At 71.5% G+C, this 53,367-nt stretch carries 61 protein-coding genes (1 of these 61 only partly in view); 26 read left to right on the top strand and 35 right to left on the bottom strand.

From position 1 onward, the window contains the following. The 3 genes in view from AC3WLB_RS20720 to AC3WLB_RS20710 are tightly spaced (at most 36 nt apart) and all read right to left on the bottom strand, a layout consistent with a single transcriptional unit that may run on beyond the window. Positions 1-65, bottom strand: partial view of an acetyl-CoA C-acetyltransferase gene (locus tag AC3WLB_RS20720; RefSeq protein WP_492509269.1) — the start only. It extends 1,117 nt beyond the left edge of the window; the window shows 65 of its 1,182 coding nt (coding positions 1-65); it begins with the start codon at positions 63-65; its stop codon lies beyond the left edge, outside the window. A gap of 36 nt (positions 66-101) precedes the next feature. Beyond that, the gene (locus tag AC3WLB_RS20715; protein WP_492509267.1) at positions 102-899 is read right to left on the bottom strand and encodes an SDR family oxidoreductase; all 798 of its coding nucleotides are present in this window, start codon (positions 897-899) and stop codon (positions 102-104) included. Next, entirely contained in the window at positions 896-2,062 is a 1,167-nt protein-coding gene (locus AC3WLB_RS20710) for an acyl-CoA dehydrogenase family protein (protein ID WP_492509265.1), read from the bottom strand. Before AC3WLB_RS20710 ends, AC3WLB_RS20715 begins: the two co-directional genes overlap by 4 nt. A 104-nt stretch (positions 2,063-2,166) precedes the next feature. Here AC3WLB_RS20710 and AC3WLB_RS20705 point away from each other — a divergent pair, with 104 nt between their 5' ends. From AC3WLB_RS20705 to AC3WLB_RS20690, 4 genes are read left to right on the top strand one after another with little or no spacing between them, the layout of a single operon-like run. Next, positions 2,167-3,051: an enoyl-CoA hydratase gene (locus AC3WLB_RS20705; RefSeq protein WP_492509263.1), complete on the top strand. Its 885-nt coding sequence runs from the start codon at positions 2,167-2,169 to the stop codon at positions 3,049-3,051. Then, entirely contained in the window at positions 3,048-4,220 is a 1,173-nt protein-coding gene (locus AC3WLB_RS20700) for an acyl-CoA dehydrogenase family protein (protein WP_492509261.1), read from the top strand. Before AC3WLB_RS20705 ends, AC3WLB_RS20700 begins: the two co-directional genes overlap by 4 nt. Further along, positions 4,220-5,230: an acyl-CoA dehydrogenase family protein gene (locus AC3WLB_RS20695; protein WP_492509259.1), complete on the top strand. Its 1,011-nt coding sequence runs from the start codon at positions 4,220-4,222 to the stop codon at positions 5,228-5,230. The genes AC3WLB_RS20700 and AC3WLB_RS20695 overlap by 1 nt, the downstream gene beginning before the upstream one ends. Continuing rightward, entirely contained in the window at positions 5,230-6,342 is a 1,113-nt protein-coding gene (locus AC3WLB_RS20690; protein WP_492509257.1) for an acyl-CoA dehydrogenase family protein, read from the top strand. Before AC3WLB_RS20695 ends, AC3WLB_RS20690 begins: the two co-directional genes overlap by 1 nt. Before the next feature lie 10 nt (positions 6,343-6,352). Here the strand turns inward: AC3WLB_RS20690 and AC3WLB_RS20685 are convergent, their stop codons facing one another. Continuing rightward, entirely contained in the window at positions 6,353-6,754 is a 402-nt protein-coding gene (locus AC3WLB_RS20685) for a LacI family DNA-binding transcriptional regulator (protein WP_492509255.1), read from the bottom strand. A 9-nt stretch (positions 6,755-6,763) separates the two neighbouring features. Then, positions 6,764-7,012 carry a hypothetical protein gene (locus AC3WLB_RS20680; RefSeq protein WP_492509325.1) on the bottom strand — a complete coding sequence of 83 codons (249 nt, stop codon included), beginning with the start codon at positions 7,010-7,012 and terminating at the stop codon, positions 6,764-6,766. Positions 7,013-7,027: 15 nt separating this feature from the next. Between AC3WLB_RS20680 and AC3WLB_RS20675 the strand changes: the two genes are divergently transcribed. Beyond that, positions 7,028-7,150 (top strand): hypothetical protein, encoded by a 123-nt coding sequence (locus AC3WLB_RS20675; RefSeq protein ID WP_492509253.1) that lies wholly within the window; start codon positions 7,028-7,030, stop codon positions 7,148-7,150. Positions 7,151-7,189: 39 nt separating this feature from the next. On the opposite strand, the gene AC3WLB_RS20670 is transcribed toward AC3WLB_RS20675, so the two are convergent. Genes AC3WLB_RS20670 through AC3WLB_RS20660 form a run of 3 tightly spaced genes read right to left on the bottom strand, consistent with a single transcriptional unit; the run spans position 7,190 to position 9,435 of the window. Further along, positions 7,190-7,609, bottom strand: coding sequence for a nitroreductase/quinone reductase family protein (locus AC3WLB_RS20670; RefSeq protein WP_492509251.1), 420 nt, complete (start codon positions 7,607-7,609; stop codon positions 7,190-7,192). Positions 7,610-7,635: 26 nt separating this feature from the next. Then, complete coding sequence (locus AC3WLB_RS20665; protein WP_492509249.1) at positions 7,636-8,607, bottom strand: alpha/beta hydrolase; 972 nt, start codon at positions 8,605-8,607, stop codon at positions 7,636-7,638. Between the two features lie 45 nt (positions 8,608-8,652). Beyond that, positions 8,653-9,435: a glucose 1-dehydrogenase gene (locus AC3WLB_RS20660; protein WP_492509247.1), complete on the bottom strand. Its 783-nt coding sequence runs from the start codon at positions 9,433-9,435 to the stop codon at positions 8,653-8,655. Between the two features lie 116 nt (positions 9,436-9,551). On the opposite strand from AC3WLB_RS20660, the gene AC3WLB_RS20655 reads away from it, so the two are divergent. Beyond that, the gene (locus AC3WLB_RS20655) at positions 9,552-10,181 is read left to right on the top strand and encodes a TetR/AcrR family transcriptional regulator (RefSeq protein ID WP_492509245.1); all 630 of its coding nucleotides are present in this window, start codon (positions 9,552-9,554) and stop codon (positions 10,179-10,181) included. Between the two features lie 36 nt (positions 10,182-10,217). Here the strand turns inward: AC3WLB_RS20655 and AC3WLB_RS20650 are convergent, their stop codons facing one another. Together AC3WLB_RS20650 and AC3WLB_RS20645 are read right to left on the bottom strand one after the other, a co-directional pair. Then, positions 10,218-10,832 (bottom strand): gamma carbonic anhydrase family protein, encoded by a 615-nt coding sequence (locus AC3WLB_RS20650; RefSeq protein WP_492509243.1) that lies wholly within the window; start codon positions 10,830-10,832, stop codon positions 10,218-10,220. Then, positions 10,832-11,608, bottom strand: coding sequence for an SDR family NAD(P)-dependent oxidoreductase (locus AC3WLB_RS20645; RefSeq protein ID WP_492509241.1), 777 nt, complete (start codon positions 11,606-11,608; stop codon positions 10,832-10,834). The genes AC3WLB_RS20650 and AC3WLB_RS20645 overlap by 1 nt, the downstream gene beginning before the upstream one ends. 56 nt (positions 11,609-11,664) lie before the next feature. On the opposite strand from AC3WLB_RS20645, the gene AC3WLB_RS20640 reads away from it, so the two are divergent. Further along, a complete protein-coding gene (locus AC3WLB_RS20640) occupies positions 11,665-12,102 on the top strand; it encodes a VOC family protein (RefSeq protein ID WP_492509239.1) in 438 nt (145 codons plus the stop codon). Positions 12,103-12,116: 14 nt separating this feature from the next. On the opposite strand, the gene AC3WLB_RS20635 is transcribed toward AC3WLB_RS20640, so the two are convergent. Together AC3WLB_RS20635 and AC3WLB_RS20630 are read right to left on the bottom strand one after the other, a co-directional pair. Beyond that, the gene (locus AC3WLB_RS20635; RefSeq protein ID WP_492509237.1) at positions 12,117-12,995 is read right to left on the bottom strand and encodes an aldo/keto reductase; all 879 of its coding nucleotides are present in this window, start codon (positions 12,993-12,995) and stop codon (positions 12,117-12,119) included. Further along, positions 12,992-13,717 carry an SDR family NAD(P)-dependent oxidoreductase gene (locus AC3WLB_RS20630; RefSeq protein WP_492509235.1) on the bottom strand — a complete coding sequence of 242 codons (726 nt, stop codon included), beginning with the start codon at positions 13,715-13,717 and terminating at the stop codon, positions 12,992-12,994. The genes AC3WLB_RS20635 and AC3WLB_RS20630 overlap by 4 nt, the downstream gene beginning before the upstream one ends. A gap of 180 nt (positions 13,718-13,897) precedes the next feature. On the opposite strand from AC3WLB_RS20630, the gene AC3WLB_RS20625 reads away from it, so the two are divergent. Next, positions 13,898-14,773: a CoA transferase subunit A gene (locus AC3WLB_RS20625; protein ID WP_492509233.1), complete on the top strand. Its 876-nt coding sequence runs from the start codon at positions 13,898-13,900 to the stop codon at positions 14,771-14,773. Next, positions 14,770-15,573, top strand: coding sequence for a CoA-transferase subunit beta (locus AC3WLB_RS20620; RefSeq protein WP_492509231.1), 804 nt, complete (start codon positions 14,770-14,772; stop codon positions 15,571-15,573). The genes AC3WLB_RS20625 and AC3WLB_RS20620 overlap by 4 nt, the downstream gene beginning before the upstream one ends. Positions 15,574-15,634: 61 nt before the next feature. Here AC3WLB_RS20620 and AC3WLB_RS20615 read toward each other — a convergent pair whose 3' ends face one another. Next, positions 15,635-16,255 (bottom strand): TetR/AcrR family transcriptional regulator, encoded by a 621-nt coding sequence (locus AC3WLB_RS20615; protein ID WP_492509229.1) that lies wholly within the window; start codon positions 16,253-16,255, stop codon positions 15,635-15,637. A gap of 95 nt (positions 16,256-16,350) precedes the next feature. Here AC3WLB_RS20615 and AC3WLB_RS20610 point away from each other — a divergent pair, with 95 nt between their 5' ends. Then, entirely contained in the window at positions 16,351-18,102 is a 1,752-nt protein-coding gene (locus tag AC3WLB_RS20610; protein ID WP_492509227.1) for an AMP-binding protein, read from the top strand. Between the two features lie 201 nt (positions 18,103-18,303). Here AC3WLB_RS20610 and AC3WLB_RS20605 read toward each other — a convergent pair whose 3' ends face one another. From AC3WLB_RS20605 to AC3WLB_RS20595, 3 genes are read right to left on the bottom strand one after another with little or no spacing between them, the layout of a single operon-like run. Further along, positions 18,304-19,173 (bottom strand): SDR family NAD(P)-dependent oxidoreductase, encoded by an 870-nt coding sequence (locus tag AC3WLB_RS20605; RefSeq protein ID WP_492509225.1) that lies wholly within the window; start codon positions 19,171-19,173, stop codon positions 18,304-18,306. A gap of 2 nt (positions 19,174-19,175) precedes the next feature. Beyond that, complete coding sequence (locus AC3WLB_RS20600; protein ID WP_492509223.1) at positions 19,176-20,396, bottom strand: acetyl-CoA C-acetyltransferase; 1,221 nt, start codon at positions 20,394-20,396, stop codon at positions 19,176-19,178. Continuing rightward, entirely contained in the window at positions 20,393-21,391 is a 999-nt protein-coding gene (locus AC3WLB_RS20595; RefSeq protein ID WP_492509221.1) for an SDR family oxidoreductase, read from the bottom strand. Before AC3WLB_RS20595 ends, AC3WLB_RS20600 begins: the two co-directional genes overlap by 4 nt. A 65-nt stretch (positions 21,392-21,456) precedes the next feature. Here AC3WLB_RS20595 and AC3WLB_RS20590 point away from each other — a divergent pair, with 65 nt between their 5' ends. The 3 genes from AC3WLB_RS20590 (at position 21,457) to AC3WLB_RS20580 (ending at position 23,523) form a co-directional block, all read left to right on the top strand. Further along, positions 21,457-22,272 (top strand): SDR family NAD(P)-dependent oxidoreductase, encoded by an 816-nt coding sequence (locus AC3WLB_RS20590; protein WP_492509219.1) that lies wholly within the window; start codon positions 21,457-21,459, stop codon positions 22,270-22,272. Next, complete coding sequence (locus AC3WLB_RS20585; protein ID WP_492509217.1) at positions 22,269-22,802, top strand: nuclear transport factor 2 family protein; 534 nt, start codon at positions 22,269-22,271, stop codon at positions 22,800-22,802. Before AC3WLB_RS20590 ends, AC3WLB_RS20585 begins: the two co-directional genes overlap by 4 nt. 148 nt (positions 22,803-22,950) lie before the next feature. Next, positions 22,951-23,523, top strand: a complete 573-nt coding sequence (locus tag AC3WLB_RS20580) for an NUDIX hydrolase (protein WP_492509215.1) — start codon at positions 22,951-22,953, stop codon at positions 23,521-23,523. A gap of 12 nt (positions 23,524-23,535) precedes the next feature. Here AC3WLB_RS20580 and AC3WLB_RS20575 read toward each other — a convergent pair whose 3' ends face one another. Then, a complete protein-coding gene (locus tag AC3WLB_RS20575; protein WP_492509213.1) occupies positions 23,536-24,174 on the bottom strand; it encodes a TetR/AcrR family transcriptional regulator in 639 nt (212 codons plus the stop codon). Positions 24,175-24,249: 75 nt separating this feature from the next. Here AC3WLB_RS20575 and AC3WLB_RS20570 point away from each other — a divergent pair, with 75 nt between their 5' ends. Next, entirely contained in the window at positions 24,250-25,095 is an 846-nt protein-coding gene (locus AC3WLB_RS20570) for an oxidoreductase (RefSeq protein WP_492509211.1), read from the top strand. Here AC3WLB_RS20570 and AC3WLB_RS20565 read toward each other — a convergent pair whose 3' ends face one another. From AC3WLB_RS20565 to AC3WLB_RS20555, 3 genes are all read right to left on the bottom strand, one after another. Further along, positions 25,096-26,349, bottom strand: coding sequence for an MFS transporter (locus AC3WLB_RS20565; protein WP_492509209.1), 1,254 nt, complete (start codon positions 26,347-26,349; stop codon positions 25,096-25,098). It abuts the gene before it with no gap. Between the two features lie 111 nt (positions 26,350-26,460). After that, a complete protein-coding gene (locus AC3WLB_RS20560) occupies positions 26,461-27,051 on the bottom strand; it encodes a TetR family transcriptional regulator (protein ID WP_022896945.1) in 591 nt (196 codons plus the stop codon). Positions 27,052-27,134: 83 nt separating this feature from the next. Beyond that, positions 27,135-28,364 (bottom strand): MFS transporter, encoded by a 1,230-nt coding sequence (locus tag AC3WLB_RS20555; RefSeq protein WP_051047878.1) that lies wholly within the window; start codon positions 28,362-28,364, stop codon positions 27,135-27,137. Positions 28,365-28,421: 57 nt separating this feature from the next. Here AC3WLB_RS20555 and AC3WLB_RS20550 point away from each other — a divergent pair, with 57 nt between their 5' ends. Beyond that, positions 28,422-28,769: an ArsR/SmtB family transcription factor gene (locus tag AC3WLB_RS20550; protein WP_492509206.1), complete on the top strand. Its 348-nt coding sequence runs from the start codon at positions 28,422-28,424 to the stop codon at positions 28,767-28,769. A 31-nt stretch (positions 28,770-28,800) separates the two neighbouring features. Here the strand turns inward: AC3WLB_RS20550 and AC3WLB_RS20545 are convergent, their stop codons facing one another. After that, complete coding sequence (locus AC3WLB_RS20545) at positions 28,801-29,799, bottom strand: NADP-dependent oxidoreductase (protein WP_492509323.1); 999 nt, start codon at positions 29,797-29,799, stop codon at positions 28,801-28,803. A gap of 103 nt (positions 29,800-29,902) precedes the next feature. On the opposite strand from AC3WLB_RS20545, the gene AC3WLB_RS20540 reads away from it, so the two are divergent. Next, positions 29,903-30,514 carry a TetR/AcrR family transcriptional regulator gene (locus tag AC3WLB_RS20540; RefSeq protein WP_492509204.1) on the top strand — a complete coding sequence of 204 codons (612 nt, stop codon included), beginning with the start codon at positions 29,903-29,905 and terminating at the stop codon, positions 30,512-30,514. 47 nt (positions 30,515-30,561) lie between these two features. Here the strand turns inward: AC3WLB_RS20540 and AC3WLB_RS20535 are convergent, their stop codons facing one another. The 4 genes from AC3WLB_RS20535 to AC3WLB_RS20520 all read right to left on the bottom strand — a co-directional run bounded on the left by AC3WLB_RS20535 (position 30,562) and on the right by AC3WLB_RS20520 (position 35,345). Further along, entirely contained in the window at positions 30,562-31,341 is a 780-nt protein-coding gene (locus tag AC3WLB_RS20535; protein ID WP_492509202.1) for an ABC transporter ATP-binding protein, read from the bottom strand. Further along, positions 31,338-33,155: a branched-chain amino acid ABC transporter ATP-binding protein/permease gene (locus AC3WLB_RS20530; protein ID WP_492509200.1), complete on the bottom strand. Its 1,818-nt coding sequence runs from the start codon at positions 33,153-33,155 to the stop codon at positions 31,338-31,340. The genes AC3WLB_RS20535 and AC3WLB_RS20530 overlap by 4 nt, the downstream gene beginning before the upstream one ends. A 2-nt stretch (positions 33,156-33,157) precedes the next feature. After that, complete coding sequence (locus AC3WLB_RS20525) at positions 33,158-34,018, bottom strand: ABC transporter permease subunit (protein WP_022896953.1); 861 nt, start codon at positions 34,016-34,018, stop codon at positions 33,158-33,160. Between the two features lie 100 nt (positions 34,019-34,118). Further along, positions 34,119-35,345 carry an ABC transporter substrate-binding protein gene (locus AC3WLB_RS20520; RefSeq protein WP_492509197.1) on the bottom strand — a complete coding sequence of 409 codons (1,227 nt, stop codon included), beginning with the start codon at positions 35,343-35,345 and terminating at the stop codon, positions 34,119-34,121. A gap of 197 nt (positions 35,346-35,542) precedes the next feature. Between AC3WLB_RS20520 and AC3WLB_RS20515 the strand changes: the two genes are divergently transcribed. Together AC3WLB_RS20515 and AC3WLB_RS20510 are read left to right on the top strand one after the other, a co-directional pair. Next, positions 35,543-36,313, top strand: a complete 771-nt coding sequence (locus AC3WLB_RS20515; RefSeq protein ID WP_492509195.1) for an SDR family NAD(P)-dependent oxidoreductase — start codon at positions 35,543-35,545, stop codon at positions 36,311-36,313. Positions 36,314-36,317: 4 nt separating this feature from the next. Further along, positions 36,318-37,079, top strand: a complete 762-nt coding sequence (locus AC3WLB_RS20510) for a hypothetical protein (protein ID WP_492509193.1) — start codon at positions 36,318-36,320, stop codon at positions 37,077-37,079. On the opposite strand, the gene AC3WLB_RS20505 is transcribed toward AC3WLB_RS20510, so the two are convergent. Then, on the bottom strand, positions 37,057-38,322 hold the full coding sequence (locus AC3WLB_RS20505) for an NADH:flavin oxidoreductase/NADH oxidase (RefSeq protein WP_492509191.1): 1,266 nt from the start codon (positions 38,320-38,322) through the stop codon (positions 37,057-37,059). The genes AC3WLB_RS20510 and AC3WLB_RS20505 overlap by 23 nt on opposite strands. 11 nt (positions 38,323-38,333) lie before the next feature. Beyond that, entirely contained in the window at positions 38,334-39,197 is an 864-nt protein-coding gene (locus tag AC3WLB_RS20500) for an SDR family NAD(P)-dependent oxidoreductase (protein WP_492509189.1), read from the bottom strand. 88 nt (positions 39,198-39,285) lie between these two features. Here AC3WLB_RS20500 and AC3WLB_RS20495 point away from each other — a divergent pair, with 88 nt between their 5' ends. Continuing rightward, the gene (locus AC3WLB_RS20495; RefSeq protein ID WP_492509187.1) at positions 39,286-40,089 is read left to right on the top strand and encodes an enoyl-CoA hydratase/isomerase family protein; all 804 of its coding nucleotides are present in this window, start codon (positions 39,286-39,288) and stop codon (positions 40,087-40,089) included. After that, positions 40,086-41,138, top strand: a complete 1,053-nt coding sequence (locus tag AC3WLB_RS20490) for an MBL fold metallo-hydrolase (RefSeq protein WP_492509185.1) — start codon at positions 40,086-40,088, stop codon at positions 41,136-41,138. Before AC3WLB_RS20495 ends, AC3WLB_RS20490 begins: the two co-directional genes overlap by 4 nt. On the opposite strand, the gene AC3WLB_RS20485 is transcribed toward AC3WLB_RS20490, so the two are convergent. Beyond that, positions 41,111-41,584 (bottom strand): acyl-CoA thioesterase, encoded by a 474-nt coding sequence (locus tag AC3WLB_RS20485; protein ID WP_492509183.1) that lies wholly within the window; start codon positions 41,582-41,584, stop codon positions 41,111-41,113. The two genes, AC3WLB_RS20490 and AC3WLB_RS20485, sit on opposite strands and share 28 nt — an antisense overlap. After that, complete coding sequence (locus AC3WLB_RS20480; protein WP_492509181.1) at positions 41,581-42,324, bottom strand: SDR family NAD(P)-dependent oxidoreductase; 744 nt, start codon at positions 42,322-42,324, stop codon at positions 41,581-41,583. Before AC3WLB_RS20480 ends, AC3WLB_RS20485 begins: the two co-directional genes overlap by 4 nt. Positions 42,325-42,409: 85 nt before the next feature. On the opposite strand from AC3WLB_RS20480, the gene AC3WLB_RS20475 reads away from it, so the two are divergent. After that, on the top strand, positions 42,410-43,072 hold the full coding sequence (locus AC3WLB_RS20475) for a TrmH family RNA methyltransferase (protein WP_492509179.1): 663 nt from the start codon (positions 42,410-42,412) through the stop codon (positions 43,070-43,072). Between the two features lie 28 nt (positions 43,073-43,100). Beyond that, positions 43,101-43,271, top strand: a complete 171-nt coding sequence (locus AC3WLB_RS20470) for a hypothetical protein (protein ID WP_492509177.1) — start codon at positions 43,101-43,103, stop codon at positions 43,269-43,271. 56 nt (positions 43,272-43,327) lie between these two features. On the opposite strand, the gene AC3WLB_RS20465 is transcribed toward AC3WLB_RS20470, so the two are convergent. Continuing rightward, positions 43,328-44,830 (bottom strand): MDR family MFS transporter, encoded by a 1,503-nt coding sequence (locus AC3WLB_RS20465; RefSeq protein ID WP_492509175.1) that lies wholly within the window; start codon positions 44,828-44,830, stop codon positions 43,328-43,330. A 66-nt stretch (positions 44,831-44,896) separates the two neighbouring features. On the opposite strand from AC3WLB_RS20465, the gene AC3WLB_RS20460 reads away from it, so the two are divergent. Continuing rightward, a complete protein-coding gene (locus AC3WLB_RS20460) occupies positions 44,897-45,475 on the top strand; it encodes a TetR/AcrR family transcriptional regulator (protein ID WP_031284124.1) in 579 nt (192 codons plus the stop codon). Positions 45,476-45,563: 88 nt separating this feature from the next. Here the strand turns inward: AC3WLB_RS20460 and AC3WLB_RS20455 are convergent, their stop codons facing one another. Continuing rightward, positions 45,564-46,460: an EamA family transporter gene (locus AC3WLB_RS20455; RefSeq protein WP_492509173.1), complete on the bottom strand. Its 897-nt coding sequence runs from the start codon at positions 46,458-46,460 to the stop codon at positions 45,564-45,566. 128 nt (positions 46,461-46,588) lie between these two features. Here AC3WLB_RS20455 and AC3WLB_RS20450 point away from each other — a divergent pair, with 128 nt between their 5' ends. Continuing rightward, entirely contained in the window at positions 46,589-46,831 is a 243-nt protein-coding gene (locus tag AC3WLB_RS20450; RefSeq protein ID WP_492509171.1) for a hypothetical protein, read from the top strand. A 21-nt stretch (positions 46,832-46,852) separates the two neighbouring features. Here AC3WLB_RS20450 and AC3WLB_RS20445 read toward each other — a convergent pair whose 3' ends face one another. Next, positions 46,853-47,116 (bottom strand): hypothetical protein, encoded by a 264-nt coding sequence (locus AC3WLB_RS20445; protein WP_492509169.1) that lies wholly within the window; start codon positions 47,114-47,116, stop codon positions 46,853-46,855. A gap of 27 nt (positions 47,117-47,143) precedes the next feature. On the opposite strand from AC3WLB_RS20445, the gene AC3WLB_RS20440 reads away from it, so the two are divergent. Together AC3WLB_RS20440 and AC3WLB_RS20435 are read left to right on the top strand one after the other, a co-directional pair. Further along, positions 47,144-48,175: an alcohol dehydrogenase catalytic domain-containing protein gene (locus tag AC3WLB_RS20440; RefSeq protein WP_492509167.1), complete on the top strand. Its 1,032-nt coding sequence runs from the start codon at positions 47,144-47,146 to the stop codon at positions 48,173-48,175. A 51-nt stretch (positions 48,176-48,226) separates the two neighbouring features. Continuing rightward, positions 48,227-48,643 carry a DUF3054 domain-containing protein gene (locus AC3WLB_RS20435; protein ID WP_492509165.1) on the top strand — a complete coding sequence of 139 codons (417 nt, stop codon included), beginning with the start codon at positions 48,227-48,229 and terminating at the stop codon, positions 48,641-48,643. 9 nt (positions 48,644-48,652) lie between these two features. Here the strand turns inward: AC3WLB_RS20435 and AC3WLB_RS20430 are convergent, their stop codons facing one another. The 3 genes from AC3WLB_RS20430 to AC3WLB_RS20420 all read right to left on the bottom strand — a co-directional run. Next, positions 48,653-51,004 (bottom strand): penicillin acylase family protein, encoded by a 2,352-nt coding sequence (locus AC3WLB_RS20430; protein ID WP_492509163.1) that lies wholly within the window; start codon positions 51,002-51,004, stop codon positions 48,653-48,655. Beyond that, positions 51,001-51,993 carry an ABC transporter permease gene (locus AC3WLB_RS20425; protein WP_492509161.1) on the bottom strand — a complete coding sequence of 331 codons (993 nt, stop codon included), beginning with the start codon at positions 51,991-51,993 and terminating at the stop codon, positions 51,001-51,003. Before AC3WLB_RS20425 ends, AC3WLB_RS20430 begins: the two co-directional genes overlap by 4 nt. Further along, positions 51,990-53,367: sugar ABC transporter ATP-binding protein (locus AC3WLB_RS20420; protein WP_492509158.1), on the bottom strand; the 1,378-nt coding region annotated here is incomplete at its 5' end. The genes AC3WLB_RS20420 and AC3WLB_RS20425, both read right to left, overlap by 4 nt.

Raw genomic sequence — 53,367 nt, 5'->3', positions numbered from 1 at the left:
GCGAGCGATCCGCCGCGCCGCCCCACGGGGGTGCGCACGGCGTCGACGAGGTAGGCGGTGGTCATCGGATGCTCCAAACGGCGATCGGGGGAGAAACGGGCTCAGGCATGTTGGCTGCTGACCGACACGACCTCGCCGGTCATGTACGAGGAGTAGCCGCTGGCGAGGAAGACCATCACGTTCGCGATCTCCCAGGGCTCGGCCGCGCGCCCGAAGGCCTCGCGGGCGGTCAGTTCGTCGAGCAGTTCGGGCGAGGTCACCTTCTCGAGGAAGGGGTGCATCGCGAGCGAGGGCGACACGGCATTCACCCGGATGCCGTGCGGCGCCAGGTCGATCGCCGCCGAGCGGGTCAGCGCCATCACACCGGCCTTCGCCGCCGCGTAGTGCGCCTGTCCCTCCTGCGCCCGCCAACCGATCACCGAGGCGTTGTTCACGATCACGCCCGCGGTGCCGGCCGCGACCATCCGCCGGCCCGCCGCCCGCACGCAGCGGAACGTGCCGCCGAGCGTCACGTCGAGCACCTTCGACCACTGCTCGTCGGTCATCTCGAGAATGGAGACCGTGCCGCCGAGCCCGGCGTTGTTGATCATCACGTCGAGGCCACCGGATGCTTCGGCGAGGTCGAGCAGGGCCTCCACCTGCGCCTCGTCGGTAACGTCGCACACCTGCGACCGCACCCGGTCGGCCCCGAAGCGTTCGGCGAGCTCCTCCTCGGCCGCGGCCAGTCGCCCGGCGTGGGTGTCGCCGATCACCACCGTCGCGGCACCCTCCTCGAGGCACCGGACGGCGGTCGCCGAGCCGATGCCCGCACCGGCGGCCGCGGTCACCACCACATGCCGGCCGCCCAACAGGTCGTGCGGGGGAAGGTACTCCGGCGGGGCGAGTCGGATTCGGGTCACGGGCGGGCCTCTCTCGGCAGGCCGAGCAGCCGCTCGGCGATCACGTTGCGCTGGATCTCGTCCGAACCGCCGTAGATGGTGTCGGCCCGGCTGAACAGGAACAGGGTCTGCAGCTCATCGAGCTCGTAGGGCGCTTCGCTCACGGTGAGCGCGAGCGGGCCGGCCGCCGCCATGGCGAGCTCACCGAGCGATCGGCGCCACTGCGCCCAGAGCAGTTTGGTGACGGAGGCGTTGTAGCCCTGCTCCCCGCCGAGCGTGCGCAGGGCGTGCAGACGGATCACCTCGAGACCGACCTGCGCCTCGGCGATGCCGTCGCGCACCACCGGGTCGTCGATCGTTCCGGATGCCCGTGCCGCCTCGATCACCGCGTCGAGCTCCCGCCGGAAGGCGATCTGCTGCGCCAGTGTCGACACCCCGCGCTCGTAGCCGAGGGTGGCCATGGCCACCGCCCAGCCGCCGCCGACCTCGCCCACGACGAGGTCGGCGGCCGTCTCGGCGTCGTCGAAGAACACCTCGTTGAACTCCGAGGTGCCGGTGAGCTGGATGATCGGCCGCACCTCCACGCCCGGCTGGTCCATCGGCACGAGCAGGTAGGAGAGGCCGTGGTGCCGAGCGCTGCCTTCTTCGGTGCGCGCCACCACGAAGCACCAGTCGGCCTGCTGGGCGAGCGAGGTCCAGATCTTCTGGCCGTTGATCACCCAGCGCCCGTCGACGAGCCGGGCGCGGGTCGAGACGGCGGCGAGGTCGGAGCCGGCGCCGGGCTCGGAGTAGCCCTGGCACCACAGCTCCTCCACGGCCACGATCTTCGGCAGGAACCGGGCGCGCTGCTCGTCGGTGCCGAGCTCGATCAGCGTGGGCCCGAGCAGCTCCTCGCCCAGATGGTTCACCCGGCCGGGGGCGTTCGCCTTCGCGTACTCCTCGTGGAAGATCACCTGCTGGGCGAGCGACAGCCCGCGCCCGCCGAACTCCACCGGCCAGCCCACGCAGGTCCAGCCGCCGGCGGCGAGGTGCCGGTTCCACTCGAGACGCTCCTCGAAGGCCTCGTGCTCGCGGCCGGGGCCGCCGAGGCCACGCAGAGCGGCGAACCGGCCGGTGAGATTGCTCTCCAGCCAGTCGCGGATCTCCTGCCGCAGCTTGTCGTCGGCCGCTTGTTCCGTCGTCACGTCGTCATTCTCCGGTCCGGCCGTCATTGGCCTTCGGCATCCGTCTCCCGTATGCTAACAGAAACCAAGCAAATGTTTGGTCTGGAGTTCAGAGAGGAGCTCGCATGGCCCCCGACGCCCCTGAATCGACGGATGCGGCGGTCACCGATGAAGAGGTCGTCACCTACGAGGTGCGCGGCCCGGTCGCGTTCGTGCGGCTCAACCGGCCGCAGTACCGCAACGCCCAGAACTCCCGGGTCACCTACGCGCTCGACGCCGCCTTCGTGCGCGCCGTCGACGACGACGCGGTGAAGGTGATCGTGCTCGGTGGCAACGGCGACCATTTCTGCGCGGGCCACGACATCGGCACCCCCGGCCGCGACATCGACCAGAGCTTCGAGCGCAAGGCGGTCATCTGGTGGGACCACGTTCCGGCCGCCGGGGTCGACTCCCGCTTCGCCCGCGAGTCCGAGGTCTATCTCGGCATGTGCCGGCGCTGGCGCGAGATCCCGAAGCCCGTCATCGCGATGGTGCAGGGCGCCTGCATCGCGGGCGGCCTGATGCTGGCGTGGTCGTGCGACTTCATCGTGGCCGCCGACGACGCCTTCTTCAGCGACCCTGTGGTGAGGATGGGCATCCCGGGGGTGGAGTACTTCGCGCATCCGTGGGTCACCAACCCGCGCGCGGCGAAGGAGATGCTGTTCACGGGCGAGCGGATGCCCGCGGCCCGCGCCTACGAACTCGGCATGGTGAACCACGTCGTGCCGCGCGCCGAGCTCGAGGAGCGCACCCTGCAGCTGGCGGAGCGGATCGCCGAGATGCCGCGACTCGGCCTCGCCCTGGCGAAGAAGGCGGTGAATCAGGCCGAAGACCTGCAGGGGCTCCGCGCCGGCATGGACTCGGTGTTCGGCCTGCACCACGCGGCGCACGCGCACAACGCGGAGGTGGGCGGCGACTCGCTCGGTGGCGTGGACGTGCGCCGCATCAAGGACGCGGAGGGCGGCCGATGAACCTCGACCTGACCGAGGCCGAGCAGGCCTTCGCCGCCGAGGCGCGCGCCTGGCTGGCCGAACATGTGCCGGCGGGCCTGCCGTCGATGGACACCGAGGAGGGCTTCCGCGCTCACCGCGAGTGGGAGGCCGAGCTGGCTGCGGGCGGCTGGTCGGTCGTGGCCTGGCCGCAGGAGTTCGGCGGCCGCGACGCGAGCCTGGTGGAGTGGGTGCTGTTCGAGGAGGAGTACTACCGCTCGGGCGCTCCGACCCGGGTGGCGCAGAACGGCATCTCGCTGCTCGCCCCGATCCTGTTCGAGCACGGCACCCCCGAGCAGCAGCGACGCTACCTGCCCGCCATGACCGACGGCTCGCTGATCTGGGCGCAGGCCTGGTCGGAGCCCGGGGCCGGCAGCGATCTGGCGGCCATCCGCTCCACCGCCACCCGCGATGACGCTCGCGGTGGCTGGGTGCTCAACGGGCAGAAGATCTGGAGCTCGCGAGCCGTCTGGGCCGACCGGGGTTTCGGGCTGTTCCGCTCCGACCCCGAGGCGTCGCGGCACCGCGGGCTCACCTACTTCTTGTTCCCGCTGGACGCGCCCGGGCTCACCGTGCGCCCGATCGCCCAGCTCGACGGCGACAGCGGCTTCGCCGAGATCTTCTTCGACGACGTGTTCGTGCCCGACGAGGACGTGCTCGGTGAGCCGGGCGCGGGCTGGCAGGTGGCGATGAGCACGGCCGGCAACGAGCGCGGATTGTCGCTGCGCTCGCCCGGCCGCTTCCTGGCGGCGGCCGACCGGCTCGTGGGGCTGTGGCGGTCGCATCCGGATGCCGAGCCCGCGGCAACCGATGACGTGGTCGACGCCTGGATCGGCGCGGAGGCCTACCGCCTGTTCACCTGGAACACGGTGACCCGGGTTCAGGCGGGTGGCACCGTCGGCGCGGAGGGCAGCGTGAACAAGGTGTTCTGGTCGGAGCTCGACGTGCGCATCCAGCAGGCCGGCCTGCGACTGCTCGGCCCGGCGGCCGAACTGCGCGGACCCGGGGCGACTGACGATGGGCGCTGGGTCGACGACTACCTCTTCGCCCTGGCCGGCCCCATCTACGCGGGCACCAACGAGGTGCAGCGCAACATCATCGCGGAGCGGTTGCTCGGGCTTCCGCGCGGCGCCGACGGACGGAGGTCGTGATGCGGTTCGCACCCACGGAGGAGCAGGAGTCGTTCGCCGAGGCGATCGACGACGTCGCCGGCACGCTCGGCGGCGTGGAGATCGTGCAGGCCGCCGCGCGCGGCGACCGCGGCCCGGCGCGGGAGGTGTGGCGGCAGCTCGGCGAGATGGGCGTGATCGGGCTGCGCGTGCCCGAGGCCGACGGGGGGATCGGCGGGAGCGCCGGCGACCTCGTCGCCGTGCTCGAACGCGTCGGATACCACGGGCTGCCCGGGCCCTGGGCGGAATCGGTGGCGGTGCTGCCGCGCCTCGTCGACGCCGAGGGGCGGTCGGCGCTCGCCGGAGGTGCGGTTGCGACTGTCGCCGTGCCACCGGTCGTTCCGTTCGCGCTGGGCGCGGCGGATGCGCGGCTGCGGTATCTCGTGCGCGACGGCCGGCTGCACGCGGCACAGCCGGTGGCGGAGTCCGACGAACGGGCATCCGTCTCGCCGACGCGCCGGCTGTCATCGCTCGAACCGGCCGACGCGGGGGTCGAGGTCGACCCGGAGGCGGTCGCGGCCGCCTTCGACGAGGGAGCACTCGCGACCGCTGCCCTGCTGGTGGGGGCGGCGGAGCGGATGCTCGAGGACGCCGTCTCGTACGCGCTCGTGCGGGAGCAGTTCGGCCGACCGATCGGGGAGTTCCAGGCGATCAAGCACGCGCTGGCCGACGTGCGGGTGGCGGTGAGCTTCGCCCGCCCCTTGGTGTGGGGCGCCGCCGTGCGCATCGACGGGTCGCCGGCCGAGGGCGAGCGGGACGGGCGGGCCCGCGCGGTCTCGGCCGCGAAGGTCGCTGCGGGCGAGGCGGCGCGCCGGGCCGGGCGCACCGCGCTGCAGGTGCACGGGGCGATCGGTTACACCCAGGAGCACCACCTCGGGCTGTGGCTCACCGAGGCCGAGGCGCTGCGTTCGGCCTGGGGCACCGCCGATCATCACCGCGCCCGGATCGCCGAGGTACTGCGTCGTGAAAGTCGTGAGGGGAGCATCCGCTGATGCGATTCGAGTTGAGCGAGGAGCAGGGCGAGCTGGTCGACATCCTCACCGATCTGCTGCAGGAGCGTTCCGGCAGCCCGGCGGTGCGCCAGGCGATGGAGTCGCCGGCGGGTTACGACGAGGAGCTCTGGCGCACCCTCGCCGAGGAGATCGGGGCGGCGTCGCTGGCGATCCCCGAGGAGTTCGGCGGCGCCGGGTTCACCCGGCTCGAGCAGTCGCTGGTGCTCGAGCGGCTGGGCGCGGCGCTCGCCCCGTCGCCCTACCTCGGGTCGGTGGCGATCGCCGCGGCTGCGGTGCTCGAGACCGGCGACGCGGCCGCCGCGGCGCGGCTGCTGCCCGCCGTCGCGTCGGGCGAGGCGATCGCCGCGCTGGCGTGGGCCGACCCGCACGGGCGGTGGGCGCCGGCGGCGGTCGACGTGCGATACGACGCCGCCGCCGGAACGCTGACGGGCACGGTTCCGCTCGTGCTCGACGGTGCCGCGGCGTCACTGGTGCTCGCGATCGCGCAGACGCCCGACGGGCCGGCACTCTTCGAGGTGACCGACCCGGGCGCGCTCACGCGCATCCGCACCCCCGCGCTCGACCCGACGCTGCGGTTCGCGACGTACCGGTTCGACGCGGTGCCCGCCGCTCCGCTCGGTCTCGGCGCCGACGAGTCGTGGAGCGCGGTGTTCGACCGCGTGCGCGATCGCGCTCTCGTGGCCGTGTGCGCCGAGCAGATCGGGGTGGCCGAGCGCGGCCTCACGATGACGGTCGAGTACGCGAAGCAGCGGGTGCAGTTCGGCCGGCCGATCGGGTCGTTCCAGGCGCTCAAGCACCGCATGGCCGACATGCACGTGCGGCTCGAGACGGCGCGGAGTGCATCGCGCGCCGCCTCCTGGGCGAACGCCGTCGACGACCCGGCGCTGCCCGAGCTCGCGGCGGTCGCGAAGGCGTGGTGCGGCGACGCGCTCGACCTCATCGCCGCCGAGACCGTGCAGCTGCACGGCGGCATCGCCATCACCTGGGAGCACGACGCGCAGCTCGTGTTCAAGCGCGCCCACGCCCTCGGCCAGCTCTTCGGCACCCCCGCCACGCACCGCGCCCGCCTCGCGAGCACCCTCGGGGTCTAGCGACGGCGCGCTACGGGCGCACGGCCGCGTGCTCGCGGTGGGACTCGATCGCCGCCCGGTAGATGGCGTGGGTGAACGCTGCCTCCTCGGGGCGGGCCGCGCCGAAGCGGTCGCCCAGCGCATCCGCCCGCTCGGCCAGGAACACGGCCCACATCTGCAGGATCGAGTCCGAGAACCCCGACTCGAAGTTGGGGCCGGTGACCGTCGGCCACACCGACTGGCTGCCCGCGTCGAGCTCGAACCACCCCTGTTCTTTGCCGACACCGGGCACCTGCTGCACCGAGAACACCTCCACCCGCTCGACGGTGGGCACGTTGTTGACCACGCGGGACACCGTCTTGAGGCTGACCCCGGCTCGCTTGGCGACATCGATCATCGTGGGGCGCTTGGGTGGCTCCGATGACGCGGCCATGTATGGATCTTAGGCGTCGGGTCTGACCACGCGAGCCACCGCGTCGCGCAAGAGGGCACGTCGGGCGTCGTGGTCGCGCTCGGGTTCGTCCGGCGTTGCCGTGTAGACGTTGCTGGCCGGTGACCAGGCCGACCCCATCCCGATCAGCAGGATCATGAGCTCGGCGGGGTCGCCCGCCCGAACATCGAGTTCGGCGAGATCATCGACGTCTTCGGCGGCGGCGAGCGCGTCACCCTCGTCATCGAGGAGACGCTGCAGCGCAAGAGCGACGGAGTGCGCTTCCCGTATGTGCGCACCGCCACGTATCGCATCGAGGGTGGTGTGATCAAGGAGTGCTGGATCATCGACGCCCCACCGCAGGAACTCGCCGCCTACCTGGCAGAGTCTGCCCTCTGACGGCGGGCGCGAGCGCGGGCGCTGCGCAGCGGATGCCCGTCAGCGCTCGTCGGTGAAGGTGACGCGCATCAGCGGTGAGCCGCGCATCCACCGGTCGAGCGGCTCGACCGGCTGGGCGATGTAGGCGCGGTGCCGAGGCTGGTTCAGATCGTCGATGATCGACGTGAAGATGCGGCGTCGGTCGTTGGGATCGAGGACGGGTTCGGCGCGAGCGGCGATGTCGGCTCGCACGTCGTGCTTGAGGTGGAAGGTGAACTCCGGATTGGCGAGCAGGTTGGCGTACCAGTCGCGCGAGGCGGGCTGGGTGGTGAGGTAGATCTCGCCGTCGACCCGGTAGAACCAGATCTCGATCCGGCGACGCCGACCGGTCTTCGCACCCGTCGTCGTGATGTCGATGGTGCGGTCGGCGGCGGGCGACGCCGGCGTGATGGCCAGAGCGTGCTCGATGCGGGCATCCATGGTGGCTCCTTCGGTTGTGGTTCGCGTCAGATCGCGCGGAGGACGCGGATCTTCTCGTCTCGGTGCCGGTTCCCCGCTGGATCGGCCATGAGCAGGATGTCGAAGGCGTGCGGGTAGCCGGGGTGCACGTGCAACTCGGTCGACACCCCGGCGTGCCACAGCCGGCTCGCATAGGCGACGTCGGCATCGCGGAAGATGTCGAGCTCGCCGACCTCGATGTAAGCCGGGGCGACGCCCTCGAGATTCTGCGCCCTCGCGGGCACCGCGGTCGGGGGTACGGAATCACGTGCGGGTGTGTCGCCCAGCACGGCCGCCCAGGCGGTGCGTTCGAACTCGTAGGAGAACATGGCGGCCGCCGCCTCGAGCTGTGGGTCGGGCACGACGCGGTTCTCGAGCATGGGGTAGATCAAGATCTGCCGGGCGAGACGGATGCCCTCGTCGCGGGCCAGCACGGCGAGGGCTGCGGCGATGCCGCCGCCGGCGCTGTCGCCCATCACGGCGATCCGGTTCGGGTCGACGCCGAGGGCGGGGGCGTGGGCGACGAGCCAGCGCAGCGCGGCCAGCGCGTCGGTCGCAGCCGTGCCGGCGGGCGCTTCGGGGGAAAGGCGGTAGTCGACCGAGAGGAACGGCACTCCCGTCCAGCCCACGTAGGTGCGCACGAGCGGGTCGTAGAGGTCGACGCTGCCCGCGATCATGGCGCCGCCGTGCAGGTAGAGCACGGCGGCGCCTGGTGTGCCGACGGGCGGGGTGGGCCGGGTCGGGGCCTCCGCGGTCCACCGCACCCGGATGCGCGCGTGATCGGGCGTCTCGACGATGTCGTCGGTCGCGACGAGACCCGGCACGTCGGGCAGTCCCCTCATCTGGGCCAGGCCGTCATTCAGGATCCGGCGCAGCAGGGCCACGTCGCCGGGCGTGAACGACGCGAACACTGGCGACCCGGTCGGGCCGGCACCCGCGTCGAGAAGGGCGCGGATGCGGTCATCGAGCGGGAGCGGCATGGGCATCCTTTTCGCTCGAAGGGTTCAGTCGGATGGAGTGCGCGCTCATGCGTTCTGCTCCGCCGGCACGACCGGGCCGAGCAGCAGGCCGCCGTCGATCACGAAGTCGGCGCCGGTTACGAACGCGGCCTCGTCGGAGCTCAGGTAGAGCACGATGCGCGAGATCTCCTCCGGCTCGGCGAGGCGCTTCACCGCAAGGGCGTCGGGCGAGAAGGTCTCGCCCACGGGCGGCTCGTTCGGGCCGGCCGGCTCCGTGATGAACGGCGTGCGCACGACTCCCGGATGCACCGCGTTGACGCGGATGCCGTACCGCGCCAACTCGATCGCCGCCGTCCGGCTGAGGCCCCGGACCCCCCACTTGCTGGCGACGTACGGCGCGAGATACGCGATTCCGACATCCGCCGCCATCGACGCGATGTTCACGATCGCGCCGCCGCCGCCCCGCCGCAGTGACGGCACCGCCGCCCGGATGCCGAGGTACTGGCCGGTGAGATTGACGTCGAGGATGCGCTGCCAGGTCGCCAGGTCGCCGTCCTCGATGAGCACGGCCGGGCTGGGGATGCCGGCGTTGTTCACCAGGACGGAGAGGGGCCCGAACCACTCCTCGCCCGCGGCGACGGCCGCCGCCCAGTCGGCTTCGTCGGTGACATCGAGATGCGCGAAGATCGCGCGGTCGCCGAGCTCTGCCGCCAACGCCTCCCCCGCATCGTCGTGGATGTCGCCGACGATGACGTTCGCGCCCTCCGCGATGTAGGCATGTGCGTGCGCCGTGCCCTGGCCGCCCGCGCCCCCGCTGATGAGCACCGTCTTTCCGTCGAATCGTGTCATGGCAGATCCCTTCTCGAATCCGATGAGCCGCTCAAGGTGAGTGACTCGACTCACCACCGTGCCACACGCTGGAAGGTGAGTCAAGTGACTCACCTTTTGTCTCGTAGACTGTGGTCATGGCAGAAACGGGGCTGACCTACCACCAGCGGGTCGCGGGTGAGAAACGGTCGGCGATCATCGCGGCCGCGACCGAGCTCTTCGCGGCGAACGGTTATGACAGCACCTCATTGGCGCGCATCGCTGCGGCGGCCGACGTGTCGACTGCCACGCTGTTCAAGCAGTTCCCCACCAAGGCCGATCTCTTCGAGGCGATCGTCGTCGACTTCTGGGGCGGGAACGCGCTGGCGGGCGATTCGCTCGACCCGACGCATCCGGAGTCCGCGCTCTTGGTCCTCGGGCGACAGTACGCCGACCTGCTGCTGCGACCCGGAATGGCAGGACTGCATCGCATGGTCATCGCCGAGGCGCCGCGCTTTCCGGAGCTCGCCCGCATCCAGTTCGACCTCGGCAAGGAGCCGTTCTTCGAACGCGTGCACGCGTACCTGACGGCTGCCGACGAGCGCGGAGCGCTCCGGGTGCCGAACCCCACGATCGCCGCCACGCAGTTCCTCGGCATGATCTCGAACGTCGTCTTCTGGCCGAAGCTCCTGCTGGTCGAGTGGACCCCGACGCGGCAGCAGATCGACGAGACCATCGAGGGCGCCACGGCCGTGCTGCTCGCGGCCTACCCCGCGCAGGCGGCGTAGCCACTCCCACGGCGCAGACCGATCGCGGGGCGCGGCCTACCTGGGGCCGCCGCGGGTCTCGTGGAGGGGGCGGGAGACGTCGGCGCCCGTGCTCACGCGGGGGCGCCCGGGCTCGGGCGCGGGCAGCGGGGTGGCGGGGCGCAGCGTCGCGATGCTGCGGCGAGCGAGGTCTTGGTAGATGCGGACGCCGTTGCGCTTCCACTCGAGCGTCGTCTCGTCGAGCTCACGCACGACGCGGGCGGGGCTCCCGAGCGCGAGCGTGCGCGGCGGCACCACCGTGCCCGCCGTCACCACCGCACCGGCGCCGACCAGCGCATCCGCCCCGATCTCGGCGCCGTCGAGCACCACCGCCCCGATGCCGATCAGCGCGAACGAGCGCACCACGCAGCCGTGCAGCACGGCCTGGTGCCCCACGTGACTCGACGGCTCGAGTACCGCGTCGGCACCGGGGAAGGCGTGCAGCACGCATCCGTCTTGGATGTTCGAGCCCTCACCCACCAGGATGCGCCCGAAGTCGCCGCGCAGGCTCGCGAACGGCCCCACGTAACAACCCGGCCCCACGATCACGTCGCCGATGAGGCTCGCGCTCTCGTGCACGAACGCGGTCGGGTCGACCACCGGCACCACGCCGTCGATCTCGTACACGCCCATCACGCCACCTGCCCGCCGTCGATCACGAACTCGTGGCCCGTGCAGTAGCTCGACGCGTCGCTCGCCAAGAAGGCCACGAGCCGCGAGACCTCCTCGGGCTGCCCGACCCGCGGGATCGGCACCGTCGTGATGAACCCCACCCCCGCCCGCGTGTCGTCGCTGGCCATGTCGGTGTCGACCGCGCCCGGGCAGATCGTGTTCACCCGCACCCCGAACGGTCCCGCCTCGCGCGCGAACGAGCGCGTCGCCCCGCGCAGGCCCCACTTCGACGCCGAGTACGGCACCCGCTCGGCGTACCCGACTAGCCCGGCCGCCGACGAGATGTTCACGATCGACCCGCCGCCGTGCTCGCGCAGGAGCGGCAGGGCGGCGCGCATCCCGAGGATCGGCCCGAGCAGGTTCACGTCGAGGGTCAGACGGATGCTCGTCACGCTCGCCTCGGCCAGCGCACCGACCGGGCTCACGCCGGCGTTGTTGACCAGCACGTCGAGGCGGCCGAAGCGCTGCCGGGTCGTTGCGATCACCTCGTCCCACGCCTCGGGCGAGCCGACGTCGTGTCCCAGACCGATCGCGTCGTCGCCGAACTCGGCGGCGAGCGCCTCCGCACCCGCGACATCGACGTCGGTCAGCACCAGGCGGGCGCCCAGGTCGTGCAGCAGCCGCGCGTGCGAGCGGCCCTGGCCGCCCCCGGCGCCCGTGATGAGGGCGACGCGGCCGTCGAGACGGAGTGCTTCGACGAAGGCCTCGCCGGGGTGGGTGGTGCCGGATGCGGTCATGACGGTCCTCCGCGGTAAGGTCGGTTGGCGAACAAGCGCTTAGTTGGGAGAGTGACGTGGCTCTGCATCACATCGGCATCACCGTGTCGGACCTCGAACGGGCTGCGGCGTTCTACTCGGCGGTGACGGCGGGGGAGGTGCTCGGCCCGTTCGAGAAGAGCGGGCCCGCCGTCGAGCAGGCCACGGGATACCCCGGCGTGGTCGTGAGGCAGGCGTTCCTGCGCTTCGCGGATGGCGAGACCCTGCTCGAACTGCTGGAGTACCGGGGTGGATCGGGGGTGTCGATCGACCCCGACAACGGGAGCGTGGGCGCGGCGCACGCGGCACTCGTGGTCGACGATGTGGAGCGCGCGCTGGCGCGGGCGGTCGCGGCGGGCGGCACCGCGATCTCGACGCCGCAGACGGCGACCGCGGGCCCGATGGAGGGTAGCCGCTACGTCTACGTCATCGGCCCCGATCGCGTGCGGGTGGAGCTGGTCGAGCCGCCGCGCTGAGGCGGCGCCACTGCTCACGCGGCACGCCCGTCGAGGAGCGCCAGCTCGTCAGGGGAGAGGCCGAGCGACGCGGCGGCCACCGAATCGTGGATGCTCTCCGCCCGACTCGCCCCCGGTATCGGGATGAGGCACGGCGACGTCGCCAGCAGCCACGCGATCGCCACCCGCTGCGGCGACACGCCCCGCGCCCGCGCCACGGCGGCGAAGGCGCCGCCGGCGCCGGCGGGTGCGCCGAACGACTTCGCCGCGCGCATGCCGCCGAGCGGGCCCCAGGCGAGGAACGCCAGCCCGAGGCGCTCGCACTCGCGCAGCACCGGCTCGCTGCCACGGGCCGCGGGGGAGTACTCGTTCTGCACGCTCACCAGGTGCGGGCCGAGCATCCGCACCGCCTGATCGAGCTGGGCGAGGTCGACGTTCGACACCCCGAGTCGCAGCACGACGCCATCCGTCACCAATTGCCGCAGCGCGCCGAGCGACTCGGCGAACGGCACCCGCGGGTCGGGGCGATGCAGGTGGTAGAGCGGCAGCGCGTCGAGCCCCAGACGGCGAGCGGATGCCCGGGCCGCCGCCGCGAGGTGCTCCGGCGACCCGTCGATCCACCAGCTCGCGTTCTCGTGGCGGGTGTGCCCGCCCTTCGTCGAGACGACGACCGTTCCGGCGTCGCGTCCGGCGGCGCGGACGGCGGCGACGAGTGCCCGCTCGTTCACGCCCAACTCGCTCGACGGGCCGTAGCTGTCGGCGGTGTCGAACAGGGTGACCCCCGCAGCCACCGCGGCCCGCACCGCCGCGAAACCCGACGCGAGATCGGTCGTGGGTGTCTGCGTGAGCGTCATCGCGCCCATGCCGATGCACGACACCTCGAGGTCGCCGATGCGGCGCGTGGGCAGGCTCACTTGCCGACCGTCGTCCAGCCGCCGTCGACCGCGAGGCACTGGCCGGTGACGAAGGTGGCGTCGCAGAGCAGGTAGCAGATCGCAGCCGCCATCTCGGCGGGCTCGGCGAGCCGGCCGAGCGGGGTGCGTGCCTCGACGGGTGCCAGATCGTAGCCGGTGGCCACGAGATCCTGCACCATCGGGGTGCGGGTGTGGCCGGGCGCGACCGAGTTCACGCGCACGCCGAGCGGTGCCCACTCGATGGCGAGGTTCTCGGTGAGCTGCCGCACCGCGGCCTTCGCCGGGCCGTAGTCGGACTGCTTCGCCCAGCCGCGGTAGGCGGTGGTCGACGAGATGGTGACGATCGACGCGGGCCGACCATCCAGCCGGGCCACCACCGCGCGCGCGACCGAGAGGGTCGCCACGACGTGCACGTCGTACACCCGCCGCACCTGATCGAGATCGAGCTCGGCGGCCGGCACGAACGCTCCGCGGATGCCGTGGCAGGTCACGAGCCCGGTCGCCGTGCCCGCCCGCACTTCGGCCGCCGCCACCGCCGCGTGCACGGCGGCTTCGTCGGTGAGGTCGAGACTCTCGGAGTGCACCCCCTCGGCGTCGGCCGGTGCGAGGTCGAACACCGTCACCGCGTGGCCGCGCCCCCGCAGCTCCGCGACCACGGCGGCGCCGATGCCGCTTGCGCCGCCGGTGACGATCGTGTGGGGGCCGATCGTGCTCGAATCCATTCGTCCTCCTCGACGTGGAGCGATGCGTGCGTGGTGCCGCCTCGGGGCGCTGGGGGCGAAGAGCGCCGGCGGCGTCGAGAGAGCCGATGCCGGGGGTGCCGCATCGCCTGCGGGCCATGTTAGTGTAGCCACCAAGCAAACGCTAGGTCAGCGGTCGCAACGACGCGAAGAAGGAGCAGGATGACCGGCAAGGTGATGAGCATCGACGAGGCGGTGTCGGGCGTGCGAAGCGGCATGACCGTCGGCATCGGCGGCTGGGGGTCGCGTCGCAAGCCGATGGCGCTGGTGCGCGCTCTGCTGCGCACCGACGTGACCGACCTCACGGTGGTGGCGTTCGGTGGCCCCGACGTGGGGTTGCTCGCGCGGGCCGGCCGCATCCGCAAGCTCGTCTACGGCTTCGTCTCGCTCGACAGCATCCCACTCGATCCGCTCTTCACCGCGGCGCGCGAGGCAGGCGCCCTCGAGGTCGAGGAGTACGACGAGGGGATGTTCGTGGCCGGCCTCCGTGCCGCCGCCCAGCGCCTCGACTTCCTGCCGATCCGCGCCGGCCTCGGCTCCGACGTGATGGCAGCGAACCCGAACCTCGCCACCGTGGCGTCGCCCTACTCCGACGAGGTGTACGCCGCGATGCCGGCCCTGCCGCTCGATGTCGCGCTGGTGCACGTGAACCGGGCCGACGCATCCGGAAACGCGCAGTTCCTCGGGCCCGACCCCTACTTCGACGACCTCTTCGCCATGGCCTCCGACCGCACCATCGTGTCGGCCGAGCGCGTCGTGCCCACCGAGCGACTGCTCGACGAGGCGTCCTTCCACACCCTGCTGTTCAGTCGGATGTTCGTCGACGGCGTCGTCGAGGCCCCGCGCGGAGCGCACTTCACCTCGTGCGAGCCGGATTACGCCCGCGACGAGGCGTTCCAGAAGCACTACGTGGCCAGCGCGAAGGAGCCCGCGCTCTGGGACGCCTTCGCCGCCGACTACCTCGCCGGTGACGAGGCCGCCTATCTCGCGGCCGTCGACCGGTTGCATGCGGATGCCCGGGCGGAGGTGCGCGCATGAGCGACGCCAGCGCGGCGAGCGCCCCCGACGCCACCACCACCGCACTCGCCCCCGTGACCATCGCCGAGATCTGCGTCGCCGCCTGCGCCGACACCTACCGCGACTCGGGCGAGGTGCTCGCCCACGCGGTGGGCACCATCCCCACCATCGGCGCCCGGCTGGCCAAGCTCACCAGTGCGCCCGACATCGTGCTCACCGACGGCGAGGCCTTCCTCATGGCCGAGCCGCCGCCCCTCGGCAGGTCGGCGGCTGCCGGCGGGGTGATCGAGAGCTGGGCGCCGTTCCGCCGCATCTTCGACATCCTCGCCACCGGCCGGCGCCAGAGCATGATGGGTGCCAGCCAGATCGACCGCTTCGGCAACCAGAACATCTCCCTGATCGGCGACTGGGCGAAGCCGAGCCGTCAGCTCATCGGCGTGCGCGGCGCCCCCGGCAACACCGTCAACCACCGCGTCGACTACTGGGTGCCGCGGCACAGCACCCGCACCTTCGTGGAGCGCGTCGACATGGTGTCGGGCGTCGGCAACGACCGCGCCGCCGCCGGCGGCCGGGCCCTGCGCTTCCACCGTCTCGGCGTGGTGGTCACCGATCTCGCGGTGCTCGGTTACGACGCCGACGGCGCGCTCACCGTGCTGTCGATCCACCCCGGCGTCGAACCCGCAGCCGTGGCCGAGGCGACGGGGTTCCCCATCGAGGTCGAGGGCAAGCCCGCCACGCGGCTGCCCGACGACGAGGAGCTGCGGCTCATCCGCGAGGTCATCGACCCGCGCGGCGCACGGTCGCGCGAAGTGCCGAAATGAGCGCCGGATGCGCGCGGCAGGCCGACGGGCATCCGCCGGTCGACCGCTGCGCGCGCCCGCGTCAGGCCGTGGCGTCGCGGCTGCTGAGGAGGCCGTTGTGCAGCAGGTCGAGGTAGTTCTCGGCCAGGCTCTCCGCCGTGTGCCGGCCACCCGGCCGGAACCAGCGGATGGTCGACCACACCGAGTCGCGGATGAAGCGGTACGCCACCGGGGCATCGATCGCCTGCCGGAACACCCCCAGCCGCTGGCCCTCGCGGATCTGCTCGAGCCAGATCGTCTCGATGCGCGCACTCGCCTCGCCCACGAACTCGAAGCCCGGCTGGGTGGAGAGGAACGAGGACTCGTTCTGGTAGAGGCCCACCGCATCCGGTTCGCTGACGATGGTGGTGAAAGCGTGCTCGATCAGCCGGTCGAGGGTGTCGCGGGGGTTGCCGGCCTCGGCCTGGATGGCTTCGAAGCTCTCGAGCAGGCGGCCCATGAAGCCGCGCAGGATCTCCTGGAGCATCGCCTCCTTGGAGGAGAAGTGGTGGTAGAGGCTGCCCGAGAGGATGCCGGACTCGTCGGCGATGTCGCGAACGGTCGTGGCCGAGTAGCCTCGAGAGGCGATCAGCCGGGTGGCGATGGCGAGAATCTGCTCCCGTCGGTCGGAAGCCGGTTCCGAGCGAGTCGTCCGCGTGACCATCGGAACTCCTTTTCGATCAGGCTGTTGCCAAGCGTTTGTTCAAGTGTGCCGCACAATCATCGTCGATTCGTGCACGTCAGGGAAGGGCGACCATCATGTCCCTCGATCACTCCGCCGTTCGAGTCGCGGTCCCCGCGGCGTCCGGGCCTGCGAACGGCGGCGCCGTGACGCTCTCCGCCGCGCAGACCATCCCCGCGCTTCTGGCCGACGTGGCTCTGCGGGGCGAGCATCCGGCGGTCGTCGACCGCGGGGTGGTGATCGGCTCGCGCGAGCTCGATGAGCGGGTGCGCGCGGTCGCCCGCGCCTACCTGGCGCAGGGCGTCGCGGCGGGCGACCGGGTGGCGGTGTGGGCGCCGAACCGGGTCGAGTTCATCGAGGCGATGCTCGGGGCGCAGTCGATCGGCGCCTCGGTGGTGCCGCTCAACACGCGGTACACGGGGCACGAGGCGGTGACGATTCTGGCGCGGTCGCGGGCATCCGTGCTGGTGCTCGCGGACGGGTTCCTCGGGCGGTCGTTCTCGGGGATGCTGCGGGAGGCGGCCGCGGCGGCGGCCTCGGCGTCGGGTGTGGACGCCGCCGGTGCCCGGGCCGATGCCGGCGCTCGGCCGGGTGCTGGGTCAGGGCCTGTGCCGGGCCTGCCGCACCTGCGGGTGGTGGTGTGCATGGACGACGCGCGGGCCGATTCCGGGCTGCTCGCCTGGCAGGACTTCCTCGCCTCGGGGTCGGCGGTGCCCGAGGAGGCCGTGCGGCGAGCCGCAGCGGCGGTCGGGCCCGACGACGTGGACGACATCCTCTTCACCTCCGGCACGACGGGCCTGCCGAAGGGCGTGATGAGCGCGCACCGGCAGACCATCGGCGTGGCGCGGGCCTGGGCGGCCGGCGCGCGGCTGACGCCGGCCGACCGCTACGCGATCGTGGGGCCGTTCTTCCACGGCTTCGGCTACAAGGCGGGCATGATCTCCGCGCTGCTGGCGGGGGCCGCCATCTATCCGGTCGAGACCTTCGATGCCACGAGCATCCTCGAGCTGGTGCAGCGCGAGCGCATCACGGTGCTGCCGGGGGTGCCGACGATCTTCACGTCGATGCTCGATCATCCGCACCTCGCCGACTACGACCTCTCGTCGCTGCGCTTCTCGATCGCGGGGGCGACGGCGGCGCCGGCGACGCTGTTCCGCGACATGGTGCAGGTGCTCGGCTTCGAGACGGTGGCGCAGGCCTACGGCCTGACCGAGTGCGTCGTCGCCACGATGTCGCGGCCGGACGAGTCGCTCGAGCACGCGTCGCAGACCACGGGGCCCGCGGTGCCGGGCATCGAGATCCGGGTGGTCGACGAGGCCGGGCGGGACCGGGCGGTCGACGAAGACGGCGAGATCCTGCTGCGCGGCGACGACGTCATGCTCGGGTACTTCGAAGACGAGGAGGCGACCCGGGCCGTGGTCGACGACGACGGCTGGTTCCACACCGGAGACATCGGGCGGCTCGACGAGCACGGGTGCCTGAAGATCACCGACCGGTTGAAGGACATGTTCATCGTCGGCGGGTTCAACGTGTACCCGGCGGAGGTCGAGAACGTGCTGCGTCAGCATCCGGCCGTCAACGAGTCGGCGGTGATCGGCATCGACGACCGGCGGATGGGGTCGGTGGGCCGCGCCTACGTGGCACTCCTGCACGACGTGCCGAGCCCCGACGCGGCCGAGCTCGACGCCTTCTGCCGGCAGCGCCTGGCGAACTTCAAGGTGCCGCGCGAGTTCGTATTCGTGGAGGACTTCCCGCGCAATGGCACGGGCAAGATCATGAAGTCCGAGCTGCGTGACGCGGCGGCCGCCGAGGGGGCGTCGCCGGCCTGATGAGTTACTACCGGAATGAGGTGGACCGACCCCATATACGGCGTCGGTGGCACGCATTTCGGTAGTAACTCGTCGCACCCTGCGCGGCGGTGGCGTGTAACTCTGCACATGTGAGGGAGTGACGCCGTATATCGCACCGGTTGCGCGCATCTGCAGAGTTACACGCCATACTGCCCGCGGGAGGACGGCCGCCAGGCGGGGTCAGGCGCGGCGCTCGGGCTCGGGGGCTGCGGCGAGGCCGACCGGGGCGAGCTGGTCGGCGAGGGGGCCGTCGATCGCGGCCGCGATGGCGGCAGCATCCCAGTCGGGGCGCTCGACCACCGCGCGCACCTGCGGCGGGGTGAGGAGGCCGAGGCGGTCGCCGTCGAAGCGCACGACCTGGCCGGTGACGGCGGCCGAACGCGGACCGAGCAGGTAGACGACGATCGGCGCGATGCGGTCGGGGGTGGTGCCCTTGTACTCGTCCGGGATGTCCATGCGGTCGGACATCGCCGTGTGCGCCAGCGGTGACACCGCGTTCACTCGCACACCCGTGCCCGCGAGCTCGAGCGCCCAGCCGTAGGTGAGGCTCATCACGGCACCCTTGCTGCCGCCGTAGAGTGCGGTGTCGTCGAGCCCCTGCAGCGATCCGGAGGCGACGTTCACGATCGAGCCCGATCCGGCCGCGCGCATGGCCCGCATCGCGGCGATGCCGCAGTGCACCACGCCGGCGACGTTCACCTCGAGGGTCTCGCGCACCACGTCGGCGGACTGGTCGGCCGGGTGACCCGGATGCAGCACGCCCGCGTTGTTGACGAGTCCGTCGATGCGGCCGAACGCGGCGACGCATCCGTCGACCAGTGCCTGGGCGAATGCCGGATCGGTGACCGAGCCCGCGAGGGCGAGCGCCTCGCCGCCGCCGGCACGGATCGACGCCGCGACCTCCTCGGCGCGCTCCCCCTGCAGGTCGCCGATGACGACCCGTGCGCCGGCCTCGGCGGCCGCCAGCGCGTAGGCGCGCCCGAGCCCCTGCGCCCCGCCCGTGACCACCACGGCCAGCCCGTCGAGGGGCCGCGCATCCGTGCCGGGCATCGTCAGCTCAGCCGCTCGAGCACCATGGCCATGCCCTGGCCGCCCGCCACGCACATGGTCTCGACCGCGAACTGCTCGTCGCGCTCCTGCAGGGCGTGGATGGCGGTGGTGGCGATGCGTGCGCCGGTCATGCCGAAGGGGTGGCCGAGCGCGATGGCGCCGCCGTTCACGTTCACGCGGTCGGGGTCGATGCCGATGTCGTCGATCGAGGGCAGCACCTGAGCGGCGAACGCCTCGTTGATCTCGAGGATGTCGATGTCGCCGATCGACATCCGCGCGTTCTGCAGGGCGCGGGCGACGGCGGGCACCGGGCCGAGCCCCATGATCTCGGGGCTCACCGCCGAGACCGCGGTCGAGACGATGCGGGCGAGCGGCGTGAGCCCGAGCTCGGCGGCGCGGGTGTCGCTCATGATGACGAGCGCGGCGGCGCCGTCGTTGAGCGGGCAGCAGTTGGCTGCGGTCACCGTGCCGTGCGGGCGGAAGACGGGCTGCAACCCCGACACGCCCTCGAGCGTGACGCCCGCGCGCGGACCGTCGTCGCGCGAGACCACCGTGCCGTCGGGCAGCGTGACCGGCGTGATGTCGCGCTCCCAGAAGCCGCGGGCGGCAGCCGCTTCGGCGCGGTTCTGGCTGCGCACCGCCCACTCGTCCTGGGCGACGCGCGAGACGCCGCGCAACTGGGCGACGTTCTCGGCGGTGTCGCCCATCGCGATGTAGATGTCGGGCACCAGGCCCTCGTCGCGCGGGTCGCTCCAGGTGAGCGAGGGGTCGTCGGCGAGCATCCGGGTGCGTTCGGCCGCGGCGGCGTAGTCCGGGTGCTTCGTGTCGGGCAGACCGTCGGACTTGCCGCTGCCGAACTGCGACACCGTCTCCACCCCGGCCGAGATGAACACGTCGCCCTCGCCCGCCTTGATCGCGTGCAGTGCCATGCGCGTGGTCTGCACCGACGAGGAGCAGTAGCGGTGCACCGTGGTTCCGGGCAGGGTGTCGTAGCCGAGCTGCATCGCCACGATGCGGGCCAGGTTGTAGCCCTGCATGCCGGCCGGCTGGGCGCAGCCGAGCATGAGGTCGTCGATGGTGGCGGGGTCGAGCTCGGGCACCGCGTCGAGGGCGGCGCGCACGATCTGCACCGCCAGGTCGTCGGGGCGGATCTCGCGCAACGATCCCTTGTAGGCGCGCCCGATGGGCGAGCGGACGGCCGAGACGATCACGGCTTCGGTCATGGTGTGACTCCTTCGGGTGCGTCCGGCGACGCGGGCGCGACGGTGGGGGCGGATGCGGGGGCCGCGGCGGTGGACGCAGGGACCGCCCCGGCGGCTGGGGTCGCGGCAGGAGCGGTCGCGGCGGATGCGGCGGCTGCGGCACCGGGTGCAGACGCGGCGGCCGGGCGCGAGGGCGCCGCTGCGAACACGTCCGCGTTCGGCGTGTGCTGGAGGAAGGCGGGCCACTCGCCGCCGCCGTCGACGGCGAGCACCGCTCCGGTGACGTGCGCCGCGAGCGGGGAGGAGAGGAGCACGCAGGCGTCGCCGATCTCCTGCGGTGTCGCCATGCGCCCCCGCGGGATGGTGGCGGCCACCGCGGCGTACTGCTCGGCCGAGCCGTAGTGGTCGGCGGCACCCTCCGTGGCCACGAGCCCGCAGCGCACGGCATTGACGCGGATGCGCGGCGCCCACTCCGCCGCGAGCGTCGCCGTGAGGTTCTCGAGCGCGGCCTTCGCGGCGCCGTACACCGCGGTGCCCGGGCTCGGCCGCTGAGCGCTCACCGAGCTGATGTTGATGATCGACCCGTTCGCGTCGCCCGCGTCTGCCGTGTCGCCTGCTCCGCGAGGCCCCTGCCCCGCCATCACCGGATGCACCGCGCGGCTGAGAAAGGCGGCCGAGAGGAAGTTGAGCTCGACGAGCGCCCGCAGGTACCGGGGCGACCCCGCCTCGAAGCGGCCGAACGGTGAGCCGCCCACGTTGTTCACGGCCACGTCGATGCGACCGTGCCGGGTGGCGACGTCGTCGACCCACGCCTGCAGTGCATCCGGGTCGCGCACGTCGACGGCCGTGAACCGCGCAGCACCGACGCCGCCGGGTGACAGGTCGGGCTCATGTCGCGCGCAGTACTCCACCGTCGCGCCCGCCGCGAGGAAGCGTTCGACGATGCCGCGCCCGACGCCACGCGCGCCGCCGGTGACGAGCACGGTCTGGCCGGACAGGTCGAGCATCACGGACATCCGGCCTCCCTCGTCGCGTCGTCGCTGTTCTCGAAACTGTACCAAACAAATGCTAGGTTTGTTGCATGACGGATCAACGCAGACCGGTCACGGTGGTCACGGGTGGCGCCGGCGGCATCGGCGGCGGCATCGTGCGGCGCCTGGCCCGGCGAGGCGACCTCGTCGTCGCGAACGACATCGATGCGGATGCGCTCGCCGCGACCATCGCCGAGGTCGAGCAGGCGGGTGGTCGCGCGGTCGCCGTTCCGGGCGACATCACCGACGACGCGGTGGTGGAGCGGCTGGCCGCGGTCGTCGACGAGCACGGCGGCGCCGACCACCTCGTGAACAACGTGGGCGACTTCCGCCCCGCCAGCCGCACCTTCCTGCACAGCACGCCCGATCACTGGCAGCGGCTCTACGAGCTCAACCTGCGGCACATGTTCACGGTCACGCATGCGCTCCTGCCCGCCATGGTGGAGCGGGGCAGCGGCGCGATCGTGAACGTGTCGACGGTGGAGGCGTACCGGGGCATCCCGGCCAACGCCGTGTACGCCGCTTTCAAGGCCGGAGTGAGCGCCTTCACGCAGAGCCTCGCGGTGGAGCTGGGCGGATCGGGCATCCGCGTGAACGGGGTGGCTCCCGACCTCGCCGACACGGCGCAGACGCCGGCCGCGGCGATGCTGCGGGGGCGCGACCCAGACCTCATCCGCACCTGGTTGCCGCTCGGGCGCTTCGGCGTGCCCGACGACTACGCGCGGGTGGTGGAGTTCCTGCTCTCCGACGCCGCGGGTTTCGTGACCGGCCACGTCATCCCGGTCGACGGCGGCACCCTCGCGGCGAGCGGCTGGTACGCCCGGGCCGACCGCAAGGGCTGGACCAACCTCCCCGACCGCGCATGACTCCTGAAGGGTGGCTGGCGGCACGAGCCGAGATCCACGACACCGTGCTGCGCTACTGTCGGGCCGTCGACCGCGGCGACCTGGCCGGGGTGCGGGCGGTGTACACGGCCGACGGCATCGATCACCACACCGGATTCGACGGCCCAGCGGATGCGTTCGTCGCCTGGCTCGAGGGCAAGCTCGCCCAGTTCGACGGCACGATGCACCTGGTGGGCAACCACCTCGTCGAGTTCGTGGGCGCGAGCGCTTCGGGCGACGTGAGCGAGGCGGTCGCCGAGACGTACGGCACGGCCGTGCACTGGGGCACTCCGCGCGACGACCCCGACCGCAACTTCACGAGCGGCTTCCGTTACGTCGACCACGTCCGCCTCGACGGCGGCCGCTGGCTCATCGCCGAGCGCACCGCCGTGCGCGAGTGGACCCGCACCGACGCCGGCCGCCTCCGCGACCCCGAGGGCCCCGGCCCCCGCGGCACCCGAACGGCGGCCGATCCCCTCGCCGCCCTCCGGGCCCGCGTCGGCCTCGCCTGAGCCCGGGCGTCGCGGCGCACGGATCGCGATCGATGCCGAGCCGCGGCGACGTGGCTTCGAAACAGCACACACTTCCTAGACTCGACGTCATGAACCTCCGCTTCCTCCTCGGCGGGCCGAGAGCTGAGGCATCCGAGCGGGTGGCGCCGTGACGGGGCAACGGGATTCGGCGCATCGGCTCATCCGGGAGTGGCTGCCGGGCGACGCGGCGGAGGAGCGCACGCACGCCGACTTCGTGGCGGCATTCAGTGGGGCGGAGACCCCGCTCGGCCGCGGGCAGGGCGCGACTCACGCCACCGCCTCGTGCGTCGTCTTCGACCCGACCCTGACCGCCACGCTGCTCGTCTTCCATCGCAAGGGCTGCTTCTGGGTGCAACCCGGCGGACATCTCGAACCGGACGACTCCTCGATCCCCCAGGCTGCACTCCGCGAGCTCGAGGAGGAGACGGGCATTCGCGGCCTGCCGGAGCGGTCGATCGTCGCGTACGACCTCGATCACCATCAGCTGCCCGAGGGCTTCGGAGCCTGCCGGTCGCACCTGGACTTCGGGATCGCGGTCATCGTCGACCCCGAGGCGTCGCTCGCTGTCAGCGCCGAGTCGGACGACGTGAGGTGGTGGCCGGTGTCGGCGCTCCCGGGCGACGCCGCGCCAGCACTCGACACGCGCATCCGATCGATCCGGCGACGGGCACGGCGGTCGGCGTCAGGATCGCGGGCCTGACCGTCGGTAGCCTCACACAGCGGTCAGGGATCGTGCCCAGACGAGGGCGACCGCAGCCTCGGCCTCGTCGAGTGACGTCCCTCGGCGTGTGGCGTCGTAGAAGGCGCGTTCGGTCATGCCGACCAGCACCCGCACGAGATCCTTGACGTCGACGTCGACGTCGACATCGATGTCGTCTCCGCCGCGTCGCACGGTGGCGTCGCCGGCGAGGTCTCCGACGCTGTCGACGATGGCCTCGCGCGCGTCTTCCCACAGGGCTGCGATGGCCGGGACGGAGCCCGAGAGGTCGATGGCGGCCTTCATGACGGCACCGTGCCGCTCCCAGAGATCGCGGGTGAGGGCGATCGCGCTGCGGATCGCCCCGCCGGGGGAGTCGGGCACTGCGATGCCCCTCGTGGCGACGGCGCCCGTGAGCTCGACGGTGACGCGCCGCACCAATGCCGCCAGGACGTCGTTCTTCGAGCGGAAGTAGAAGTAGAGCGATGCCCGGGTGAGGCCGGCGGCGCCGGCGATCGTCTCCACGGTCATCGCCTCCGGGCCATGGGCGACGAGCTGCTTCTCGGCCTCGTCGAGGATGGCCATCTCGCGCAACTGCCCCTTCGACGGGCTCCGCACGCGGCGGCCGCTCTCGTCGTAGGTGTAGGGGGGCACGACTCGAGAATACGGGACGACTCAGCGAATCGTCGATGAGTTGACGAAAATCGACGTGGCGTTGATTATTGAGAGATGGAAAAGATCTTCTTCATCACCGGAGCGAGCTCCGGATTCGGGCGAGCATTCGCCGAGGCCGCTCTCGCGGCAGGTCACACCGTCGTCGGCACGGTTCGTCGCCCGGCTGACGCCGCGGAGTTCGCCCTACTCGGTGACCACGGGCGTGCAGTCCCGCTGCTGCTCGATGTCACCGACGACGAGGCCGTGTTCGCCGCGGTGGCCGAGGCCGAACGCGAGGTGGGGCCGATCGACGTGCTGATCGCGAACGCGGGATACGGGCACGAAGGTGTCTTCGAGGAGTCGTCGATGGCCGATCTGCGTCGGCAGTTCGACGTGAACGTCTTCGGAGCCGTCGCGGTGATCCAGGCGGTGCTGCCCGGAATGCGGAGACGGCGCGCCGGTCACATCCTGGGTTTGACGTCCATGGGCGGGCTGATGACGGTGCCGGGGCTGTCGTATTACTGCGGCAGCAAGTACGCCCTCGAAGCCATCCTCGAGACACTCGGCAAGGAGGTGGCCGCGCTGGGCATCCACGTCACCGCCATCGCTCCCGGGTCGTTCCGCACCGATTGGGCGGGCCGATCAATGGTTCGCGCCGATCGGTCCATCGCCGATTACGACGAACTGATGGACCCCATCCGCGCGGCCCGCCAGGAGGCCAGTGGAAACCAGCTGGGCGATCCGGCGAAGGCCGCTCGAGTCGTGTTGTCGATTCTCGACGAGGACGAGCCCCCTGCTCATCTTCTGCTGGGCTCGGACGCCCTTCGCCTGGTCGGCGCTGGTCGCGCCGCCGTCGACGTCGAGATCGCGACCTGGGCCGAGCTGTCGCGGTCGACCGATCGCACTGACGGCGACGGATGATCACCGACCACCCGTCCTGGCGAAGATGGCGAGCGCAGCCGTCGCGCCGATCAACACGGCACCGCCCCAGGCGACGGTCGCGGGGATGCCGATCGCCGCTCCCAGCACGGCCAGGGTGACACCGTTGAAGGTGCTGAGGCCGCTCGAGGCCATACTGAACGCGCCGAGCACCGGGCCACGTTCGGCCGCCGGCGCCGCCAACTGCACGACGCTCTGCGCGATCGAGGTCGAGGCCATGTCTGCGGCGCCGCCCAGGGCCAGGGTCACCAGGGCGACGAGGTAGTCCTGCGTGAGCGCGAAGGCCACGATGGTGGCCCCGAACACCGCGGTGCTGATGAAGGCGGAGCGCGCGTCGGGCCGGACGGCGCCGGTGGCTTCCATGAGGAATCCGCCCAGCACCCCGCCTGCCCCGGTTGCGAACAGCAGCATTCCGTAGGAGAGGCCGCTGTCTCCCGTGCCCAGAGCCATCGCGAAGTGGGGCATGGATGCTTGGAGCGAGCCTCCGACGCAGACGGCGCTCGCCCCGGCGAGCAGGATCATGCTGACGAGGAGCCTCTGCGACCGGAGTTGCGCGACGATCCGCAGAGTGGCAGGAAAGGACATCCTCCCGCGCGTGACGACGCCATCCCGGATGTGCCCGGTGAGGCGGGTGCGCAGCAGCACGATGCTGAGCGGCAGGTAGAAGAGCGCGTTGATGAAGATGCCGGCCACCGGGCCCACGCCCAGCAGCAGAACCGAGCCGACGACCGGCCCGAACAGCACGCCCAGGCTGCGAAAGGTCGCATTCATGCGAACGGTGCCCGGGAGGTCGTCGCGATCGGCGAAGTCGTGCAGCATCATCTGCTCGGCCGGGCGCCACAGGGCGCCCGCCATTCCGTGTGCGAGCAGCAGTAGGCAGGCGGCCCAGACGTTCAGGGTGCCTGACCAGATCAGCAGGCCCCAGGTCACCGAGACCAGGAAGAACGTGCCCTGCGCGATCTGGATGAGCCGACGACAGTCGAATCGTTGGGCCAGGGCGCCGAACTGCACGGAGAACAGCAGGGAGGGGAGCCAGTGGCTGATCACCTGGAAGCCGACGAGGGCCGGGGAGTGGAAGGTCTCCCAGAGCACCCAGTAGCTGATGACGTGCTCGATGTTGTCGCCCATCATGGCCACGCCCCCGCCGATGAGATAGGCGCGCGACCGCCGGTTCCTGGGAGCGGCGAAACGGGTGGGTCGTGAGGTGCGGAGAGCGGGATCGGTGGACGACGGCATGGGACTCCTCTGTGGGCGACGATCGTGCGTCGCCATAACGGGACACGATGCCTCGTTATTGAGAGTATTACGAGACGCAGTGTCTCGCAAATCGGCTGACCGCTCGGCTCGTCAGCTCCACGCCCGCAGGAGTGTCGCGACGTGCCCGGCGAGCATGTCGTCGTCGGGGGGCGCCGGCCGAAGCAGCACATGGCTGAGCAGCGGCCCGGTCAGCTGGTCGGCCGCCAGCGTCAGGTCGGGGAGCCCGGGGAGGTCGGATGCGAGCGATTCAAGGAGATGCCGCGACGTCGTCCCGAGGAGGTCGGCATCCTGAACCAGCGCGCGGACAGAGGCATCGTGCTGCGCCTCACCGATCAAGGCGCGATAGGCCAGTCCCGAGGGGTCGTCGCAGAGAAAGCCCCGCCACTGGGCGAGAAACCTGAGCAGATCGGATCCGGGGTCACCGGAGTGGTCGAACGCGAGCGCTTCGGCGGCGTCGATCGTGGTCGCCTCCATCAGGATCTCGGCTTTGGTCGCCCACCACCGGTAGACGGTCTGGCGACCGACGCCCGCACGCTCGGCGATGCCCTTCATTGTCATGGCGGCGTATCCGACGTCGACGAGCATCTCGTCGACCGCGTGCAACACGGCTTCGCGCGCCTCGGCGCTGCGGGGCCGCCCGGCTCGGGTCGGGGCCATCGGATGCGCACTCGTCTCGCTCACGTGCCCATCGTATCGAGGCACCGCGCACCGAAAGAGGGCTGCGCGCCCCGGCCGGCATCACGGTTCGCCGTCGGGATCGCCGCTCATGACGCGTCCGTCGTGGCGCCGACCGTCTGCTCGGACGGCATGGCCGGGGCGCCCGATGCGCGCTTCAGCCCCACGAAGCCCAGGCCGAACGCGAGGAAGCCCAGTGCGGTGAGCGCTGCCGCGGCGACTGGAATGGTGGCGCCACCCGGATCCAGCGCGAGGACGGCCGCCGCGGTCAGGGGCGCCAAGGCGATGCCGGCGTAGAGCGCCGTACTGAACCAGGAGATCGCGATGGATGCGGTCGGCGGGTCCACCGTGAGCAACCGATGCTGCAGCGGCACGAGCGCGGCGAAGGCGGCGAGGCCCCAGACCATGAATCCGATCGCCAGCCCCACGAATCCGCGGCCCGCGAAGGTGATCGCGACCAGGGCGAGAACGTCGAGGACGATGAAGACGCCGCCGACGCGTCGGTTGCCGAAACGGTCGGTGAGGGGGCCGCTGACGCTGTTGCCGACGACGGCCATGACGCCGGCGGCGAGCAGGAGGATGGCGAGCTCCGTACCTTGATAGCCGGTGAAGACCGCGCTGAAGGTGAAGGTGAGGTTGAAGCCGGCTCCGACGAGAGCGGTGGCCAGCAACGGCGTGACGATTCGCGCGTCACGGAGCGCGGACAGTCGCCGCGCGATCGAGACGGGACGCTCGGCGGGGATGCGGCGCAGCAGGAGGAGGATGACCGGCAGGGTGGCCGCCCCGAGCACACCGATCCCGAGCATCGGCGTGCGCCAGCTCGACCCCGCGGCGACCGCACTGCTCAACGGTGCGCTGACCGCGGTGGCGAGGGTGAAGCCGATTCCGACGACGGCGAGCGCCCGCCCGCGCAGAGCGGGTGGCGTGATGGCGGCGCCCGCGGCGGTGGCGGTCGGAATCAGTGCGGCACCGCCGATGGCGGCCACGACGCGTCCGGCCGCGAACACGACGAAGGTCGGGGCGACCGCCGAGACGGCGACGCCGACGACGAAGACTCCGAGTGCCCCCGCCATGAGTGTCGTCCGCGAGATGCGGGACCCCGCAACCGCGATCACCGGTGCGAACACCGCGATGACGAGCGCGTAGATCGTGATCGTGTAGCCGATCAGGGTCGGCGTAGAGTCGAGGTCGGACGCGATCGCCGGCATCACGCCCGCGATCGCGAAGGAGTAGCTGCCCACGAGGAACAATGCGAAGGCCAAGGTCGACCACCGTGCGGCGAGTGCGACCGTCGAGCTGGATGGTTGGATGGAAGTCATACCGTCACGATAGGCCATAGTATTGCCAAAACCAAACCATTTTTGACGAGGATGCGCATGACCGATGAGGTGCAGCACGAACCACAGCCGCCGCTGAGAGTCGAGGATCTCCGTCTCACCGACATCCTGCAGACGCTGAGCGATCCGAGCCGCCTCCTCGTCGTGCAGCGCCTCGCGGACGGCGGATGGCACTCCCTCGGCGTCGACGCCTGGGGCGGGCTCCACAAGTCCACCGTGACGCACCACCTGCGGTCACTGCGTGATTCCGGGCTGGTCGAATACCGGATGGTGGGGCGCAACAAGGAGCTGCGACTGCGACACGAGGCGGTGGAATCGCGGTTCCCGGGGCTTCTCGCGGGGGTCCTCAGTGCTGAGGCCGTCTCGGACGTGCAGCCAGACGCCTAGCGGCCGGCGGGGAGCGGCCGGGGGGATCGGGTCAGTCGACGAGATCGACGACGACCTTGCCGCGGAGGCCACCTCGTTCTAAGGCGGTGAGGGCCGCGGGCGTCTGGGCGAAGGGGAACACCCGCCCGACGACCGGATGCAGGACGCCCGCGTCGATGAGGGCCGCGATCTCGCTCAGCTGTGCACCATCGGCCCGCACCCAGAGGAACGAGTAGTGCACGCCCAGGCGTGCGGCCTGCCGGCGCACCTTGGCGCTCAGGGCCGTGATCGCCAGGCGCAGCCCGGCGTTCGCGCCGATCGCGCGGGCGAAGGCCTGGTCCGGCGGCCCGGCGATCCCGATGGCGAGCCCACCGGGGCGAAGCACGCGGAGCGACTTCTCGACGTTCTTCCCGCCGATGCCGTCGATGACGAGATCGATGTCGGAGAGCAGCGTCTCGAAGTCCTGCGATCGGTAGTCGATCACCTCGTCGGCGCCGAGCCCACGCACGAACTCGGCATTCGACGCGCTCGCCGTGGTCGCGACGCGGGCGCCGAGATGCTTGGCCAGTTGGATGGCGACCGAACCGAATCCGCCGGCCCCGCCGTGGATGAGCACCCGCTGGCCGGGCTTCACGTCGGCGCGCCCGACGAGGGCCTGCCACGCCGTGAGGGCGACCAGTGGGAGGGATGCCGCCTCGACCATGCTCAGCGTCGCCGGCTTCAGGGCGACGTCGGCCTCGGGGATGGCGATGCGCTCGGCGAAGCCGCCGATGCGGAAGTCGGCGGGCCGCGCGAACACCTCGTCGCCGACCGCGAATCGGGTGACCGAGGAGCCGATGGCTTCGACGACTCCGGCGACCTCGTGACCGAGGGTGAGGGGGAGGTCGTAGCGCAGCAGCGCCTTGAAGTCGCCGTGGGCGAGCCTGAGGTCGAGCTGGTTGACCCCGGCGGCCCGCACGCGCACCAGTATGTCGTGCGCACCGGCGATCGGCTCCGGGACGTTCGCTTCGGCGATCTCCCCCCGGTAGCGGTCGATCTGGAAAGCCCTCATCGTCATCGTCTCCTCGAGTCATCGTGAATAATACTGAGGCTACTCAGTTATGACTGGAATCGCAAATGAGCGCGACACTGAAACGCGATAGGATGGGGGCGCCATGACCGAGACCGACGTCACCCCCGTTCCGCTGGGTCGCCGTGAGCGCAACAAGCAGCTGAAGCTCGAGCGCATCATCGCGGCCGCCGACGACCTCTTCGGCGCGCACGGCGTCGACGAGGTCACGACGCAGCAGATCGCCGATGCCGCCGACATCGGCACCGGCACTCTCTTCCTCTACGCGAAGAACAAGGCCGAGCTGCTGCTGCTCGTGCAGAACAAGCACTACGCCGAGGCGATCGAGGCCGGGAGCCGAGCGTCAGAAGCGGCCGGCGGATGCCTGAACGGCATCATGGCGATGATCCAGCCGGTCATCGTCTGCAACCGTCGGCAGATCGAGAACGGCCGTACCTATCTTCGGGAGCTCGTCTTCGGCGACCCCGATGAACCCCACCATCGGGCCGGCCTGGAACTGATCGCCCGGCTCGACGACGCGGTCGTCGACATCCTCGTGAGCACGGGCGAACTGCCGCGCACGGATGCCGGACCGCTCGCGCGCGCCATCTCGGCGATCATGTTCGTCAGCCTCGCCTCGCCGATCCACCTGCGTTCCACACCCGAGGAGATCTCGGCCGACATCCGCGAGCAGGTGGGCGTGCTCCTCCGCCGCTGACCACGCCGCGGAGCGACTGAACGCAGCCCGCTAGGCGGCGAGGTGCATCACGCGGCGCCGCCGGAGCCGGCCGGCGTGTGGCGGCCGAAGTAGGCATCCTTCAGCACCTCGATGTCCGACACCTCCGAAGCCGGCGCCGAGAGCACCGTGCGGCCCATGTCGAGCACCGCCACGTGGTCGGCGATGGCGACGGATGCCTCCACCGCCTGCTCCACGAGCAGCACGCCGATGCCGGTCGAGGTCAGCTCCGACACCCGCTGCATGACCTCCTTGACGATCACCGGGGCGAGACCGCCCGAGGGCTCGTCGAGGAGGAGCAGCCGCGGCTTCGCCATCAGTGCCGAGCCGATCGCGAGCATCTGCTGCTGGCCGCCCGACATGCTGCCGGCCAGGAGGTCCTTCTTCTCGAACAGGATGGGGAACAGCTCGTAGACACCCTGCACCTCGGCGCGGAGCTGCTTGCGCGAGACCTTCCGCGTGATGCCGCCGAGCAGCAGGTTCTGCTCCACGGTCTGCCCGCGCAGCACCCGCTTGCCCTCCTGCACGTACGACATGCCGCGCCGCACCCGCTGGGAGCTCGAGAGCTTCGAGATGTCCTCGCCGTCGAGCCGCACCGAGCCCCCCGAGATGCGGTTGAGGCCGGTCACGGCCCGGAGAGTCGTGGTCTTGCCGGCTCCGTTCCGCCCGAGGAGCACCGTGAGCTCGCCCGCGCGCACCTCGAACGACGCGTCCCACACCACCCGCAGGTCGCCGTAGCCGGTGGCGAGGTTCTGAACCGACAGCAGCGGCGCATCCGCGGCGCCAGCCGTTCGCACCTGGTCGCTCACAGCAGCTCTCCGATCGTCGATCCGCCGGGCGTCAGCTCGTCGGGCGTCACGCCGAGGTACTCCGAGAGCACTCGCGGGTTCGACTCGATCTCGGCGGGCGAGCCCTTCGCCATCACCTCGCCGTGCGCCAGCACCACGATGTCGTCGGCGAGGTCGAGCACGAGCTGGAAGTTGTGCTCCACCAGCACCACGGTGCCGCCCGCCGCCGTCACCGCGCGGATGACCTCGGCGAGCCGCGCCACCTCGTCCTCGTCGAGACCGGATGCCACCTCGTCGAGCAGCAGCACGCGCGGGTCGGCGACGAGGCAGCGCGCCACCTCGAGCATCCGTCGCTGGCCGAGTGGAAGGGAGGTCGCCTCCGTGTCGCGCAGGCGGCCGAGCCCGGTGAGCGCGAGCATCTGCTCGGCCACCCGCTCGTCGTCGCGCCGCACCCGCCGGAACTTCGGCAGCCGCAGCACCGACGACGCGATGTCGACCGGGCTGCTGGCGTAGCGCCCCGCCACCACCGCGTCGAAGACGCTGATGCCGTCCGGGATGTTCGGGGTCTGGAAGGTGCGCGTGACACCGGCTCGCGCGACCCGGTCGGGCGAGAGCCCCTGCACCTCGCGCGACCCGACGGTCACGGTGCCCGAGTCGGTGCGATAGAACCCGCTGATCATGTTGAGGAGGGTGGTCTTGCCCGACCCGTTCGGGCCGATCAGCGCCGTCACCCGGCCGGGCTCCGCCGTGAGCGACACAGACTTGAGCGCCTGGTTGCCGCCGAAGGCCTTCGACACGGCGTTCACCTGCAACGGTTCGCCGTGCAGCTCCTCGAGGGTGCCCGCCGGCGTCTCCGACACCGGCTTCAGGGCCGCGGCCCGCGCATCCAGCCGGCGCACCAGAATGCGCACGAGTCCGGCGAGACCGCCGGTGAGCACGACGCCGCCGATCACCAGGAACGCGCCCGAGAACAGCAGCGCGTACTGCTGCAGCTGCGTCGACTGGTTGAGCGCGAACTGCAGGATGGTGGCGCCGACGAGTGCGCCGTAGACGCTCGCCGAACCGCCGAGAATGGACGCCGCGAGCACCGTCGTGGCGAAGGTGAAGCTGAACGACTCGGGCGAGACGTAGTGCTGCAGGTTCGCGAACAGCGCCCCGGCGAGGCCCGCGGGCACGGCGCCGAGCGCGTAGGCCAGCAGCTTCTTGCGGAACACCGAGATGCCGAGCGACGACGCCAGCACCGGGCTCTGCTTGAGCACCCGGAACGCCACGCCGTGCCGCGACACGGTGAGGTTGCGGAAGAACGCGAACCAGATCAGCGCCACCACGGCGATGGCCATGTAGAGCTGGTCGGGGGTGAGCGTCGAGCCGAGCAGGGTGGGCGAGAGGATGCCGCTCAGCCCGTTGCGCCCGCCGGTGTACTCCCCGAAGATCGAGACGATGTCGGGCAGGAGCAGCACCAGGAAGAACGACGTCATCGCGAGCGACCACCCGCCGAGCCGGAGCCCCGGGATGCCGGTGACGACACCCACCACGAGGGCGACCAGCGCCGACAGCAGCAACTGCAGCACGAGGTCGGTGACGCCCGCTTTCGACAGCAGCCCCGCCGTGTAGGCGCCTGCCGCGTACATCGCGGCCTGCCCGAGGGCGAGCTCCCCGGCGAAGCCGAGGCTGAGGTTCAGGCCGCTCACCACGAGGGCGAGGATGAGGGTGAGCTGGATCTGCCGCGCGAGCGGCTGCGGCAGGCCGATGAGCGGCAGCACGATCACCAGCACACCGAGGATGAGAGGGATGATCCAGCCCGGAATGGAGCGGAATCGCAACCACAGAGCCATGGCTACACCGTTCTTTCTCGCGTGCGGACGAACAACCCCGCGGGCCGGATGAGCAGCACGAGGATGAGGATGATGAACACCGAGAGGCTGGCGAAGTCGCCGCCGAGGTAGCGGGCCGCGATGGCTTCGACGAGGCCGACGATGAGGCCGCCGACGAGCACGCCGGGCATCGACCCGAAGCCGCCGACCGCCAGCACCACGAAGCCCTTGAGGGCGAGCGAGGCGCCGAGGGTCACGACCGCGTACGTCTTCGGCCCCACGAAGATGCCGAGGAACCCGGCCAGCGCTCCGGATGCGACGAACGCGATGAGCGCGAGCCGCGCCACGTTCACGCCGCGGAGCTGCGCCGCCTCGCGGTCTTCGGACATCGCCCGCAGCGCCAGGCCCTTCAGCGAGTACTTGCCGTAGAGCGAGAGCAGCACCACCACCACGATCACGAGGGCGATGAGCGCGAGCTCCACCGGGAACACCCGGGCGCCCAGCAGGTCGATGGCGTCGTTGCCGCCGAAGAAGCTGACGGTGAGCGGCTCGCCACCCCAGATCAGCTGCGCGGCGCCGGTGAGCAGAATGGATGCGCCGAGCGTGGTCACGAGGATGTTGTCGTGGTTCTTCACCGGCCGGATGGCGATGTAGTACTCGGCCAGCGCCACGGCCGAGACGCCGGCGGTGGCGATGAGCGCCGCCACGTACCAGGGCAGGTGCCAGGTCTCGGTGGCGGTGTAGGTCAGGAACGCGCCCACCATCATGAGCTGCGCCTGCGCGAAGTTGAAGGTCTTCGATGAGACGAAGACGATGTTGTAGCCGATGGCCACCAGGGCGTAGATCGCTCCGAGTGCCAGGCCGCCGAGGACGAGGGTCAGCACATCGCTCTCCTAAAGTCGTGGGCGAAGTCGTGGGCGGGCAAGCCGAACGCGGCGCCCGACCCCGTCGGCTGACGGAGCGGGACGCCGCGTTCGAGGGGCATTACTGGTACTGGCCGTTCTTCAGTTCGGACGGCGCGATGAACAGGAACTCGTCGGCGCCGACGTTGGGGCTGTGCGACTCCGCGGTGAAACCGTACCGCTTGAGGATGACGGTCTTCGCGCTCTCCGTCACCGACGTGTCCTCCAGCGCCTTGGCCAAGGCCTGTGCGTCGTCGGCGTTGCCCACCTTCTCCGCCGCCGCGGCCACGAGCGGGAACGCGTCGTAGTTGTAGGCGAGGATGAGCGAGGCGTTGATCGGGCCGATCGAGAGCATGGTCTTCACCGCGTCGTTCACGCCGGTGGCGGCCGGGTCGTACTTCGTGCTCTGGAAGACCTCCATCATGAGGTTCGCGGCCTGAGGGGTGCCGACCACGCCGTCCGGCGGCAGCTTGCCGGCCACCGGCGATGCCGCGACCGAGTTGTTGCCGACGATCGGCACGTCCCAGCCCAGCTTGTCGACGCCCTGCAGCACGTAGCCGAGCGGAGCACCGTACGCGTCGAGGATGAGGGCGTCGGGGTTGGTCGCCTGGATCGCGGAGAGCTGCGGCGTCATGTCGAGCGACGCCACGTCGTACTCCTGGTTGTCGGTGACATCGAATCCGGCGTCCGAGAGGGTCGATTCGGCGAGCTTGCCGAACAGCTCGCCGTACGAGCTGCTGCCGTGCAGGATGCCGACGCTCTTGTAGCCCTTGTCCTTCAGCTCGGCCACGAAACCCTTGAGGTAGTCGCTCGGCCCGGGGGAGAGGTCGAAGTTGAGGGGCGACTGCTTCGGGTCGGAGGAGGTCGCGGTGGGTCCGATGTTGAACGACAGGATGCCCGCGCCGCTGATGATCGGCAGCGTCGCCTCCGCCACGGTCGAGGGGCCGGAGTTCAGCACCAGGTCGGGCGGGGTGTCGGAGCTGATCGCCTCCTGCACCTTCGTGACGGCCACGGTCGGGTCGGCCTGGTCGTCGACCACCGTCACCTCGACCTGCCGCCCGGCGATGCCGCCCGCGGCGTTGATGTCTTCAGCTCCCGCCTGCGCGCTGAGCACGGAGGTCGATGCGTTGGTGGCGAGTGCGCCCTGCGCGCTCAGACCACCGAGCACCAGCACCCGGTAGGGCTCGGAGTTGCCGGAGCCGCCGGTGCTGCTGGGGGTCTCGGATGCTCCGCCACCTCCCGCGCATCCGGTCAATGCCAGTGCGACTGCCGCGGTTCCTGCGGCGAGGATCGTTAGCCTTCTTCTCACGACTCTTCTCCCTTGAAGATGACGAGGTACACATTCTCGGTGAGCCCGTCGGCGGCGGAATCTCCGTCGACCAAGCGATTGTTAGTTTCTGAACTGTAGCACGCCGAGTCGCGAAATCACCATGCCAATCAAACGCTTGGTTTATGAATTTTTCGGTGCTACGTTTGCCGTCCGAGACGACGAAGTCAGGGGGCTGGATGAGCGGGTTCGACCGGATGCGCGGGGTCGCGCTGGTGACCGGGGGTTCGGGTGGCATCGGCGCCGCGGTGGTGCGAAAGCTGCGGTCGGCCGGGGCCTCGGTTGCTCTCACCTATCGTTCACGGCCGCCGGAGGCGCTGCTCACCGAGCTCGGGGATCAGGTGTCGGCGCATCCGCTCGATCTGAGCCTGCCGGCCGAGCAGGCCGGCGCCGCTGCCGCGGCCCTCGTGGCCGAGCTCACGGAACGGCACGGCGCGGTGCACACCCTGGTGCACGCGGCCGGGCCGCACGTGCCGATGGTGCATCTCTCGAAGGTCGCGCCGGCCGAGTTCGCCGCGCAGGTCGACGCCGATCTGGTGGGCTTCTTCGCCGTGGCGCACGCCGCACTGCCGGCGTTGCGGGAATCGGCGGGGTCGATCGTGGTCGTCACCTCCGCCGCCACCCGCCGCTATCCCGTGCGCGACGGCCTCTCGGCGGCGCCGAAGGGCGGGGTGGAGGCGCTCGCCCGCGCGCTCGCCGTGGAGGAGGGCCGCTTCGGCATCCGCGTCAACTGCGTCGGGCCGGGCATGCTGCACGACGGCATGTCGGCGCGGCTCATGGCCTCGGGCGATCTCGACGAGCGCGCGCTCGCCGTGGCCACCGCGAACATCCCGCTCCGCCGCTTCGGCCAGGCGGAGGACGTCGCCGAGGCGGTGATGTTCCTCGCCTCGCCCGCGGCCGGGTTCATCTCGGGCCAGAAACTCGACGTCGACGGCGCGTACGGGGTCTGAGCCGATGACCGCGTATCCGCTCGCCTTCTTCTCGCTGGTCGAACTGACCGATCCGAGCCAACGCCGGCGCTACAACGAGTGGCACCAGCTCGATCACCGGCCCGAGAACCTCGCGCTGCCCGGGGTGGCGTGGGGCGATCGCTGGGCGCGCCCCGCAGACGCCGCAGCGCGCGGCCGAGCCTCGGAGCAGTACGCCGACACCGACTACCTGGCGATGTACTGGTTCCGCGAGCCGCTCGCGCAGAGTCTCGCCGAGTGGGATGCGCTCGGGGAGGCGTCGTTCCAGTGGGGCCGCGGACCGATCATCCCGGGCGTGCGGCGCGCGCTCCTCGCATTCTTCCGGCCCGTCAAGGGCTACTCGGCGCCGAGCGCTCTGGTGTCGCCCGACGTGCTGCCCTTCCGGCCCAACCGCGGACTGCACGTCACGCTCGAGTCCTATGCCGAGCCGCACTCGGCATCGGTGCACGAGCGGTTCGCCTGGGAGGATCGCGAGCTCGTGCCCGAGCTGCTCGCGCTGCCGGGCGTGGCCGGGGTGTGGACGTTCTCGTTCGATCACGCCCAGCGCCACTCCACCTTGCCGCTCGAGGGGGCGGTGACGGATGCGCCGGGCAGTCTGCGCATCCGGCTGGTCTATCTCGACGACGACCCCGTCGCCCTCGCGCCCGGCATCGCCGAGCTCGGCGCGCGCCGGGATGCCGCCGCCGACGGCGCCCGAGTGGAGCTCGAGACCGCCGTGACCACGATCATTCCGTGGCAGGACTGGTGAACCGGCTCAGCGGGGTCTCCCCGTTCGCGGCCAGCCGGTCGAGCACGCGCCGGCGCTGAGCGAGGGCGTCGGCGAAGCGGATGTCGCCCCAGACGCCCGGGCCGGCGCCCGGCTCCTCGCCGGAGTGCGCGGGCTCGCCCAGCACGCGGGCTGCGTGGTGCGGCCACTCGGGGTCGTCGAGCGCGGTGCGGCCGAGGAGCACGAGGTCGGCGTCGCCGCGTTCGAGCAGGAGCTCGGCCTGCCGGGGGTCGACCACGAGGCCGACGGTCGCGGTGGGCACGCCCACCTCGCGGCGCAGTCGCGCCGAGTAGTCGGCGTGGAAGGCGTAGCCGCGGCGCACGCGGAGGTCGACCGAGCGATCGGTCGAGATGCCGCCCGATGAGGTGTCGATCAGGTCGACGCCGGCGGCGGCGAGTGCGGCGGCGATCGGCACGGTGTCGTCGATGGTGAGTCCGTCGACGGCGGCGTCGACCGCCGAGAGGCGGAAGAGCAGCGGGATCTCGTCGCCGATCGCGTCGCGCACCGCGTGCACCACCTCGAGCGGGTAGCGCAGGCGTGCCTCGGGGCTGCCGCCGTACTCGTCGTCGCGCCGGTTGGCGAGCGGGGAGAGAAAGGAGTGGAGCAGGTAGCCGTGGGCGCCGTGCAGCTCCACCACCTGGAAGCCGGCGCGCACCGCCCGTCGTGCGGCGGCGGCCCAGGCCGCGACCGAGGCGGCGATGTCGGCGCGGGTGAGGGGGAGCGGGGTCGGCCATCCTGGTCCCGGCGCGATCGGCGACGGACCTCGGGTCGGCCAGGGTCGCTGGCGCGGTGCCGGCTCGCCGGGGGTCCGCTCGCAGCGTGCCCGCTCGCCGGTGCTGCTGTCCCCGCCGCCACCGTCGTCGTCGCTCAGGGGCAGTCCGCCACGCCAGGGCTCGGTGACCGACGCGCGCCGTCCGGCATGGGCGAGCTGGATGCCCGGCACCGCGCCCTGCCCGGCCACGAACTCGGCCACCCGCCGCAGCCCGGGAACGTGGTCGTCCTGCCAGAGCCCGAGGTCGTGGTGCGAGATGCGGCCCTCGGGCGTGATCGCGGTCGCTTCGGTCAGCACGAGGCCCGCGCCGCCGAGCGCGAAGCGCCCGAGATGCACGAGGTGGAAGTCGGTGGCGTAGCCGTCGGCCGAGGCGTACATGCACATCGGCGACACCCCGATGCGATTGGGCAGCCGGGTGCCGCGAAGCGTCAGCGACGAGAAGAGGAGCGACATCCGGGCCCGTCCTACCGGATCACGGTGTCGGAGTAGCGCGGCGGATCGCCGAGCAGCAGGCGGCGGCTCGCCGGGTGCGCGCCATCGACGTCGGTGACACCGAGCAGGGCCCCGAGCTCGGCGCCCACCAGCACGCGCCCGGTGAAGCGGAGCTTGTCGGCGTCGCGGTCGAGCGCTGCGATCACCCGGCCGGTGAACTCCGGCGATTCGGTGATGTGGCTCGGCCCCCGGTAGCCGCCCTCCGCGCCGAGGGCCCGCAGCGTGCGTTCGGTGCGCACGAGGCCCATCCAGATCGACACCGACGTCACACCGAACGGTTCGAAGTCCACCGCCATGTCGTGCGCCATCTTGTCCACCCCCGCCTTCACCGCGCCGTAGGCGGGGCCGTGCAGGTAGCAGCCGCCGCCGAAGCCGGAGGTCGCGACGACCAGGGCCCGACGATCCGGCCGGGCGATGAGGAGTGGGGCGGCGGCGCGCGTCATCACGTAGGTCGAACGGAGGCCCACGCCGAACATGGCGTCGAGGCCGAGCGGCAGCTCCCAGAACGGCGCGTTCTCGGTCAGCCCGGCCGGCACGGCGAGCGCGTTGTTCACGAGCACGTCGAGGTGCCCGTGGTCGGCGCGGATGCGGTCGACCACGGTGTCGACCTGCGCATCGTCGGTGTGGTCGCAGGCCAGGGCGATCCCGTGCCCACCGCGGCGCGTGATCTCGGCCGCGGTGTCGTCGACGGTTCCCGGCTCGCTGGAGGGCGCATCCGTCGTGCTCCTGCCGGTGACGTACACCGTCGCTCCCGTCTCGCCGAGAGCGAGTGCGATGCCGCGCCCCGCTCCGCGGCTCGCGCCGGTCACGAGACACACCTGGGGGTCGTCGGCCACGTCGCCTCCTCATCGTCGTCGAGCGGATGCCCATTGACATCCTAGCAAGCAAGCGCTTGGCTAATCGGTGGGAGAGAAGGATGAACGGATGAACGAGATCGAGATCGTCGACGACGGGCGCATCCGTCGCATCCGCATCCGCCGGCCGGAGCGGCTGAACTCCTTGGGCACCGAGCAGCTGGCGGCGCTCGCCGACGCCATCCCCGGCCCCGACTCCCCGATCGACGTCGTGACGCTGACCGGCGAGGGCCGGGCGTTCTGCTCGGGTGCCGATCTCTCCGGCGCGGTCGACGCGGGCACGGTCGACGAAGCGGCACGTGCGGTGCGCGCCATCGCCGGCGCACGGCAGTGGGTGATCGCGGCGGTCAACGGGCCGGCGGCCGGCGTCGGTGCGTCGCTCGCCCTGGCCTGCGATCTCGTGCTCGCGGCGCGGTCGGCGTTCTTCGCGATGCCGTTCCTGCCCCTCGGACTGGTGCCGGACGGTGGCGCGACCCGACTCGTGGGCGCGGCCGGCCGGGCCCGCGCGGCGCGATTCGTGGTGGGCGGCGAGCGGCTCGGCGCCGACGACGCCGAGCGCTGGGGTCTCGTGAGCGAGGCGGTCGAGGCCGACGAGCTCGCCGCCCGCGTGGAGTTCTACGCCGAGCGGCTGCTCGGCGCCCCCGAGGCGGCGGCCGCGTCGAAGCGCCTGCTCCGTGCCGCCGACGCCGCGCCGCTCGCCGAGGCGCTCGACGCGGAGGCGGTCGTGCAGGCACACCTCCTCGCCACCCCGCATTTCGCCGCCGCCCGCGACGCCTTCCTCGCCCGCTCCGCTCGCCCCCCTCAGTCCCCCGCTGCGCGGCCCACCGGAGTGGGTGCGGATGGCGACCCGCTCGCGCCCCGGGCGGGCGCGTGAGCGAGGAGCGCGGCGTCGTTCCGCTGAGCACGGCGCAGGAAGCGGCGTGGGCGGCGGGGCGTTCACCCGCGCCCGAGGAGGTGGCCGCCGGGGTGTGGGCGGTGGCCTCGCCGATTCCGGGCGGTGCCATCCCGCACACGCTCACCTACCTGCTCCTCGGCGGCGACGGGACCGTCTCCATCGTCGACCCCGGCTGGGGCTCGGCCGAGAACTTCGCCGCGCTGGTCGGCTCGCTCGAGCACGTCGGGCGCACCGTCGCCGATGTCTCGACCGTGATCGCCACCCACTTCCACCCCGATCACCTCGGCATCGCCGGGCGGTTGCGGGGCGCATCCGGCTGCCGCGTGGTGCTCTCGGCCGACGACCGCAGGGTGCTCGCCCAGGAGACGAGCCGGGATCGTCGCGACCGTGAGCGTTATGCCGCGCAACTGGAGCGCTGGGCGGTGCCGGCGGAGCGCCGGCCCGAGCTGCTGGCGAACTTCGACCGGCCCGCCTACCTCGACGATCTCGACCCCGACCTCCTGGTCGCCGACGGCGACGTGCTCGACCTCGCCGGGCATCGCCTCACCGTCGTGGCCACGCCGGGCCACACCTCGGGGCACGTCATGCTGCACGATGCCGACCGCGGGCTCCTCTACACCGGCGACCACGTGCTGCCGGGCATCTTCTCGGGCGTCGGCATCGGAACGCTGCCCGGCCGCAACGCGCTCGCCGACTACCTCGGCTCGCTCGACCGGGCCGCGGGATTCGAGGGAGTGCAGGTGCTGCCCGGCCACGAGTTCCGGTTCGACGGGCTCGCGGCCCGCTGCGACGCGATCGCTGCGCACCACCTGCGGCGCACCGCCGAGGTTGCCGCGCTGGTCACCGAGCTCGGCGACGCCCCGATCTGGCAGTACGCGAGCCGGCTCACCTGGACCGGCGGCTGGGCGCGGCTCACCGAGTTCCACCTGCACTCCGCGCTCGCGCAGACCGAGATGCACCGCGAGCTGGTGCGCTCGGGCGCGGCGGCGCAGCTGCTCGCTCAGCGCGCCGCCGACTCCAGCTCCTGAAGCCGCCGGCGCAGCTCCTCGGGCACGCGGATCGCCGACTGGTCGGGCGCCACCGTCACGATCGTGTTGGATGCGCGGGCGACGAGCAACTCGTCGGGGAGCCGCAGCATCCGGTAGTCGAAGCGGATCGACGTGCGGCCCACCGCCCCGAGCCGCAGCTCGATGCGCACCTCGTCGAGCAGCCGCGCTGCGGCGAGGTACTCGCACTGCGCTGCCCGCGACACCGTCCACCACCCGAAGCGTTCGAGCATGGTGTCCTGCCGCAGGTCGTTGAGATAGAGGTACTCGGTCTGCAGATTCTCCATGCGCGGGAACCAGGCGGCGTAGTAGAGGATGCCGGCGGGGTCGGTGTCGCCGTACCCGAGCCGGAAGGTGTGGGCGCGCAGGGCGGGGCCCAGGCCCGCATCCCGGTCGCTGCCCGGTGCCGACGGCGCGTCGCTCGTCACTGCGTCACGGTCCAACCGCCGTCGACCGGCAGGAACACCCCGTCGATGTAGCTCGCGAGCGGGGAGAGGAGGAAGAGCACGGCGTAGGCGATGTCGTCGGGTTCGGCCATCCGTCTCAGCGGGATGCGCGTGAGCACCCGCTGGCCGGTCTCGCTCTCGCGGAACCCCGCCAGCCGCGGGGTGTCGGTCATGCCCGGGGCGACCCCGTTGCTGCGGAACTGACCCGACCGCTGAGAGGCGAGGTGGCGCACGTACCCCATGAGGCCGGCCTTGGCGGTGGAGTACCAGTCGCTCTCGGTGCCGATCAGGTTGCCGGCGACGGACGTGGTCACCACCATCGCCGCGCCCGGCCGCCCGTCGAGGCCGGCGGCCCAGGCCTCGGTGACGGTGCGCACGCTGCCGAGGCTCACCTGGAGGGCGCGATCGAACGGGATGCTGCTCGCGGAGGCGGGACCGGCGTTGTTGTGCAGGTAGAGCGGCTGGCCGTGCGTGGAGCGCAGGTCGGCGAGGCCCGCGGCGACGGCCTCGTCGTCGGAGACGTCGGCGGCCCAGCTGTGGGCGGTGCCGCCGGCCGCGGTGATGTCGCGTGCGGTTGCTTCGACGCCGGTTGTATCGAGGTCCCACGCGCTCACCGCGAGTCCGAGTTCGGCGGCGCGGAGGGCGGTGGCGCGGCCGATGCCGCTGGCGGCGCCCGTCACGAGGATCACGTCTCCGGGTGTGAAGCTGAAATCGGCGGTCACCGTACCTCCTCGTACGCTCGCGGTCGGGCGTCATCGCCTCAAAACCAAGCATTTGCTTGTTCCGATGCTACAGTAGCCTGGCTGCGTGAGCGACCCCGAATCCGTAGCCGAACCGGCCCCGGCGCCCAGCCGGAGCGTGGAGTTCAGTGCCGGCGGCGTGGGGCCGTGGCCGGGCGAACTGCCCGGCGGGCCGCAGTACGACCCGGAGCTGCTCGCCCGCGGCGACACCCGCAACGTCATCGACCGCTACCGCTACTGGCGCATGGATGCGATCGTCGCCGATCTCGACGAGCACCGGCATCCGTTCCATGTCGCGATCGAGAACTGGCAGCACGACCTCAACATCGGCTCGATCGTGCGCAGCGCCAACGCGTTCGCGGCCGACACGGTGCACATCATCGGCCGCAAGCGCTGGAACAAGCGCGGGGCGATGGTGACCGACCGCTACCAGCACGTGCAGAACCATCCGGATGTCGCCACCTTCGTCGCCTTCGCCCGCGACGCGGGGCTGCCGATCGTCGCGATCGACAACGTGCCGGGCTCGGTGATCATCGAGACGTTCCGCTTCCCGGAGCGCTGCGTGCTGCTGTTCGGGCAGGAGGGCCCGGGGCTCTCGCCCGAGGCGCTGGCGGCGGCGGATGCGGTGGTCGAGATCTCCCAGTTCGGCTCGACCCGCTCCATCAACGCCTCCGCGGCCGCCGCCGTCGCGATGCACGCCTGGATCACCCAGCACGTCCCCTTCGCCTAGCGTCCATCACGTGTGACACACTCGAGACATGTCCGGTGTCAGCGTTCGCGAACTCCGCGACCAGTGCGGTGACGTGCTTGCCGCGGCAGGGCGACGGATGTCGACGAGCGAGTTGAGCGAGTGTCGCCGGACGCTTCCCTTGGTCGACGGCAATCTACTCCGGGCGGAGATCGACGACGTGATCGATCGATCCCTGTGACAACCCACCGCTGAGGGCTGCTCGACACAGGTCGGCCGCCGCCATGCGTGCCTGGATCACTCAGCACGCGATGTTCTCACCGGCTCGGGCCCCTCGGCGGCTCCGGACTGCGGTTCTGCGACCGCCTCCGCCTCTGCCTCCGCGACCACCTCGGCTTCCACCGCCGCCGGCACGGTCACGGCCGCTCGGCCCGGCAGTAGGAACGACAGCAGCATCGCGACGCCGGTGATGCCGATCGCCCACCAGAACGCCTGCTGGAACGCGCCCACCGCATCCGCTGCGCCGCTCGCACCTGCCCCCGCTCCGCCCGCGGCGCCGGCCAGCACCACGGCGAGAACCGCCGTGCCGAACGCGCCGCCGAGCTGCTGCGAGAGCCGCGTGATGGTGCTCGCGTGCGGGATCTCCTGCTGCTCGAGCCCGACGAAGCCCACCGCCATGATGGGGATCATCACCGCGCCGAGCCCCATGCCGCGCACGACGAGCACGGCGCTGATCCACCAGAGGTTCGTGCTGGCGTCGGCGAAGGCGAACGGCACGGTCGCCACGAGCACGACCGCGAAGCCCAGGATGGCGACGCTGCGCGCGCCGATTCGGTCGGTGAGGCGCCCGGCCAGCGAGCGGCTGAGCAGCGAGCCGACGCCCTGGGGGATGAGCAGGAGCCCGGCGCCTAGGGCGTCGGTGCCGCGGAGTTCTTGGAACGAGAGCGGGAGGAGGAGCATCCCGCCGTAGAGGGCTGCGCCCATGAGGAACATGGCGCCCGACGCGGCGGCGAGCGGGCGATGACGCAGCAGGCGGAGGTCGACCAGCGCGGCGCGCTTCGTCCGGGTGGCCCACAGGGTGAACGCCACCAGCAGTGCCACGCCGGCACCGAGCGGCGCCCACACGTCGAAGCGCGCGAAACCGCCTGCACCGCCGGCGTTGCTGAGTCCGTAGAGCAGCCCGACGACGGCGGGGGAGAGCAGGGCGAGCCCGACCACGTCGAGCTTCGCGGTGCCGGTCGGGCCATCGGCGGGGATGAACTTCCAGGCCAGCACGAGCCCGACCGCCGCGAACGGCACGTTCACCCAGAACAGCCACGGCCAGGTGCCGGCGCCGAGGATGAGCCCGCCGATCACCGGGCCGAGAATGGGGCCGAGCGCGGTCGGAAGCGAGACGACCGCCATGGTGCGGCCGAGCGCCTGGCCGCGAGCGGCCTGCATCAGCAACGTGGTGAGCAGCGGCATCATCGCGCCGGCACCCACGCCTTGCACGACGCGGAACGCGATGAGGCTGCCGGCGTCCCAGGCCAGCGAGCACAGGATGCTGCCGACGAGGAAGACGATGAGTGCCGCCATCCACAATCGCCGGCCGCCGATGCGGTTCTGCAGCCAGCCCACCAGCGGCACGGTGACGCCCATCGCGAGCAAGTAGCCGGTGCTCACCCACTGGATGGTCTCGATGCTCGCGTTCAGGTCACCGGCCAGGGTGTGCAGGGCGACGCTCACGATGGTCGCGTCGAACAACGGTGCCATCGCGCCCACGACGAGGGCGATGGCGAGGCGGCGGAGGTTCTTGTCCATGATCACCTTAGATACTCGGTTGTGTCTTATTAGCAGCACTGTACGTCAGCGCGATAAGATACGCAAATGGATCTTGTGAAGACGCGCCGCCGCGGCGCCGAACTCGAGGAGGCGCTGCTCGATGCGGCGTGGGCCGAGCTCGAGGAGGTGGGTTACCCGGCGTTCAGCTACGACGGTGTCGCCGCGCGCGCCGGCACATCGAAGCCGGTGCTCTACCGCCGCTGGCCGGCGAAGGTCGACCTCGTGCTGGCGGCGCTGCAGCACGGCGGGCTCTTCGCCGGCCGGGAGACGCCCGACACCGGGACGTTGCGGGGCGACATCCTCGCCTCGCTCCGCGACTTCAATGCGGCCCGGTCGGGGTTCATGGCGGTGATCAGTGTCTACATGGCGAGCATCCACGCCGACACCGGCCTGTCACCCGCCGACCTCCGTCAGCGCCTGCTCGAGGGCCGTACCGAGGTCGGCCGAGGGATGCTCGAACGCGCCGCCGCCCGCGGCGAGATCCCTCTGCGCGACTGGCCGCCGGGCATCACGACGCTCCCCTCGGACCTGGTGCGGCACGACCTCGTGATGACGCTGAAGCCCCTCCCCGACGCCCGCATCCTCGAGATCGTCGACGAGATCTGGCTCCCCCTGGTGCGCTGACCTGTCCCCGCCAGAAACCTGGGCAAGCGCCAGTCTTAGCAAAGGCTATGTCCCTATCCTTTGCTAACGACAAGGCTCCCGAACGCGGTCAGGAGAGTGAGGGGGCGCGGCGGAGGCGGGGGCGCCAGGCGACCGTCGCCACGAGCACTCCGCCCACCACGACCGCGCCGCCGACGAGGTCGCCCACCGTCGGCACGTCGCCGAGGACGAGCCAGGCGCTCAAGAACCCCGCCACCGGCACGAGCATCGAGAATGGAGCGACCCGGCTCGACGGGTTGCGCTTCATCAGCGTCACCCAGATGCCGCTGCCCACGATGGTGCCGAGCACGACGGTGTAAGCGAGCCCTAGCACGGCCGGCAGCGCCTCGAGCGTGAACGTGGTCGCGAGCGACTCGCCGACGCGGGCCGGGCCCTCGACCAGGAGCGACAGCGCGATCATCGGCACCGGCGGCACCACCGACATCCACATCGTCAACCGGAGCGGACTCGCCGGCTGCGCCTGCCGGCTGCAGATGTTGCCGAACGCCCAGCCGAGCGCGCCACAGAGGGTGAGGATGACCGGCAGCAGCGCCGAGACCCCTGCCCGCTCCGCCGCGATGATGCTGAGCCCCGCGATGGCCACGAGGATGCCCACGCCCTGCACGAGCGTGATGCGCTCTCGCAACCACACGGCCGCGAGCACCACGGTGAACGGGGCGGATGCCTGCAGCACGAGCGAGGCGAGCCCCGCCGGCATGCCGGTCGCCATGCCCGCGTAGAGGAATGCGAACTGCAGGATGCCGAAACCGAGCCCGTAACCGAGGAGCCACCGCACCTTCACCCCGGGCCACTTCACGAACAGCACCGTCGGGATGGCCAGCACGAGAAACCGCAGCCCCACCAGGAAGAACGGCGGGTAGTGCTCGAGCGAGAAGTGGATGGCCACGAAGTTCAGCCCCCACAGCGCGGCGACCACCCCCGCCAGAACCCGATCCCGCCCGCTCATGCTCTCAGCCTCGCGGCCCGCCCCCGCGCGCACAAGCAAGCATCCCTACACCCACCCTGTGCTCCCGCTACACCCCGGCCGCGATTCGGTGACAGGTGTAGCGTGCGTCTCATGGGAGAAGCGCGCCGATGACGCCCCGGCTGCGGCTCAGCCTGATCGTCCAGCCGCTGATCGCGCTGTGCGGGCTCGGGATGTTCATCAGTGGCCTTGTGCAGGTTCAGGAACGCGACGCGGATCGCGGTGCCTGGGTGCTGTTGGTGTGCGGCGGGGTATTGACGCTGAGCGGGCTCGTCGTGTTCGGAACCCTGCTCTGGACCGTCTCACGAACACGCAAGACTCGATCGACCGACGACAGTCATCCACCGGGCTAGCCCGTCAGGAGACGTCCGCGCTCAGCGGCCGTGCTTGGCGAGGATGGTGTCGAGGTCGATGCGCTTCAGCGTTCCCGCCCAGTCGAAGGAGCGGGCGGTGGCGATGGCGGAGTCCTCGGCGAGCACCTTGCCGTTGCGCTGGATGGTGACGCCGGCCGGCGCCGCCTCGTTCAGGATGCGCAGGATCTCGTCGTTCACCGCCTCCGCATCGAAGTCGGCGCCGTAACGGGCGTAGACGTCGGCGTTGACGGTGTAGTTCAGAACGGTGATTTCGGTGTGAGTCACCCCTCCATCTTCGCCTAACGTGGCCTCATGCGCGCCATCAGCTTCGCCGAATTCGGCCGGATGCCCGAACTGATCGACCTCCCCACACCCGAACCCAGCGCGCGCGGCGTGGTCCTCCGTGTCGAGGCCACCGGGCTCTGCCGCAGCGACATCCACGGCTGGCAGGGCCACGACGACGGCATCGCCCTGCCGCACGTTCCCGGCCACGAAGTGGTGGGCACCATCGTGGCGGTGGGTGCCGAGTTGTCGCGGTTCCACGTGGGCCAGCGCGTCACGACCCCCTTCGTGTGCGCATGCGGCCGCTGCACGGTGTGCGCGGCCGGCGACGGTCAGGTCTGCCCGAACCAGACCCAGCCGGGATTCACGCACGCCGGCTCTTTCGCCGAGTTCGTCGCCCTGCACGACGCCGACGTCAACCTCATCCCGGTGCCCGACGAGCTCGATTCCGGCGCAGCGGCGCTGCTCGGCTGCCGCTTCGCCACCGCCCACCGGGGTCTCGTGCACCAGGCGCGGCTCGCCCCCGGCGAGACCGTCGCGGTGTTCGGCTGCGGCGGCGTCGGCCTCAGCGCCGTCATGATCGCGGTCGCCCTCGGTGCGCGGGTCACCGCGATCGACGTCGACCCGACGGCACTCGCACGCGCCACCGCGCTCGGCGCGGCGGCCGCTGTGAACGCGACCGGGCTCTCCGGCGAGGGGGTGGTCGACGCGGTGCGGGCATCCGGTGCCCCTCAGGTGACGGTGGAGGCGCTGGGGCGCGAGGAGACCGTCCGCAACGCGGTGCGCTCGCTGGCACCCCGCGGGCGGCACGTGCAGATCGGTCTGTTCGCCGGCGAGCCGCGGTTCCCGATGTCCGACGTGATCGCACGCGAACTGCAGGTGTTCGGCAGCCACGGGATGCCCGCCGCCGACTACGCGGGCCTGCTCGACCTCGTGGTCTCCGGTGCGCTGGCGCCTCAGGTGCTCGTGACGCAGCGCATCCGGCTCGACGAGGTGCCTGCCGCGATGGCCGCCATGGCCGCGGGCACCGCCCCCGCGGGCGTCACCATCATCGAGCCGTAAGGCCGATCGGCGCACGTCGCTCGAGCACGGTGGGTCGGGGAGAATGGGGGCGTGACGACCGAAGCCCCGCCAACCACCGCCCGCCCGCACGCCGCTCGGGGGCGCACCATTGTGCTCGCGGCGGCGCTCGACCTCGTGCTCGTCGCGGCGTTCGTGCTGATCGGCCGCCGCAGCCACGACGAGGGCGACGCCCTGCTCGGGTTTCTCACCACGCTCTGGCCGTTCGCCGCGGGCGCCGCGCTCGGCTGGCTCGCCGCCCGGGCCTGGCGCGCGCCGCTGCGCCTCGCGCCGACGGGCGTCGTCGTCTGGGCCGCCGCCGTGGTGGGCGGCATGCTGCTGCGCATCGCCTCGGGGCAGGGTGTGCAGTGGAGCTTCGTGGCGGTCACCGCGGTCGTGCTCGGCCTCTTCCTCGTGGGCTGGCGCGCCGTCGCCCTGCTCGTGCGGCGTATCCGCCGCCGGGCCGCCTGACCGCCGGAGCTACGCCGACGGCTCCAAGCGGATGCGCGTGCCCGCGTTCGCCTCCACCGCAGCCCGCGAGTACACGAGCGGAAAGCTGTCGCCCGCCGCCCACGGCTCGAACAGGTCGGCGTAGTGCGGCGACCGCGGATCGCCCGACTGCCCGGGCGCGTTCATCGCCCGGCTGCCGTCCCACTCCCCCACGTCGACCACCATGCGGAAGGTCGACCCGATGCTCTGCCGGAAGCTCGGGTCGTACCCCGCGTTGCCCACGGTGTCGCCGCTGCCGCCGCGCGGCACCGGGCCGAGGCGCGACCACTCCGCCGGCACACCGGCCACGCCGTCGAGCCCCGGATGCACGAGCAACGAGTGGTGCAGCGCCCCCCAGGTGTGCCACGACGGGTCGGTGCCGAGCCGGCCCTCGATCTCCGCGAGCGCATCGCCGAGCGTCGATCCCACCGCGTCGGTGAGCGCCGCCGCGCCGCCGGGCGAGGCCAGCACGTCGGCGAGCATCCGCAGGTCGCCGCGCAGGTCGCCGCCGAACGATTCGTCCTTCAGCACCAGCCGGGCGGATGCGGTGATCTGCTCCTCCGAGAGCCCGCGCCGCCCCAGGTGCTCGCGCAGCAGCCACGGCCGCAGGTGCCGCCGCAACCAGATCTCGAACACCAGCGCCTCGAACGAACCGGCGTCCTCCCGGCCGTCCCATTCGCGCAGGCGCTCCAGCAGCGCTCCGTCGGGGATGGCGGCGGAGTCGACCGGCGCGAGCAGCGAGATCACGCGCAGGGCGTGCACCGAGAGGGTGTCGGACTGCATCCGCACGCTCTCCTCGATGCCGACCACCGCCGCCGATCCCAGCCAGTCGCGCAGCCGCTCGGCCCGGGCGGAGGAGTACCAGTCGTAGGTGGTGGTGAGCTCGTCGTTGCGGTAGCCGTCGGGCAGGTTCATCTCGTTGGCGCTCATCACCCAGCCCGTGTCGGGCCGGCGGCTGCCGGGCAGCCCGCTGGAGCGCACGAAGCCGTCCCACTCGTAGCGGCCGTCGCCCGGCACGGGCAAGCTGCCGTCCCAGCCCACGCGCCGGGGGATCATCGTGCTCGACTGCCGCCCGAAGTCGCCGTCGGGGGTGGCGAACACCTGGTTCACGCCGGGCGCTCCCCAACGCTCGAGCGCCGCCACGAACTCGTCGCCATCGGCCGCGTCGAGGTAGCCGATGCTCGCGAGGTAGGGGGCCATTCCGGGTTCGAGCCACACGGCACGCACGGCGACCGCGATACCCCGCGCCGGGTCGTGATGGATGACCGGACCGTGCCGGGTGAACTGGTACTCGACCGAGACCGACGCGGCCGAACCGCCCGCCACCGGGATGCTGTCACTCTCCACCCGGAAGCTCTCCCAGCCGTCGCCGTAGCGGTAGCGCGTGGGGTCGGCCGGGTCGAGCTCGTAGACGTAGAGGTCTTCGTGGTCGGCCGGCCAGATGGTGAGGCCGAAGGCGACGCGGCCGTTGTGGCCGATCGAGATGCCGGGGAGCCCCGGCTCGCCCGCGCCGATCACGCTGAGGCCGGGCGCCTCGAGGTGCGCCATGTAGCGCAGCGACGGCAGCGTCACCGCGCGGTGCGGGTCGTTCGCGAGCAGCGGCCGGCCGGTCGCCGAACGCTCCGCCGACACCGCCCAGTTGTTGCTGCCGCTGATTCCCGCGCGCCAGTCCTGCGCATCCGCCTGGCCGGCGAAGGCGACCGGGGCGAAGGCGAGCCGGTAGACGCGCATCACGTCTTCGTCGAGCACGCCGAGATCGAGGCCCTCGGGCAGCCGGAGCGGGTCGTGCGGCTCGCGCGCCTGCCGCACCTCCTCGGCCTCGGCGCCGAAGTCGCGCACGGTCTGCGCCCGCGCGATCTCCTGCTCGACGTTGTAGAACAGGCCGTGGGTGCGGAAGCGCACGGCGTCGGCCGGCTCCCAGAGCGAGGGCTCGTACCCGTACACGTGGAATTCCGGCGGCAGCCGGTCGGGCACCTCCCGGGCCCAGCGCACGTAGGCGTTGACCCCGCGCACGAAGGCGCCGACGATCGCACGGGTCTCCGGCCCGTAGGCGTCCCACTCGGCGTCGAGGTCGCCCCGGTAGAGGAAGAGGCGGCTCGCGCGATCCTGCTCGACGTAGGCCGGGCCGAGCACCTCGGCGAGCAGCCCATGGCCGCGCCGGCGCCAGAGATCGATCTGGAACAGCCGGTCGCGGGCCGCGTTGAAGCCCTGCGCCACGAACGCGTCCGCCCGCGTCGCCGCGTAGATGTGCGGCACGCCCCAGGTGTCGACGATGATCTCGACCGGCTGGTCGAGCCCGTCGACCCGGTAGGAGTCGGCGCCCGGCAGGCGGTCCGAGCTCACGACCCGCTCCGCTTTCGGATGCGGATGAGGGCATCCACCGCCACCGCGGCCACCACGATGGTGCCCTTGGCGATCAGCTGCCAGTTCTGCGAGACGTTGAGGCTGTAGAACACGTTGGTGAGGGTGGCGAGGATGAGCAGGCCCACCGCCGAGCGCCAGATCGCGCCCTCGCCGCCGAGGAGCGACGTGCCGCCGACCACGACGATGGCGATCGCGTCGAGGGCCATCGAGGCACCGACATCCGCCTGGCCGACGCCGAGGCGGGAGGAGTCCATCATGCCGGCCAGCGCGGCGAGCACGCCGGTCACCACGTAGACGCTGGCGTTCAGCCCCTTCACCCGGAGCCCGGTCAGCCAGGCCGCCTCGTAATTGCCGCCGACCGCGTAGACGTTGCGGCCGAAGGTGGTCTTCGCGAGCAGCACGCCGGCGATGACGAAGGCGAGCACGAGAATCCAGATCGGCAGCGGGATGCCCGCGAGCTTCGACAGGGCGAGATCCTGGAACTCGGGCACGCTGTTCACGATGAACGGCGACGAGTTGGAGTAGATGTAGGCGATGCCGCTGATGATCGACGAGGTGCCGAGCGTCGCGACGAACGGGTTGATGCTGAGCCGCGAGATGATGAGGCCGTTCACGACCCCCACCACCACGCCGGCGGCCAGCGCGCCGATGCCGGCCACCACCACCGAGCCCGTCTGCAGCGTGAGCCCCGCATAGAGCACCGCGCCGAGCGCGTAGGTGGCCCCCACCGAGAGGTCGAAGCCACCGCAGATGATCACGAAGGTCATGCCGATGGCGATGAGTCCGACGGCCGAGTTCTGGGTGAGGATGTTGCCGATGTTGGCGAGGTTCAAGAACCCCGGGTAGAGGATCGACGCCACCGCGATGAGCACGATGAGCACGCCGACCATGCTGTAGCGGGTGACGAAGTGGCCGATACCGTGCTTGTCGGCGGCGACTCCGTCGGAGACCTTCGGGGTGACGGTCATGCTGCTGTCTCACTCTCTCCGAATCCGAATTTGACGATCTGTTCGACCGAGTAGTCGTCCTCGGCCGTTGCGAACTCGTGCACCACGCGGCCGTGCGCGAACACCAGCAGGCGGTCGCAGATGGCGAGCACCTCCTCGAGCTCCGACGAGGTGACGATGATGGTGGCGCCGTCGGCCGCGAGCCGCACGAGCGACGCGAGCACCTCGGCCTTGGCTCCGACGTCGATGCCGCGGGTGGGCTCGTCGATCAAGAAGACCCGGGGCCGGTAGCCCGCCCACTTGGCCAGCAGCACCTTCTGCTGGTTGCCGCCCGAGAGGTTGCGCACCGGTTCGAGCACCCGTCTGGCGTTGAAGCCGAAGAACGCCGAGTCCTCGACCACCGGACCTCGTTCCCGCCGCGGCGAGATGAAGCCCTTGCCGGGGGAGCGGCGGCCGAGCCAGTAGTTGGCGATGGAGTCCATGCCCATCACGAGCGCCTTGCGGCGGCTCTCGGGCACCATCACGACGCCGTCGGCCACCGCCGCGCGCATCGAGCGCGGCCAGGGCCGGTCGCGCCCGCCGAGCCGCAGCCGCCCGCGGGCCTTGGGTTCGAGACCGGTCAGCGACCGGAAGAACGTGGTGCGCCCCGAGCCGACGAGGCCCCAGAGACCGACGATCTCGCCCTCGCGCGCGGTGACCGAGATGTCCTCGAGCACGCCGGGCAACGTGAGCCCCGACACCGCGATCGATTCCGCGCCGAGCGGATGCCGCTCCGTGCGCTTCTCGATCGCGACATCCTTGCCCACCATGCTGCGCACGATCGACTTCTTGTCCCATTCGCTCCGCGGGGCGCTGGTCACCACCTCGCTGTCGCGCATCACGGTGATGTGATCGCTCAGCTGCAGCACCTCGTCGAGGTTGTGGCTGACGAAGACGATGGTGGTGCCCTGCTCGGTGAGCCGCTTCAGGATGCGGTACAGCACCTCGCGTTCGCCCTCGGCCAGTGCGGCGCTCGGCTCGTCGAGCATCAGGATGCGGCCCTTGGCCTGCACGCCGCGCATGATCTCCACGATCTGCTGCTGCGACACGGACAGGTCGCGGGCGAGGGTGTCGGGGTCGATCTGCACGTCGAACTCGCGGCACAGCTCCTGGTAGCGCTCCCGCATCGCGCGGTCGGCGGTGATGCCGCCGCGCGAGCCGAGCTGGCCGAGGAAGACGTTCTGCACCGCGGTCATGCCGGGCACCATCGTGAGCTCCTGGTACACCACGACGAGGCCGTGCCGGCGGGAGTCGCGGGGGCTCGACGCCCGCAACTCCTCGCCGAACACGGTGATCGAGCCCTCGTCGTGGGCGAGCCGGCCGCTGATCATGCCGAGCAGCGTCGACTTGCCGGCG

This window comes from Herbiconiux sp. FW305-C-125, from assembly GCF_058783455.1.
The sequence above is the reverse complement of the archived record's forward strand: the minus strand, read 5'-3'. Positions and strand labels throughout refer to the sequence as shown.

What these genes read in the sequence shown, in the direction of transcription:
- AC3WLB_RS20705 (WP_492509263.1), top strand. Translation starts at nt 2,167, where the DNA reads ATGGCCCCCGACGCCCCTGAATCGACGGATGCGGCGGTCACCGATGAA.
- AC3WLB_RS20700 (WP_492509261.1), top strand. Translation starts at nt 3,048, where the DNA reads ATGAACCTCGACCTGACCGAGGCCGAGCAGGCCTTCGCCGCCGAGGCG.
- AC3WLB_RS20695 (WP_492509259.1), top strand. Translation starts at nt 4,220, where the DNA reads ATGCGGTTCGCACCCACGGAGGAGCAGGAGTCGTTCGCCGAGGCGATC.
- AC3WLB_RS20690 (WP_492509257.1), top strand. Translation starts at nt 5,230, where the DNA reads ATGCGATTCGAGTTGAGCGAGGAGCAGGGCGAGCTGGTCGACATCCTC.
- AC3WLB_RS20685 (WP_492509255.1), bottom strand. Translation starts at nt 6,754, where the DNA reads ATGGCCGCGTCATCGGAGCCACCCAAGCGCCCCACGATGATCGATGTC.
- AC3WLB_RS20670 (WP_492509251.1), bottom strand. Translation starts at nt 7,609, where the DNA reads ATGGATGCCCGCATCGAGCACGCTCTGGCCATCACGCCGGCGTCGCCC.
- AC3WLB_RS20665 (WP_492509249.1), bottom strand. Translation starts at nt 8,607, where the DNA reads ATGCCGCTCCCGCTCGATGACCGCATCCGCGCCCTTCTCGACGCGGGT.
- AC3WLB_RS20660 (WP_492509247.1), bottom strand. Translation starts at nt 9,435, where the DNA reads ATGACACGATTCGACGGAAAGACGGTGCTCATCAGCGGGGGCGCGGGC.
- AC3WLB_RS20655 (WP_492509245.1), top strand. Translation starts at nt 9,552, where the DNA reads ATGGCAGAAACGGGGCTGACCTACCACCAGCGGGTCGCGGGTGAGAAA.
- AC3WLB_RS20650 (WP_492509243.1), bottom strand. Translation starts at nt 10,832, where the DNA reads ATGGGCGTGTACGAGATCGACGGCGTGGTGCCGGTGGTCGACCCGACC.
- AC3WLB_RS20645 (WP_492509241.1), bottom strand. Translation starts at nt 11,608, where the DNA reads ATGACCGCATCCGGCACCACCCACCCCGGCGAGGCCTTCGTCGAAGCA.
- AC3WLB_RS20630 (WP_492509235.1), bottom strand. Translation starts at nt 13,717, where the DNA reads ATGGATTCGAGCACGATCGGCCCCCACACGATCGTCACCGGCGGCGCA.
- AC3WLB_RS20625 (WP_492509233.1), top strand. Translation starts at nt 13,898, where the DNA reads ATGACCGGCAAGGTGATGAGCATCGACGAGGCGGTGTCGGGCGTGCGA.
- AC3WLB_RS20620 (WP_492509231.1), top strand. Translation starts at nt 14,770, where the DNA reads ATGAGCGACGCCAGCGCGGCGAGCGCCCCCGACGCCACCACCACCGCA.
- AC3WLB_RS20615 (WP_492509229.1), bottom strand. Translation starts at nt 16,255, where the DNA reads ATGGTCACGCGGACGACTCGCTCGGAACCGGCTTCCGACCGACGGGAG.
- AC3WLB_RS20610 (WP_492509227.1), top strand. Translation starts at nt 16,351, where the DNA reads ATGTCCCTCGATCACTCCGCCGTTCGAGTCGCGGTCCCCGCGGCGTCC.
- AC3WLB_RS20605 (WP_492509225.1), bottom strand. Translation starts at nt 19,173, where the DNA reads ATGCCCGGCACGGATGCGCGGCCCCTCGACGGGCTGGCCGTGGTGGTC.
- AC3WLB_RS20600 (WP_492509223.1), bottom strand. Translation starts at nt 20,396, where the DNA reads ATGACCGAAGCCGTGATCGTCTCGGCCGTCCGCTCGCCCATCGGGCGC.
- AC3WLB_RS20595 (WP_492509221.1), bottom strand. Translation starts at nt 21,391, where the DNA reads ATGTCCGTGATGCTCGACCTGTCCGGCCAGACCGTGCTCGTCACCGGC.
- AC3WLB_RS20590 (WP_492509219.1), top strand. Translation starts at nt 21,457, where the DNA reads ATGACGGATCAACGCAGACCGGTCACGGTGGTCACGGGTGGCGCCGGC.
- AC3WLB_RS20585 (WP_492509217.1), top strand. Translation starts at nt 22,269, where the DNA reads ATGACTCCTGAAGGGTGGCTGGCGGCACGAGCCGAGATCCACGACACC.
- AC3WLB_RS20570 (WP_492509211.1), top strand. Translation starts at nt 24,250, where the DNA reads ATGGAAAAGATCTTCTTCATCACCGGAGCGAGCTCCGGATTCGGGCGA.
- AC3WLB_RS20565 (WP_492509209.1), bottom strand. Translation starts at nt 26,349, where the DNA reads ATGCCGTCGTCCACCGATCCCGCTCTCCGCACCTCACGACCCACCCGT.
- AC3WLB_RS20555 (WP_051047878.1), bottom strand. Translation starts at nt 28,364, where the DNA reads ATGACTTCCATCCAACCATCCAGCTCGACGGTCGCACTCGCCGCACGG.
- AC3WLB_RS20550 (WP_492509206.1), top strand. Translation starts at nt 28,422, where the DNA reads ATGACCGATGAGGTGCAGCACGAACCACAGCCGCCGCTGAGAGTCGAG.
- AC3WLB_RS20545 (WP_492509323.1), bottom strand. Translation starts at nt 29,799, where the DNA reads ATGAGGGCTTTCCAGATCGACCGCTACCGGGGGGAGATCGCCGAAGCG.
- AC3WLB_RS20540 (WP_492509204.1), top strand. Translation starts at nt 29,903, where the DNA reads ATGACCGAGACCGACGTCACCCCCGTTCCGCTGGGTCGCCGTGAGCGC.
- AC3WLB_RS20530 (WP_492509200.1), bottom strand. Translation starts at nt 33,155, where the DNA reads ATGGCTCTGTGGTTGCGATTCCGCTCCATTCCGGGCTGGATCATCCCT.
- AC3WLB_RS20515 (WP_492509195.1), top strand. Translation starts at nt 35,543, where the DNA reads ATGAGCGGGTTCGACCGGATGCGCGGGGTCGCGCTGGTGACCGGGGGT.
- AC3WLB_RS20510 (WP_492509193.1), top strand. Translation starts at nt 36,318, where the DNA reads ATGACCGCGTATCCGCTCGCCTTCTTCTCGCTGGTCGAACTGACCGAT.
- AC3WLB_RS20505 (WP_492509191.1), bottom strand. Translation starts at nt 38,322, where the DNA reads ATGTCGCTCCTCTTCTCGTCGCTGACGCTTCGCGGCACCCGGCTGCCC.
- AC3WLB_RS20495 (WP_492509187.1), top strand. Translation starts at nt 39,286, where the DNA reads ATGAACGAGATCGAGATCGTCGACGACGGGCGCATCCGTCGCATCCGC.
- AC3WLB_RS20470 (WP_492509177.1), top strand. Translation starts at nt 43,101, where the DNA reads ATGTCCGGTGTCAGCGTTCGCGAACTCCGCGACCAGTGCGGTGACGTG.
- AC3WLB_RS20465 (WP_492509175.1), bottom strand. Translation starts at nt 44,830, where the DNA reads ATGGACAAGAACCTCCGCCGCCTCGCCATCGCCCTCGTCGTGGGCGCG.
- AC3WLB_RS20460 (WP_031284124.1), top strand. Translation starts at nt 44,897, where the DNA reads ATGGATCTTGTGAAGACGCGCCGCCGCGGCGCCGAACTCGAGGAGGCG.
- AC3WLB_RS20455 (WP_492509173.1), bottom strand. Translation starts at nt 46,460, where the DNA reads ATGAGCGGGCGGGATCGGGTTCTGGCGGGGGTGGTCGCCGCGCTGTGG.
- AC3WLB_RS20450 (WP_492509171.1), top strand. Translation starts at nt 46,589, where the DNA reads ATGACGCCCCGGCTGCGGCTCAGCCTGATCGTCCAGCCGCTGATCGCG.
- AC3WLB_RS20440 (WP_492509167.1), top strand. Translation starts at nt 47,144, where the DNA reads ATGCGCGCCATCAGCTTCGCCGAATTCGGCCGGATGCCCGAACTGATC.
- AC3WLB_RS20425 (WP_492509161.1), bottom strand. Translation starts at nt 51,993, where the DNA reads ATGACCGTCACCCCGAAGGTCTCCGACGGAGTCGCCGCCGACAAGCAC.